At 70.8% G+C, this 56,253-nt stretch carries 53 protein-coding genes and 7 tRNA genes (2 of these 60 only partly in view); 40 read left to right on the top strand and 20 right to left on the bottom strand.

The window, feature by feature from the left end:
• From ACIRB1_RS19145 to ACIRB1_RS19135, 3 genes are all read right to left on the bottom strand, one after another.
• Positions 1-650, bottom strand: partial view of a ferredoxin reductase family protein gene (locus ACIRB1_RS19145; protein WP_352180349.1) — the 5' portion only. 733 nt of this gene lie to the left of the window's left edge; the window shows 650 of its 1,383 coding nt (coding positions 1-650); its start codon is at positions 648-650; its stop codon lies beyond the left edge, outside the window.
• A 75-nt stretch (positions 651-725) separates the two neighbouring features.
• On the bottom strand, positions 726-1,196 hold the full coding sequence (locus ACIRB1_RS19140; RefSeq protein ID WP_403466331.1) for an FMN-binding protein: 471 nt from the start codon (positions 1,194-1,196) through the stop codon (positions 726-728).
• A gap of 7 nt (positions 1,197-1,203) precedes the next feature.
• Positions 1,204-2,556, bottom strand: a complete 1,353-nt coding sequence (locus tag ACIRB1_RS19135) for a ferric reductase-like transmembrane domain-containing protein (RefSeq protein ID WP_403466330.1) — start codon at positions 2,554-2,556, stop codon at positions 1,204-1,206.
• A 151-nt stretch (positions 2,557-2,707) separates the two neighbouring features.
• Between ACIRB1_RS19135 and ACIRB1_RS19130 the strand changes: the two genes are divergently transcribed.
• Both ACIRB1_RS19130 and ACIRB1_RS19125 read left to right on the top strand, forming a co-directional pair.
• Complete coding sequence (locus tag ACIRB1_RS19130; RefSeq protein ID WP_352180352.1) at positions 2,708-3,445, top strand: response regulator transcription factor; 738 nt, start codon at positions 2,708-2,710, stop codon at positions 3,443-3,445.
• Positions 3,445-4,983: a sensor histidine kinase gene (locus ACIRB1_RS19125; protein ID WP_403466329.1), complete on the top strand. Its 1,539-nt coding sequence runs from the start codon at positions 3,445-3,447 to the stop codon at positions 4,981-4,983. Before ACIRB1_RS19130 ends, ACIRB1_RS19125 begins: the two co-directional genes overlap by 1 nt.
• On the opposite strand, the gene ACIRB1_RS19120 is transcribed toward ACIRB1_RS19125, so the two are convergent.
• Positions 4,961-5,665, bottom strand: a complete 705-nt coding sequence (locus ACIRB1_RS19120) for a L,D-transpeptidase (protein ID WP_403466328.1) — start codon at positions 5,663-5,665, stop codon at positions 4,961-4,963. The genes ACIRB1_RS19125 and ACIRB1_RS19120 overlap by 23 nt on opposite strands.
• A 131-nt stretch (positions 5,666-5,796) precedes the next feature.
• Positions 5,797-6,666 (bottom strand): hypothetical protein, encoded by an 870-nt coding sequence (locus tag ACIRB1_RS19115; RefSeq protein ID WP_403466327.1) that lies wholly within the window; start codon positions 6,664-6,666, stop codon positions 5,797-5,799.
• A 246-nt stretch (positions 6,667-6,912) separates the two neighbouring features.
• Here ACIRB1_RS19115 and argH point away from each other — a divergent pair, with 246 nt between their 5' ends.
• From argH to ACIRB1_RS19095, 4 genes are all read left to right on the top strand, one after another.
• Positions 6,913-8,340, top strand: a complete 1,428-nt coding sequence (argH, locus tag ACIRB1_RS19110) for an argininosuccinate lyase (protein WP_403466326.1) — start codon at positions 6,913-6,915, stop codon at positions 8,338-8,340.
• Between the two features lie 174 nt (positions 8,341-8,514).
• On the top strand, positions 8,515-9,486 hold the full coding sequence (locus ACIRB1_RS19105; RefSeq protein WP_403466325.1) for an aldo/keto reductase: 972 nt from the start codon (positions 8,515-8,517) through the stop codon (positions 9,484-9,486).
• An 82-nt stretch (positions 9,487-9,568) separates the two neighbouring features.
• Positions 9,569-10,135, top strand: a complete 567-nt coding sequence (locus ACIRB1_RS19100) for a helix-turn-helix domain-containing protein (RefSeq protein ID WP_352180358.1) — start codon at positions 9,569-9,571, stop codon at positions 10,133-10,135.
• The gene (locus ACIRB1_RS19095) at positions 10,132-11,655 is read left to right on the top strand and encodes an MFS transporter (protein WP_403466324.1); all 1,524 of its coding nucleotides are present in this window, start codon (positions 10,132-10,134) and stop codon (positions 11,653-11,655) included. Before ACIRB1_RS19100 ends, ACIRB1_RS19095 begins: the two co-directional genes overlap by 4 nt.
• Positions 11,656-11,725: 70 nt before the next feature.
• Here the strand turns inward: ACIRB1_RS19095 and ACIRB1_RS19090 are convergent, their stop codons facing one another.
• Positions 11,726-12,415 (bottom strand): lysophospholipid acyltransferase family protein, encoded by a 690-nt coding sequence (locus ACIRB1_RS19090; RefSeq protein WP_352180360.1) that lies wholly within the window; start codon positions 12,413-12,415, stop codon positions 11,726-11,728.
• A 301-nt stretch (positions 12,416-12,716) separates the two neighbouring features.
• Here ACIRB1_RS19090 and ACIRB1_RS19085 point away from each other — a divergent pair, with 301 nt between their 5' ends.
• The 3 genes from ACIRB1_RS19085 (at position 12,717) to ACIRB1_RS19075 (ending at position 15,025) form a co-directional block, all read left to right on the top strand.
• Positions 12,717-13,901, top strand: coding sequence for a glycerophosphodiester phosphodiesterase (locus ACIRB1_RS19085; RefSeq protein ID WP_403466323.1), 1,185 nt, complete (start codon positions 12,717-12,719; stop codon positions 13,899-13,901).
• 73 nt (positions 13,902-13,974) lie between these two features.
• Entirely contained in the window at positions 13,975-14,481 is a 507-nt protein-coding gene (locus tag ACIRB1_RS19080) for a sigma-70 family RNA polymerase sigma factor (protein ID WP_403466322.1), read from the top strand.
• A 46-nt stretch (positions 14,482-14,527) separates the two neighbouring features.
• Positions 14,528-15,025: a GNAT family N-acetyltransferase gene (locus ACIRB1_RS19075; RefSeq protein ID WP_403466321.1), complete on the top strand. Its 498-nt coding sequence runs from the start codon at positions 14,528-14,530 to the stop codon at positions 15,023-15,025.
• Here the strand turns inward: ACIRB1_RS19075 and ACIRB1_RS19070 are convergent.
• A complete protein-coding gene (locus ACIRB1_RS19070; protein ID WP_403466496.1) occupies positions 15,015-15,401 on the bottom strand; it encodes a hypothetical protein in 387 nt (128 codons plus the stop codon). The two genes, ACIRB1_RS19075 and ACIRB1_RS19070, sit on opposite strands and share 11 nt — an antisense overlap.
• A gap of 73 nt (positions 15,402-15,474) precedes the next feature.
• A complete protein-coding gene (locus ACIRB1_RS19065) occupies positions 15,475-15,834 on the bottom strand; it encodes a hypothetical protein (RefSeq protein ID WP_266767018.1) in 360 nt (119 codons plus the stop codon).
• A gap of 50 nt (positions 15,835-15,884) precedes the next feature.
• Between ACIRB1_RS19065 and ACIRB1_RS19060 the strand changes: the two genes are divergently transcribed.
• From ACIRB1_RS19060 to ACIRB1_RS19015, 10 genes are all read left to right on the top strand, one after another.
• Positions 15,885-16,535 (top strand): HAD family hydrolase, encoded by a 651-nt coding sequence (locus ACIRB1_RS19060; protein ID WP_403466320.1) that lies wholly within the window; start codon positions 15,885-15,887, stop codon positions 16,533-16,535.
• 326 nt (positions 16,536-16,861) lie between these two features.
• Positions 16,862-17,896 (top strand): methionine ABC transporter ATP-binding protein, encoded by a 1,035-nt coding sequence (locus ACIRB1_RS19055; RefSeq protein WP_403466319.1) that lies wholly within the window; start codon positions 16,862-16,864, stop codon positions 17,894-17,896.
• The gene (locus ACIRB1_RS19050; protein ID WP_352180366.1) at positions 17,893-18,597 is read left to right on the top strand and encodes a methionine ABC transporter permease; all 705 of its coding nucleotides are present in this window, start codon (positions 17,893-17,895) and stop codon (positions 18,595-18,597) included. The genes ACIRB1_RS19055 and ACIRB1_RS19050 overlap by 4 nt, the downstream gene beginning before the upstream one ends.
• A gap of 75 nt (positions 18,598-18,672) precedes the next feature.
• Positions 18,673-19,506, top strand: coding sequence for a MetQ/NlpA family ABC transporter substrate-binding protein (locus ACIRB1_RS19045; RefSeq protein ID WP_403466318.1), 834 nt, complete (start codon positions 18,673-18,675; stop codon positions 19,504-19,506).
• Positions 19,507-19,668: 162 nt separating this feature from the next.
• A complete protein-coding gene (locus ACIRB1_RS19040) occupies positions 19,669-20,307 on the top strand; it encodes a GNAT family N-acetyltransferase (RefSeq protein WP_266767012.1) in 639 nt (212 codons plus the stop codon).
• A 117-nt stretch (positions 20,308-20,424) separates the two neighbouring features.
• Complete coding sequence (gene cbiE, locus ACIRB1_RS19035; RefSeq protein WP_352180369.1) at positions 20,425-21,648, top strand: precorrin-6y C5,15-methyltransferase (decarboxylating) subunit CbiE; 1,224 nt, start codon at positions 20,425-20,427, stop codon at positions 21,646-21,648.
• A gap of 384 nt (positions 21,649-22,032) precedes the next feature.
• A complete protein-coding gene (gene cobT / locus ACIRB1_RS19030; protein ID WP_403466317.1) occupies positions 22,033-25,854 on the top strand; it encodes a nicotinate-nucleotide--dimethylbenzimidazole phosphoribosyltransferase in 3,822 nt (1,273 codons plus the stop codon).
• 143 nt (positions 25,855-25,997) lie between these two features.
• On the top strand, positions 25,998-27,230 hold the full coding sequence (gene cobA, locus ACIRB1_RS19025) for a uroporphyrinogen-III C-methyltransferase (RefSeq protein WP_352180371.1): 1,233 nt from the start codon (positions 25,998-26,000) through the stop codon (positions 27,228-27,230).
• Between the two features lie 64 nt (positions 27,231-27,294).
• The gene (locus ACIRB1_RS19020) at positions 27,295-28,113 is read left to right on the top strand and encodes an RNA methyltransferase (RefSeq protein ID WP_352180372.1); all 819 of its coding nucleotides are present in this window, start codon (positions 27,295-27,297) and stop codon (positions 28,111-28,113) included.
• 8 nt (positions 28,114-28,121) lie between these two features.
• Positions 28,122-28,517 carry an NUDIX domain-containing protein gene (locus tag ACIRB1_RS19015; protein WP_403466316.1) on the top strand — a complete coding sequence of 132 codons (396 nt, stop codon included), beginning with the start codon at positions 28,122-28,124 and terminating at the stop codon, positions 28,515-28,517.
• Between the two features lie 215 nt (positions 28,518-28,732).
• On the opposite strand, the gene ACIRB1_RS19010 is transcribed toward ACIRB1_RS19015, so the two are convergent.
• Positions 28,733-30,094 (bottom strand): protein kinase, encoded by a 1,362-nt coding sequence (locus tag ACIRB1_RS19010; protein WP_403466314.1) that lies wholly within the window; start codon positions 30,092-30,094, stop codon positions 28,733-28,735.
• A gap of 196 nt (positions 30,095-30,290) precedes the next feature.
• Between ACIRB1_RS19010 and ACIRB1_RS19005 the strand changes: the two genes are divergently transcribed.
• From ACIRB1_RS19005 to ACIRB1_RS18990, 4 genes are all read left to right on the top strand, one after another.
• A complete protein-coding gene (locus tag ACIRB1_RS19005; protein ID WP_033282228.1) occupies positions 30,291-30,566 on the top strand; it encodes a hypothetical protein in 276 nt (91 codons plus the stop codon).
• A gap of 217 nt (positions 30,567-30,783) precedes the next feature.
• Positions 30,784-30,993 (top strand): hypothetical protein, encoded by a 210-nt coding sequence (locus tag ACIRB1_RS19000; RefSeq protein WP_033282229.1) that lies wholly within the window; start codon positions 30,784-30,786, stop codon positions 30,991-30,993.
• A 327-nt stretch (positions 30,994-31,320) separates the two neighbouring features.
• Positions 31,321-32,259 carry a phosphotransferase family protein gene (locus ACIRB1_RS18995; RefSeq protein WP_403466313.1) on the top strand — a complete coding sequence of 313 codons (939 nt, stop codon included), beginning with the start codon at positions 31,321-31,323 and terminating at the stop codon, positions 32,257-32,259.
• A gap of 80 nt (positions 32,260-32,339) precedes the next feature.
• A complete protein-coding gene (locus tag ACIRB1_RS18990) occupies positions 32,340-32,639 on the top strand; it encodes a zf-TFIIB domain-containing protein (RefSeq protein WP_266767004.1) in 300 nt (99 codons plus the stop codon).
• A gap of 52 nt (positions 32,640-32,691) precedes the next feature.
• On the opposite strand, the gene ACIRB1_RS18985 is transcribed toward ACIRB1_RS18990, so the two are convergent.
• From ACIRB1_RS18985 to ACIRB1_RS18965, 5 genes are all read right to left on the bottom strand, one after another.
• A tRNA-Val gene (locus ACIRB1_RS18985) sits at positions 32,692-32,763 on the bottom strand.
• A gap of 34 nt (positions 32,764-32,797) precedes the next feature.
• Positions 32,798-32,869 (bottom strand) — tRNA-Val (locus ACIRB1_RS18980).
• Between the two features lie 19 nt (positions 32,870-32,888).
• Positions 32,889-32,960, bottom strand: a tRNA-Val gene (locus ACIRB1_RS18975).
• A gap of 1 nt (position 32,961) precedes the next feature.
• Positions 32,962-33,035, bottom strand: a tRNA-Cys gene (locus ACIRB1_RS18970).
• 40 nt (positions 33,036-33,075) lie between these two features.
• Positions 33,076-33,148 (bottom strand) — tRNA-Gly (locus ACIRB1_RS18965).
• 179 nt (positions 33,149-33,327) lie between these two features.
• On the opposite strand from ACIRB1_RS18965, the gene ACIRB1_RS18960 reads away from it, so the two are divergent.
• From ACIRB1_RS18960 to ACIRB1_RS18950, 3 genes are read left to right on the top strand one after another with little or no spacing between them, the layout of a single operon-like run.
• Complete coding sequence (locus tag ACIRB1_RS18960; RefSeq protein WP_403466312.1) at positions 33,328-34,371, top strand: chorismate-binding protein; 1,044 nt, start codon at positions 33,328-33,330, stop codon at positions 34,369-34,371.
• Entirely contained in the window at positions 34,368-35,189 is an 822-nt protein-coding gene (locus ACIRB1_RS18955; protein ID WP_403466311.1) for an aminotransferase class IV, read from the top strand. The genes ACIRB1_RS18960 and ACIRB1_RS18955 overlap by 4 nt, the downstream gene beginning before the upstream one ends.
• A gap of 50 nt (positions 35,190-35,239) precedes the next feature.
• On the top strand, positions 35,240-36,064 hold the full coding sequence (locus tag ACIRB1_RS18950; protein ID WP_403466310.1) for a GNAT family N-acetyltransferase: 825 nt from the start codon (positions 35,240-35,242) through the stop codon (positions 36,062-36,064).
• A 15-nt stretch (positions 36,065-36,079) separates the two neighbouring features.
• Here ACIRB1_RS18950 and ACIRB1_RS18945 read toward each other — a convergent pair whose 3' ends face one another.
• A complete protein-coding gene (locus ACIRB1_RS18945) occupies positions 36,080-36,601 on the bottom strand; it encodes a DsbA family protein (protein WP_403466309.1) in 522 nt (173 codons plus the stop codon).
• Between the two features lie 1,183 nt (positions 36,602-37,784).
• Between ACIRB1_RS18945 and ACIRB1_RS18940 the strand changes: the two genes are divergently transcribed.
• Complete coding sequence (locus tag ACIRB1_RS18940) at positions 37,785-38,228, top strand: hypothetical protein (RefSeq protein ID WP_352180380.1); 444 nt, start codon at positions 37,785-37,787, stop codon at positions 38,226-38,228.
• A gap of 202 nt (positions 38,229-38,430) precedes the next feature.
• Positions 38,431-38,583 (top strand): hypothetical protein, encoded by a 153-nt coding sequence (locus tag ACIRB1_RS18935; RefSeq protein WP_019059824.1) that lies wholly within the window; start codon positions 38,431-38,433, stop codon positions 38,581-38,583.
• Positions 38,584-38,680: 97 nt separating this feature from the next.
• Here the strand turns inward: ACIRB1_RS18935 and ACIRB1_RS18930 are convergent, their stop codons facing one another.
• Positions 38,681-39,241 carry a CGNR zinc finger domain-containing protein gene (locus tag ACIRB1_RS18930; protein ID WP_403466308.1) on the bottom strand — a complete coding sequence of 187 codons (561 nt, stop codon included), beginning with the start codon at positions 39,239-39,241 and terminating at the stop codon, positions 38,681-38,683.
• Between the two features lie 346 nt (positions 39,242-39,587).
• Positions 39,588-40,001, bottom strand: a complete 414-nt coding sequence (locus tag ACIRB1_RS18925) for an SsgA family sporulation/cell division regulator (protein WP_004002642.1) — start codon at positions 39,999-40,001, stop codon at positions 39,588-39,590.
• Between the two features lie 191 nt (positions 40,002-40,192).
• On the opposite strand from ACIRB1_RS18925, the gene ACIRB1_RS18920 reads away from it, so the two are divergent.
• From ACIRB1_RS18920 to ACIRB1_RS18890, 7 genes are all read left to right on the top strand, one after another.
• Positions 40,193-40,657, top strand: coding sequence for a TIGR02611 family protein (locus tag ACIRB1_RS18920; RefSeq protein WP_352180382.1), 465 nt, complete (start codon positions 40,193-40,195; stop codon positions 40,655-40,657).
• A 77-nt stretch (positions 40,658-40,734) separates the two neighbouring features.
• Positions 40,735-40,806, top strand: a tRNA-Val gene (locus tag ACIRB1_RS18915).
• A 346-nt stretch (positions 40,807-41,152) separates the two neighbouring features.
• Positions 41,153-42,439: an extracellular solute-binding protein gene (locus tag ACIRB1_RS18910; protein ID WP_352180383.1), complete on the top strand. Its 1,287-nt coding sequence runs from the start codon at positions 41,153-41,155 to the stop codon at positions 42,437-42,439.
• Positions 42,439-43,407 carry a carbohydrate ABC transporter permease gene (locus tag ACIRB1_RS18905; RefSeq protein ID WP_403466307.1) on the top strand — a complete coding sequence of 323 codons (969 nt, stop codon included), beginning with the start codon at positions 42,439-42,441 and terminating at the stop codon, positions 43,405-43,407. The genes ACIRB1_RS18910 and ACIRB1_RS18905 overlap by 1 nt, the downstream gene beginning before the upstream one ends.
• The gene (locus tag ACIRB1_RS18900) at positions 43,404-44,279 is read left to right on the top strand and encodes a carbohydrate ABC transporter permease (protein WP_403466306.1); all 876 of its coding nucleotides are present in this window, start codon (positions 43,404-43,406) and stop codon (positions 44,277-44,279) included. The genes ACIRB1_RS18905 and ACIRB1_RS18900 overlap by 4 nt, the downstream gene beginning before the upstream one ends.
• A gap of 4 nt (positions 44,280-44,283) precedes the next feature.
• The gene (locus tag ACIRB1_RS18895; protein WP_403466305.1) at positions 44,284-44,874 is read left to right on the top strand and encodes a hypothetical protein; all 591 of its coding nucleotides are present in this window, start codon (positions 44,284-44,286) and stop codon (positions 44,872-44,874) included.
• A 100-nt stretch (positions 44,875-44,974) separates the two neighbouring features.
• Positions 44,975-47,707: a Tat pathway signal sequence domain protein gene (locus ACIRB1_RS18890; RefSeq protein WP_403466304.1), complete on the top strand. Its 2,733-nt coding sequence runs from the start codon at positions 44,975-44,977 to the stop codon at positions 47,705-47,707.
• A 7-nt stretch (positions 47,708-47,714) separates the two neighbouring features.
• Here the strand turns inward: ACIRB1_RS18890 and ACIRB1_RS18885 are convergent, their stop codons facing one another.
• Positions 47,715-50,120 carry an SCO7613 C-terminal domain-containing membrane protein gene (locus tag ACIRB1_RS18885; RefSeq protein WP_403466303.1) on the bottom strand — a complete coding sequence of 802 codons (2,406 nt, stop codon included), beginning with the start codon at positions 50,118-50,120 and terminating at the stop codon, positions 47,715-47,717.
• A 66-nt stretch (positions 50,121-50,186) separates the two neighbouring features.
• On the opposite strand from ACIRB1_RS18885, the gene ACIRB1_RS18880 reads away from it, so the two are divergent.
• Positions 50,187-50,633 (top strand): SRPBCC family protein, encoded by a 447-nt coding sequence (locus tag ACIRB1_RS18880; protein WP_352180389.1) that lies wholly within the window; start codon positions 50,187-50,189, stop codon positions 50,631-50,633.
• A gap of 53 nt (positions 50,634-50,686) precedes the next feature.
• Positions 50,687-50,758: transfer RNA gene (locus ACIRB1_RS18875), tRNA-Val, on the top strand.
• 54 nt (positions 50,759-50,812) lie between these two features.
• On the opposite strand, the gene ACIRB1_RS18870 is transcribed toward ACIRB1_RS18875, so the two are convergent.
• Positions 50,813-51,541: a 3'-5' exonuclease gene (locus ACIRB1_RS18870; protein WP_352180390.1), complete on the bottom strand. Its 729-nt coding sequence runs from the start codon at positions 51,539-51,541 to the stop codon at positions 50,813-50,815.
• 182 nt (positions 51,542-51,723) lie between these two features.
• Here ACIRB1_RS18870 and ACIRB1_RS18865 point away from each other — a divergent pair, with 182 nt between their 5' ends.
• The 3 genes from ACIRB1_RS18865 (at position 51,724) to thrS (ending at position 55,622) form a co-directional block, all read left to right on the top strand.
• The gene (locus ACIRB1_RS18865; protein ID WP_019059792.1) at positions 51,724-52,290 is read left to right on the top strand and encodes a DUF4365 domain-containing protein; all 567 of its coding nucleotides are present in this window, start codon (positions 51,724-51,726) and stop codon (positions 52,288-52,290) included.
• Complete coding sequence (locus ACIRB1_RS18860) at positions 52,287-53,519, top strand: hypothetical protein (RefSeq protein WP_352180391.1); 1,233 nt, start codon at positions 52,287-52,289, stop codon at positions 53,517-53,519. The genes ACIRB1_RS18865 and ACIRB1_RS18860 overlap by 4 nt, the downstream gene beginning before the upstream one ends.
• A 126-nt stretch (positions 53,520-53,645) precedes the next feature.
• Positions 53,646-55,622, top strand: coding sequence for a threonine--tRNA ligase (thrS, locus tag ACIRB1_RS18855; protein ID WP_352180392.1), 1,977 nt, complete (start codon positions 53,646-53,648; stop codon positions 55,620-55,622).
• A gap of 30 nt (positions 55,623-55,652) precedes the next feature.
• Here thrS and ACIRB1_RS18850 read toward each other — a convergent pair whose 3' ends face one another.
• On the bottom strand, positions 55,653-56,253 hold the 3' portion of the coding sequence (locus tag ACIRB1_RS18850) for a potassium channel family protein (RefSeq protein WP_352180393.1). 56 nt of this gene lie beyond the right edge of the window; the window shows 601 of its 657 coding nt (coding positions 57-657); the start codon falls outside the window, past its right edge — the gene reads right to left on this strand; it ends in the stop codon at positions 55,653-55,655.

Here is a 56,253-nt window from a genome sequence, read left to right as displayed (position 1 = left end):
GTGCCGTAGAGCCCGTACCAGACGGTCTTGGCGATCGGCGTCAGCGCGAAGTCGTTGCCGGTGGTGATCTGGTGCCAGAAGGTGAAGAACACCGCCGCATACGTCAGCAGGTGCACGTGGTACCACATGTCGTACGGCAGCCTGCGGCGGATGCCGCCGATCGACGAGACGCCGATGAGCAGGAACAGGCCGGTGCCGATGGCGGCCTTGCCCATGTCGGGCAGCTGGTTCACCGAGTCGATGGTCTGCTGGACGATGTCGCCCAGCGTCTTGCCCGCCTGGAGGGCGTAGCCCCACATGATGAGGAAGACGTGCGCGAGGACCAGGCAGAGCGTGTAGCGGCCGCTCATCGCGTGCCAGCGGGCGACCCGGTCGGAGCCGACCCGGCGTTCCAGGGCGGGCACCCGGGCCATCTGGAGCACGACGAGTGCCATCAGATAGCCCGCCAGCAGGCCGGTGATACGGCCCGCGTTGAGGATCTTGCCGTTCTGGTCGGCGATGGACGGCGTGTTGTGCCACCACAGCCACAGCACCCCGGCCGCGCCCGCCCAGACGGCGAGCAGCAGCAGGGTCGCTGGGGAGCGGCGCGGGCGGATGCGGCGCATCGTCTGGCGGCGGGCGGCACGTCCGCCTGCGAGCGTGGTGGTCACGGTTCCTCCGTGGACGGGGCAAGGGGGGTGGGCTGGTCCCTTGGCCCTGAAGTACGTGCCGTTGCGCCTGTGCGTTCAGAATCCCGCGGAGTCCAGTGCGGACTGAAGTGACTGGCGGTAACCGTCACTTGTGTAGGTGGCTCCCGACACCGTGTCGATCTTCGCGCTCTGCGCGGCGAGCACCTCGCGCCGCAGCTCCGGCAGGGCATAGGAGTTGATCTCCTGGTCGCGCGGATTGTCCGACGGTGACTGGACCGCGCTGACATCGGTGATCCTGCCGTTCTTCACGGTGATCCTCACCTGCACGGGACCCCAACGGGTCTGCGCGGTCTCGCCGGTGACGGTCTTGGTGCCGGTGGCGGTCGAACCGCCGGAACCCGTACCGGAACCCGTACCAGACGAGCTGGACGCGGCCGGCGCGGGCGAGGCGGCTATCGCGGGTGCCGTGTGCGGCTTCAGCGCCAGCAGCATCACCAGGCCGGACGCGGTGACCGCGCTCGCCAGCACGATCCGGCGCAGCGGACGGTTCTTCCTCAACGGATGCACGACGGCCTCACAACTCGAACGACTCGTGGTGGATACGACGGTCCGGCACACCCGCGGCACGCAGCGCCCCGTACACGTCCTGGGCGAACGCGTGCGGACCGCAGATGTACACGTCGTGCCCGGCCAGGTCGGGCACGGCCTCGCGCAGGAACTCCGGCCCGAGCAGCGGCCGTTGTCCCTGAGGCCCGTTCAGCGCGTACAGAACCCTCGCCCCGCGCCACCGCGCGATCGCGTCCAACTCGGCGCCCAGCGCCAGGTCTTGGGTGCTCCGCGCCCGGTACAGCAGCGTCACCTCGCCCGGCAGCGTCTCGAACAGCGCCCGCAACGGCGTGATCCCGATCCCGGCCGCGATGAGCAACGACCGCTGCCCGGTGCGCCGTTCGGCGGTCAGCGAGCCGTACGGCCCCTCCGCCCACACCCGCGCGCCCGGCCGCAGTAGCGACACGGCCGCACTGTGGTCGCCGAGCGCCTTGACCGTGATCCGCAGCCGGTCCCGGCGCGGCGGCGCCGACAGCGAGTACGGCGTCGACGTCCAGCCCATGCCCTCGCCGAAGAACCGCCAGCGGAAGAACTGCCCCGCCTGCGCGCCGAGTTCCTCGACACGGTGCCCGCGGACGACGACGGAGTACACACCCGGCGCCTCCGGGTGCACGGACTCCACCCGCAGCCGGTGCCGCAGGTTGAGCCGCACCGGGACGACGATCCGGTACCAGAGGACCAGGGCCGCGACCCCGAGATACAGGGCGTACCAGGCGGCCGTGGCTCCGGTGTGGCCACTGAACTCGTCGCCCAGGCTCAGCTGGTGGAAGAAGGAGAGGAACACGGCGGCGTAGGTGAGGAGATGGACGTAGTACCAGAACTCGTAGCTGAGCCTGCGGCGCGCGGCGCGGGCCGAGGTGATGCCGACCGCGAACAGGATGACCGCCCCGAACGTCGCCTTCAGCATGTCTGGGTAGTCCAGGACCACCGTGACCGTCTCGTGCACGACCGAGGCACGGTCCTGGGCCGCGTAGCCGAGCAGGATGAACACGACGTGCACGACGAGCAGGCAGACCGTGTAGCGGCCCGCCATCGCATGCCAGCGGGCCACCCGGTCCGAGCCGACCCGCCGCTCCAGCAGCGGCACCCGCGCCATCAGCCCGACGAGCACCGCGCAGGCGTACCCGCACAGCAGCCCAGCCATCCGCCCGACCCCGGTCAGCCAGCCCGCCGCTCCGACCACCGAGCCGGTGTCCGCCCACCAGAGGGCGACCGCGCCCGCCGCCCCGGCCCACAGCAGCCCGAGCACCGCACCCGCCGGCGAACGCCGGGGAGCGGGCACCACGGGCGGTGCCGTCCGCCGTTCGTACACGGTGGTCATGTGTGTGTCCCTTCACCCGTCCTGCACCCCACTGTGCGGGCCGAACCTCTGAGGGATCTCTGAGCGGACGGCATTCTCAGCGTCTTCAGAGGAAACTCAGAGCGGCCGACGGCCGCCGGGGGCGCCACGAGGAGAGATGCTGGTAGGAGCCATGAACACGACCCGCTCCGGCCGACCGGCCCTCACCCGCCCCGACGGCACCCCCGTGCGCGTCCTCGTCGTCGACGACGACCCCGACCTCGCCGAGGTGCTGTCCGGCGCCCTGCGCTACGAGGGCTGGGAGGTCCGTACGGCCGGCGACGGCGCCTCCGCGCTCGCCGGAGCCCGTGAGCTGCGGCCCGACGCCGTCGTCCTCGACGTGATGCTCCCCGACACCGACGGCTTCGCCGTGCTGCGCTCCCTGCACGAGGCCAAGCCGGACGTCTGCGTCCTCTTCCTCACCGCGCGGGACACGGTCGAGGACCGCATCGCCGGCATCACGGCGGGCGGCGACGACTACGTCACCAAACCCTTCAGCCTGGAGGAGGTCGTCGCCCGGCTGCGCGGACTGCTGCGCCGCGCGGGCATGGCCCGCCAGCAGGAGGAGGGCCCCCGGATCGTCGTAGGAGACCTGGTCATGGACGAGGAGGCCCGCGAGGTCAGCCGCGCGGGCCGGCTCATCGACCTGTCCCCGACCGAGTTCGAACTGCTCCGCTTTCTCATGCGCAACCCGCGCCGCGTCCTCAGCAAGGCCCAGATCCTCGACCGCGTGTGGTCCTACGACTTCGGCGGCCAGGCCCATGTGGTCGAGCTGTACATCTCCTACCTGCGCAAGAAGCTGGACGCGGGCCGGGAACCCATGATCCACACCGTGCGCGGGGCCGGGTACGTGCTCAAGCCGGTGGCGTGATGACCGGGGGACGGCGAGTCGCCGGGCGGTGGCTGCGCGCGCTGCCCCGTCCGCGCACCCTACGGGCGCGTCTGACGGCGGGCCTGGTGGTGCTGCTCGCGGTCAGCTGCGCCGCCGTCGGGGTGGCCGCCGTGATCGAGCTGGACGGCTTCCTCACCGGCCGGCTCGACCAGCAGCTGACCGAGGTCGGCACCCAGTTCCCGGCCAGCCTGGAGCACAAGGGCCGGACACTGACCGACCACGACGCCGACGACAGGGAACGCGGCGACACCCGCCGACAGGCGCCGGGTACGTTCGGCGCCCGCCTGGTCGACGGCACCGTCACCAACGTGGCGGTCGTGCCCGCCGACAAGGACGATGCCACGACCGGCCAGAAGGTTCCCCTGACCGCGCGGGACCGGCGGGAACTCGCCGCGGTGCCGGTCGGCGGCAAGGCCCGCAGCATCCGCCTCTCGTCCCTGGGCGGCTACCGCGTCCTCGCCTCCGCGGGCCGCGACCACGACGTGATGATCACCGGACTCCCGCTGGAGTCGGTGGAGGCCACCGTCCACCGTCTCGAGGCGGTCGCCGCGATCGTCTTCGGCGCCGCCCTCCTGATCACCGGGTTCGCCGGCGCGCTGTGGGTGCGCTGGTCGCTCCAGCCCCTGAGCCGGGTCGCCGCCACGGCCACCCGGGTCAGCGAACTCCCCCTCGCCAGCGGCGAGGTGACCCTGCCGCCCCGGGTACCCGAGTCCGATCCGCGCAGCGAGGTGGGCAGGCTCGCCGGTGCCTTCAACCGCATGCTCGGCCATGTCGAGGACGCGCTCACCCACCGGCACGCCAGCGAGGAACGGCTGCGGAGCTTCGCCGCCGACGCCAGCCACGAACTGCGCACCCCGGTGGCCTCGGTCCGGGGCCACGCCGAACTCGCCCTGCTCCACCCGGACCCCGTCCCACCGAAGGTCACCCGGGCCCTGGAACGCATCGCGGCCGAGTCGGCACGTATGGGCGTCATGGTCGACGAGATGCTCCTCCTCGCCCGCCTCGACGCGGGCCGCCCTCTCGAACGCCACCCCGTCGACCTCACCCGCCTGGTCCTCGACGCGATCACCGACGCCAGGGCCTCGGGCCCCGACCACCGCTGGAACCTCCGCCTCCCGGAGGACCCGATCACCGTCGACGGCGACGCCCACCGCCTCCAGCAGGTGCTGGCCAACCTGCTGGCCAACGCGCGTCTGCACACACCGGCCGGCACCAAGGTGACGGTGACGGTGGAGAAGGGGGACGGAGCGACCTGCCTGCTGGTCCACGACGACGGCCCGGGCGTCCCGCCCGAAACCCAGCCCGGAGTCTTCGAACGCTTCACCCGCGCGGACCGCCGGCGAACGGAGGGCGGCGGCGGAGGAGCGGGCCTGGGCCTGTCGATCGTGGCGGCGGTGGCACAGGCACACGGCGGAACCGTGACCCTGGAAAGCCACCCGGGCTCGACCACCTTCACGGTGAGACTTCCGGCGACCGACCCCGCCCAGGCGCCCATCAGTACCGGGAAAGAGCCGTGACCCCACGCACCGTCCCGACGGCGATGTGCGGCCTCCGGCCAGGATCGACCCACCCCAGGATTCTCCTCATCGCATCCCGCGGCACGGACACACAACCGGCGGTGGCCCCACGCCCGTTGACATGCAGAAAGATCCCGGCCCCCCGCCCCTTCACGGGCTTGGCGTAGTTGAACCCGATGACAAGCCCGTACGCGTACTGCGTCGGATAGGAACTCAACCGCTCGGACTCACCGGCCCGGCAGTCCCCGGCGAGCGGCTCGCTCCACCGGTTGTAGACCCGGGACCCGACATCCTCGCACCACCACGAACTCCCGCCCACCCGCCGGTACTTGATCCGCGTCCCACCCGGAGCGGCCTGAATCCCGAAGGCGAACGGCAGGTCGTACAACCCGGTGGGAGTCGTGTACGACCCCTGCCGGCGAGCCCCGCCCTCGACCAGCCCCTTCGCCCCGAACCGAGCGGGGGCGGAACCGGCCTTCACCCACACACCACCCCGCAGATCCCACCAACTGAGCGTCCCCGTAGTGGAATTGACGCCGGGCGCCTGCGCGAGGATCAGTTGGCTCCCACCCCCGGTGTCCGCGAGCGACTCCGGCACCGGAGGCTCCACGGCGCGCGCGGGCACCGCCCCGAGCAGCAGGAGCAGGGACGCGGACGCAAGGGCGACGACACCAGGACGCATGGCCCAGAGGCTAGAGCGTGGCCGCGCTGACGGCAGCTCAGGTGGGCCGAACAGGCAACGCTCCCGGGTCCGGACATCACCGTGGCCGCCCCGGCCGGCGATCATCGGGGCGGCCACGGCTGCCTGTCACGTCACTTGGTGAGCGTGCAGGCGGCCAGGGAGTCGAGGCCGGAAGGCTTGGTGCCCTGACGCCCGATGGCGATGGCGATGCGGTCGATGGTGGAGACCCGCTTGTCCTTCAGGGGGCCGAGGATGGCGTTCTGGACGAAGTTCGCCCCGCCCTGTCCGACGGTGTCGACGAGCCGCTTGTCGGCCTCGGCGATCTGGGTGTCGAGGAGGGTGAGGTTCCGGTCGACCTCGGCCTGCGCCGACGCCGGTACCGCGGGGAGCTGGGACTTCACGTCGGGGCAGGAGATCGTGCCGACCGCGCTCGCCGCACCGGTGTCCTCCGTACCCCCGGCCGCCTGCGTGGCGGAGTCGGTGGCACTCGGGGTCGCGGTGTCCGTAGCCCCCGTAGAGCCGGTTTCCCCGGTGGCCCCGGTCGAACCGGCCGAGTTGAGCGCGCACGTGGCGAGCGAGTCGAGCCCGGTGGGCTTGGTGCCCTGACGCCCGATGGCGATGGCGATGCGGTCGATGGTGGAGACCCGCTTGTCCTTCAGGGGGCCGAGGATGGCGTTCTGGACGAAGTTCGCCCCGCCCTGTCCGACGGTGTCGACGAGCCGCTTGTCGGCCTCGGCGATCTGGGTGTCGAGGAGGGTGAGGTTCCGGTCGACCTCGGCCTGCGCCGACGCCGGTACCGCGGGGAGCTGGGACTTCACGTCGGGGCAGGTGATCATCGTCCCCGGGTCGGCCAGCGTCCGGGCGCTCTGCGCGGTGCTGCTCTTGTCCGGAGTGCCGGCGAGAGCGGACCCGGCGATGACCGCGCCGGACAGCACCACGGCGGCGGCACCGCCGATGAACACGACGCGACGCTTGTTGTACTTGGGGAGAGCCCTGGACATGCGAATGCCTCACTCGGGTCAGGGGTGAACAAGGGGTGACTCGTGGGGGAAACGCGGCGCCTGCGTTCGGCGAGAGGTACGGGAAAGCGTTTGCTGGTGTTCAAGGCTCCCGGAAATTGACGAGTCATGCAGGACTCTGCATAATCATGCATGCGAGACACTGTGGCTGGACCACGCGGCTGAACCCCGCGGAACGCAGCCGAATTCAGCACGACGACCCACCCACGGCCCAGAGGAGCAGCGCAAGTGAGCAGCAACAGCGGTGACGTACGGCTCTGGGGCGGTCGTTTCGCCGACGGTCCCGCCGAGGCCCTGGCGAAGCTGTCCGCGTCCGTCCACTTCGACTGGCGGCTCGCGCCCTACGACATCGCCGGTTCCCGCGCCCACGCGCGCGTGCTGCACAAGGCGAACCTCCTCACGGACGACGAGCTGACCCGCATGCTCGCGGGCCTCGACCAGCTCGAAGCGGACGTCGCCGACGGCTCCTTCGTCGGCACGATCGCCGACGAGGACGTCCACACGGCCCTGGAACGCGGCCTGTTGGAGCGCCTCGGCCCCGACCTCGGCGGCAAGCTGCGCGCCGGCCGCTCCCGCAACGACCAGGTCGCCACCCTCTTCCGGATGTGCCTGCGCGACCACGCCCGCTCGATCGGCGGCCTGATCGCCGACCTCCAGGACGCGCTGGTCGGCCTCGCGGAGGCCCACCCGGACGTGGCGATGCCCGGCCGCACCCACCTCCAGCACGCCCAGCCGGTGCTGTTCGCCCACCACGTCCTCGCGCACGTCCAGTCCCTGTCCCGGGACGCGGAACGCCTGCGGCAGTGGGACGAGCGGACGGCCGTCTCGCCCTACGGCTCCGGGGCGCTCGCGGGTTCCTCCCTCGGCCTGGACCCGGAGGCGGTGGCGAAGGACCTCGGCTTCGAGCACGGCTCGGTCGCGAACTCGATCGACGGCACGGCCTCGCGTGACTTCGTCGCCGAGTTCGCCTTCATCACCGCGATGATCGGGGTGAACCTCTCCCGGATCGCCGAGGAGGTCATCATCTGGAACACGAAGGAGTTCTCCTTCGTGACCCTGCACGACGCGTTCTCCACCGGCTCGTCGATCATGCCGCAGAAGAAGAACCCGGACATCGCGGAGCTGGCGCGCGGCAAGTCGGGCCGCCTGATCGGCAACCTGACCGGCCTGATGGCCACGCTCAAGGCGCTGCCCCTCGCGTACAACCGTGACCTCCAGGAGGACAAGGAGCCGGTCTTCGACTCCATCGACCAACTCGAGGTCCTGCTCCCGGCGTTCACCGGCATGATGGCCACCCTCACCATCCACCGCGACCGCATGGAGGAACTGGCCCCGGCCGGCTTCTCCCTCGCCACCGACATCGCCGAGTGGCTGGTCAAGCAGGGCGTCCCCTTCCGTGTCGCCCACGAGGTCGCCGGCGAGTGCGTCAAGGTCGCCGAGGCCGAGGACAAGGAACTCGACGAGCTGACCGACGAACAGTTCGCCAAGATCTCCCCCCATCTGACCCCGGACGTCCGCACGGTCCTGAACGTCCCCGGCGCCCTCGCCTCCCGCAACGCCCGGGGCGGCACGGCCCCGAGCGCGGTGGCCGTCCAACTGACAGAGGTCAAGCGCGACCTGGAGACCCAGCACGCCTGGTCCACGGCGAAGCGCTAGGCGGCTTTCAGGGGTGCGGGGCCGTGCCGGTGTGCGGCTCCGCCGCGTGGGCGCGACCAGCCACAACGCACCCGCACCCGCCGAACGCACCGCGACAACCCGAGCTGCCGGGCGAAGGTCATCAAGGGTTACGTTGGTCGAAGCCGTACTGGAGCCGACCAACCGGAGCCCGCGATGCCCTTCGCCCGACTGGCCACAGCGACCACCCCCACCAGCCACATCGGACTCGGCCTCGCCGCGGTGGGCCGCCCCGGCTACATCAACCTGGGCCGGGAAGACGACCTCGGAGAGCAGCGCACCGTAGAAGCCCTCCGCGCCCGGACCCACGAGCTCCTGGACGCCGCCTACGCGCAGGGCGTCCGCTATGTCGACGCGGCCCGTTCCTACGGCCGCTCCGAGGAGTTCCTCGCCGCGTGGCTGGACGCCCACCCCGACCGCGACGACATCGTGGTCGGCAGCAAGTGGGGCTACACCTACACCGCGGACTGGTCGGCGGACGCCGAGACGCACGAGGTCAAGGACCACGGCGTCCGGACCTACGAGCGCCAGCGCGCCGAGACCGCCGACCTCCTCGGCGACCGCCTCGACCTCTACCAGATCCACTCGGTGACCCCGGACAGTCCGGCCCTCACCGACAAGGAACTGCACGGGAAACTGGCCGAGTTGGCGGCGACCGGTGTGACCGTCGGCTTCTCCACCAGCGGCCCCGCGCAAGCCGACGCGATCCGTGCCGCGCTCACCGTGACGGTCGACGGCGAGCCCCTCTTCCGTACCGTCCAGTCGACGTACAACGCCCTGGAGACCTCCGCGGGCCCCGCCCTCGCCGAGGCCCATGACGCCGGACTCACGGTGATCGTCAAGGAGGGCATGGCCAACGGCAGGCTCGCGGAGCCGTACGCGCCGGACGCCCTGAAGGCCGTGGCCGAGGAGACGTCCCTGCACACGGACGCGATCGCCCTGGCGCTGATCCTGCGCCGGCCGTGGGTGGGCGTGGCCCTGTCCGGTGCGGCGACCGTGGGGCAGCTGGCCTCCAATCTGCACGCGGCGGTCGTGGACCTCTCCGACGACCAGCTCGCCCGTCTGGACGCGCTCGCGGAGGACCCGCAGGCGTACTGGGCGCGGCGGGGCTCGCTGCCCTGGCACTGACGATCGGCTGAGCCGACCCCGGCCATGAGTCACGCATGCCCACAGTGAGACAAATATGTCTCACATGGGTTACTGTTGTCTCATGGCCGTCGACCGTGACCACGTACTCCGCAGCGCGGCCGCGCTGCTCACCCGGAAATCCACGTCCACCATGGACGAGGTCGCCAAGGCGGCCGGGATCAGCCGGGCCACGCTGCACCGGCAGTTCGCCGGGCGTGACGCGCTGGTGCGCGCGCTGGAGGCGCTGGGCATCGCCGAGTGCGAGTCCGCGCTGGGCGCGGCGCGGCTGGACGAGGGCCCGGCCGCCGACGCCGTACGACGGCTGGTGCGGGCGATCGAGCCCGCGGCCGGACTGCTCGCCTTCCTCTACAGCGAGAACCAGCTCTTCGAGGGCGAGCAGCAGAACACGGGCTGGAACCGGATCGACCAGCGGATCGCGGCCCTCTTCCGGCGCGGCCAGTCCAGCGGCGAGTTCCGCATCGACCTCACCCCGGCCTGGCTCACCGAGGCGCTGTACGGCCTGCTGGCCTCCGGCGCCTGGGCGGTCCAGGAGGGCAGGGTCGCCGCCAACGACTTCACCCACATGATCGTCGAGCTGCTGCTCGGCGGCGCACTGCGCAGAGACGAAACACGGAGAGAGGAATCATGACCAGCACCCTGCGGCCGGCGGTCGCGTCGGAGACGGAGAAGCGCCCGGGCCGTTGGCTCGCGCTCTCCGTCCTCGTGCTCGCCGTGCTGCTGGTGGCCGTGGACGCGACCGTCCTGGGCCTCGCGACGCCTTACATCAGCGAGGACCTGAAGCCGTCCGGCACCCAACTCCTCTGGATCGGTGACGTCTACTCCTTCGTCATCGCGGGCCTGCTCGTGTCGATGGGCAGTCTCGGCGACCGCATCGGCCGCAAGAAGATCCTGCTGGCCGGCGCCACGGCGTTCGGCGCGATCTCGGTTCTCAACGCCTACGCGTCCACACCGGAGTTGATGATCCTGGCGCGGGCGCTCCTCGGCGTCGCGGGCGCGACCCTGATGCCCGCCACCCTCGCCCTGATCCGCAACCTTTTCCACGACCCGCGCGAACGCAGCCTCGCCGTGGGCATCTGGGGCGCAACGGCCTCCGCCGGTACGGCAGTCGGCCCGGTAGCGGGTGGCTTCCTCCTCGAACACTTCTGGTGGGGTTCGGTCTTCCTCATCAACCTGCCCGTGATGGCGGTCCTGGTCCTCGTCGGCATCAAGACGCTCCCGGAATCCAGGAACCCCGACCCGGGCCCCTGGGACCTGATCAGCGTCACCCTCTCCCTGATCGGCGTGATCGGAGTGGTCTACGCCGTCAAGGAGGCCGCGTCCCACGGCTTCGAGCTGCCCTCACTCGCGGTGGGCGCGCTGGGCGCGGCGGCCCTGTACTGGTTCGTCCGCCGCCAACTCACGCTTCCCGCGCCCCTGTTGGACATGCGCCTGTTCCGCAACCGCGGCTTCAGTGCGGCGGTCCTGGCCGACCTGCTGACCATCCTCGGCCTGTCGGGCCTGGTCTTCTTCCTCTCCCAGTACCTTCAACTGGTCCAGGGCAGGGGCCCGTTCGAGGCGGGCCTGGCCGAAATACCCGCGGCAGCGGGCGCGGTGGCGGCAGGCCTGATCGCGGGACGGGCGGCCCGCCGCTTCTCGGTCCGGGCGATCGTCGCCGGCGGCCTGGCAGCGGTCGGCCTGTCCCTGGCCGCACTGACCACCCTGGACCAGTCCACCGCCTACCCGGTCCTCGGCGCCGCCCTCCTGGTCGTCGGCATCGGCGCGGGCTTCTCCTTCACCGTGACAGCGGACGTCATCCTGTCCTCCGTACCGAAGGAACAGGCGGGCGCGGCGTCAGCGGTGTCGGAAACGGCCTACGAGCTGGGCGCGGCCCTCGGCATCGCCGTACTGGGCTCCATCGTGACGGGCGTGTACCGGGGATTCGCGGCCCCGGCGGGCACACCGAGCGGCGCGCACGAGTCATTGGGCGGCGCGATGGAGGCGGCAGCGGGAATGCCGTCTCACGCGTCCCAGGAGATGCTGACCTCGGCGAGAGATGCCTTCGTCAGCGGCCTCAGCGTGGCATCGGCGGTAGGCGCAACAGTCCTACTGGCAACGGCGGTCGCGGCATGGTTCATGCTCAAGGGGCAGAACCTGGAAAACGCCGCCTGAGGGGGATGCTTTGAGGGGCGCGGGGAACTGCGCGACCAGCCCCCACGCACCCGCACCCGACAACGAACCCTTAAGCGGCTTTCGCCTTGGTCGCATACATGTCGACGTACTCCTGCCCGGACAACCGCATGACCTCGGTCATCACGGAGTCCGTCACCGCCCGCAGCACATACCGGTCCCGGTCCATGCCCTCGTACCGGGAGAACTCCATCGCCTCGCCGAACCGGACCGTCACCTTCCCCGGCCGAGGGAACCCCGCCCCACCCGGTTGCAGCTTGTCCGTGCCGATCATCGCGAACGGCACCACCGGCGCGCCCGTCATCATCGTGAGCCGGGCGATCCCGGTCCGCCCCCGGTACAGCCGGCCGTCGGGCGACCGGGTTCCCTCGGGGTAGATCCCGAAGACCTTGCCCTCTTCGAGGATGCGACGCCCCGTCATCAGCGCCGCGACCCCGCCGTTCGCCCCGTCCCGGTCCACCGGAATCATCCCGACCCCGGTGAAGAACCAGGCCATGAGGCGGCCCTTGAACCCCTCGCCGGTGACGTACTCGTCCTTGCCGATGAACAGCACCTGCCGGTCGCAGACCAGCGGAAGGATCATCGAGTCGATGAACGTGAGGTGATTGCCGGCGAGGATCACCGGGCCCTCTCCCGGGATGTGCTCGATTCCCTCCACCTGGGGGCGGAACATCAGGCGCATGATCGGTCCGAGCACTGCCTTGATGAGCGCGAAGCGGGACAACGGGCCCTCCGGTGTCAAGGGGTTCGATATAAGTCTGTGCAGGTGAGGACGATACTCGCGGCGCCCGGGGTATTGCACATCGGGTTCACCGAGGTCTTACGCAGTGTTGACGCACGTTTACCTGCGGTGCCGCGCCAGGACCGCCCCGTAACCGGGCCGCCATGTTGTGACGCATCTCGCGTTCCTTGGTGACGGCGGGTCAAACCTCCCATCCGGTACGACATCCAGCGTCACCCTCGCGTTCCGGCCGAGGTCTCCCGCCCGTCATCCGCGCGCACCTACGATCGGCGCGCAGCGACGGGCGACGCCAGGAGGCTTCATGGACACGCAGGGAACGCAGGGGCCGAACGAGCGAGCAGGCGGCACCGGACGACGGGCGCTGCTCGGCGCCGCCGTGCTCGGCGCGGGAGTGGCCGCACTCGGACCCGCCGGCGCGGCGAGAGCCGCCGAGGCCACGACGTCCCGGCACGGTGGCGGCGGTCTGAAGGACCTGCCCAAGCCGACGATCGTCGGTCACCGCGGCACCAGCGGCTACCGCCCGGAGCACACCTTCGGCTCGTACAACCTGGCTCTTGACCTGGGCGCCGACATCGTCGAGGCCGGTGACCTCGTCCCCACCAAGGACGGTCACCTGGTCTGCCGGCACGAGCCGGAGATCGGCGGCACCACGAACGTCGCCGACCACCCCGAGTTCGCCGACCGCAAGACCACCAAGCTGCTCGACGGCGTCTCCACGACCGGCTGGTTCACCGAGGACTTCACGCTCGCCGAGCTGAAGACCCTGCGCGCCATCGAGCGCATCCCGGCCAACCGCCCGCACAACACGCTCTACAACGGCCGCTGGGAGATCCCCACCTTCGAAGAGGTCCTCCGGTGGCAGGACGAGCAGACCCGCAAGCGCGGCAAGCAGGTCTGGATCTACCCCGAGATGAAGCACCCCACCTACTTCCGCAAGCGCGGCTTCGAGATGGAGAAGCTGCTCTCGACGATCCTGCGCCGGCACGGCAAGGACCGCAGGAACTCGCCCGTCCTCATCCAGTCCTTCGAGCCGACCAGCATCGCGAGGATCAGCAAGCTGGTCGGCAACCCGCTGGTCGTGCTGCTGTCCGGCACCGGTACCCGGCCCTTCGACTTCATCGACCAGGGCGACCCGCGCACGGTCGACGACCTGGTCACGCCGAAGGGACTCGCCGAGATCGCGACGTACGCCGACGGCCTGGGCCCGACCCTCGACCTGATCATCACGAAGAACGCGGACGGCAGCCTGAACAAGGAGACGACCCTCGTCGCCGACGCGCACAAGGCGGGCCTGATCCTGCACCCCTACACCATGCGCAACGAGAACCCCTTCCTGCCGAAGGAGTACCGGAAGGGCACGGCCGTGGACGCCTACGGCGACGCCTTCGGCGCCTTCCAGCGGTACTTCGCCACCGGCATCGACGGTGTCTTCACCGACAACGCCGACACCGGTCTGCTGGCCCGCGCGGACTTCGTCAACGGCTGAGCCCCGCGCCCCGTTGGAGTGACAGACGGCCGCCCCGGCAACCTCGTGCCGGGGCGGCCGCGTCGTGCCGCATATGACACACCAACTCCTCACCACCCTGCGCCCACTGCTCGCCGCCGAGGCCTCGGCCGAGGCATATGCCTGGGGAACGGAGCCGGGAGACCTCGAACAGGCCGTCTGGCTCCGCCTCCTGGAGCTCCTCGACTCCTCCGGCCCACCGGTCGACCCGCAGCGCTGGCTCCGCCGCGCGGTCCGCTCGGAGGCCCGGCGCACCCGTCGTACGGCCCGCCGGGAACAGTCGTACGGCGCTGATCCCGTCGACGAGAGCGACCGCGGTCCGGAGCAGGCCGCGCTCACGGCGGCGCGGTACCGCGCGCTGCACGACGCCGTGCGCCGGCTGCCCGGCCGCTGCCCGCGGCTACTGGGGGCGCTGCTGTCGCCGAAGGACCTCACCTACCGCGAGATCGCGGGGGAGTTGGGTATCTCACAGGGCAGTCTCGGCCCGGAACGTTCCAGATGTCTGGGATGTCTTCGGCGATTGCTGACGCCGGAGGTTGCGGCGCTCGAAGCACGGGGATAGGAGTGAGGAATCAAGTGGCGATCAGGTGAGCGGGAGGCGTGCGCACATGGGCATGAGCGTGACCATCTCGGTGGCGACCGAGCAGGACGCAGAGCAGATCTTCAGGCTTCAGTACCTGTGCTTCCAGAGCGAGGCGGCGCTGTACGGCAACTACCGCATCGACCCGCTCGTCCAGAGTCTCGAGTCGGTCAGGAGCGAGGTCGGCGCCGACTGCGTCTACGTCGCACGGCTGGGCGAGGAGGTGGTCGGATCGGTCCGCGGCACGGTGACCGAGGACGGCGCGGCGGCCATCGGCAAGCTCTGCGTCCACCCCCGCCTCCAGGGCCACGGCATCGGCGCCCGTCTGCTCCGCGCGGCCGAAGCGGCCCTCGCCGAGGAGCGCGGCGCCAAGAAGTTCCGCCTCCACACCGGCCACCGCAGCGAGGGCAACCTCCGCCTGTACCGCCGCGTCGGCTACGAGACCGTGGGCACCTCCCAGGGCGACGACGGCGTACCGATGATCGTCCTGGAGAAACCGGTCGAGGCGTACGTCGCTACGGCGTGACGGCGTCGGCGGTGCCGGTCGTGCGGTTCTTGCGCAGCCAGTACAGCGCGGACAGCGGCAGCAGCACGGGGATGAAGATGTACCCCGCGCCGTAGTACGACCAGACCGTCGCGTCCGGGAACGCCGAGCTGTCGAACACGGTCAGCGTCCCGACGATGAGCACACCCGCGAGTTCGGCGGCGCAGCAGACCTGTGCCGCCCTGCGGGCCGTCTCGCCGCCGCGGATCAGGGAGTACGTGATGAAGCCGTACACAACGCCCGCCACGGCCGACAGCGAGTAGGCGAGCGGGGCCCGGTCGAACTCGGTGGCGATCTGGTACACCGAGCGGGAGACCGCGCCGACGACCATCACCCCGTAGAACCAGACGAGCAGCATGCCGGGCCCGCTGATGAGGCGCTTCGGCCGCTCCGCCGAGTGCTCTTCCGCGTTCTCGTCCGTGGTCGTCACCTCAGCCTCCCCAGATGTCGTAGAGCCGCACTTCGAGCACGGCGAGGACCACTCCGCCGGCCGCGGCCGTGATCGAACCCCAGCGGGTGCGCTCCGTCAGGGACATGAAACCCGCCGCCGGGACGGCCGCGAACGCGCCCAGCAGATACGCCACGAAGATCGCCGTGCCCTGCTCCGCCTTCTCGCCGCGCGCCAACTGCACGATCCCGACCACCAGTTGGACCGTGGCCAGCAGCGTGACCACCGCCATGCCGATGAAGTGCCAGTCCTTGGTCGGCTGATCACGGTAGGCCGCCCAGCCGCACCAGGCGGCGAGCAGCAGCGCGGCGACACCGGTCGCCAGCGTCAGGGCATCAAGCATGCGGAAACCCTATTACGGGCTCAGGGGCCCGTGACCGTAGGGTCGAGTGCATGAAGATCCATGTTCAAGCCCTTCTGTTCGACAACGACGGCACCCTCGTCTCCTCCCTGGAGTCCGTGCGCAGGTGCTGGTCCCGGTGGGCGGAAGAGTTCGGGATCACCGCCGAGGAATTCGCCCGGGTCGAACTGCACGGCCGCACCGCCGAGGCGATAGCCGCCGACCTGCTGCCCGCCGACGTCGTCCCGGCCGCGGTCGCGCGGATCGAGGCCCTGGAGGTGGAGGATGTGCCCCACGGCGGCGCGACCCTGCTGCCCGGCACCCGGGACCTCCTCGACACGCTGCCCTCCGACTGCTGGGCCGTCGTCACCTCGGCCACCCGCAGGCTCGCCGAGGCCCGGCTCGCGTACGCCGGCATCTTCCCCAAGACCCTCGTGGTCGCCGAGGACGTCACGCGCGGCAAGCCCGACCCCGAGCCGTATCTGCTCGCCGCCCGCCGGCTCGGCGTCGACCCGGCCGACTGCGTCGTCTTCGAGGACGCCCCGGCGGGGCTCCAGGCGGGCCGCGCGGCCGGAATGATCACCGTGGCATTGGCCACAACCCACCAGGCCCACGAGCTGGACGCCGACCTGGTCGTGAGGGACCTGTCGGCCCTGTCCGCGCTGGTCAGCGACGGGGGAGTGGAGATCTCCGAGCGCGTCTGACGGGTGTCCGCCGCTGTCCGGCATGCGGACAGCGGCCCTTTGTCAGGACCGTACGTCTGCTTTACTGATTCCATGACCACGACGAGCAGCCGCACCCTTGCGACCGAGGCGACCCTGACGCCCGGTGCTCGTTGTATGTGTCGAATGTGCGCCTTCTAGAGGGCCCCCGGACCACCCCTGAGCCTCGCACCCCGAAGCGAGCCGCCGTGGCATGTCCACGCTCATATGCGCTCTGCCGTATGTGACGGACGCCGCCCCACGCACATGTCCCCCCCTCGTACCCAGGGCACACCCACGCCCGCGTACCCGACAGTCATGGAACCCCAGTGATCACCACATCGGGCCTGACCAAGGTCTACCGCTCACGCGGCCGTGAGGTCACCGCCCTCGACGGCGTCGATCTCCACGTCCGCGAAGGCGAGGTCTACGGCGTCATCGGCCAGTCCGGCGCCGGCAAGTCCTCGCTCATCCGCTGCGTCAACCTGCTGGAGAAGCCCACCGCCGGCACGGTCACCGTCGCCGGGCAGGACCTCACCGCCCTCGCCGGGCGCGGACCGCGCGCCGGACGGGAACTCCGGCAGGCGCGCAGCCGTATCGGCATGGTCTTCCAGCACTTCAACCTGCTCTCCTCGCGGACCGTGCAGGACAACATCGAGCTGCCGCTGGAGATCCTCGGCACCTCCGGCAGGGAGCGGTCCGCCAAGGCCCTCGAACTCCTCGACCTCGTCGGGCTCGCCGACAAGGCGAAGTCCTACCCGGCGCAGCTCTCCGGCGGTCAGAAGCAGCGCGTCGGCATCGCCCGCGCCCTGGCCGGCGACCCCAAGGTGCTGCTCTCCGACGAGGCCACCAGCGCGCTCGACCCGGAGACCACCCGCTCCATCCTCCAGCTGCTGCGCGACCTGAACCGGCAGCTGGGCCTGACCGTCCTGCTCATCACCCACGAGATGGACGTCGTCAAGAACGTGTGCGACTCGGCCGCGCTCATGGAGAACGGCCGCATCGTCGAGTCCGGCACGGTCAGCGAACTGCTCGCCACCCCCGGCTCCCAGCTGGCCTCCGCGCTCTTCCCCGTCACCGGCGAGGCACACGGCGATGACCGCACGGTCGTCGATGTCACCTTCCACGGCGAGGCCGCGACCCAGCCCGTCATCTCGCAGCTCTCGCGCACCTACAACATCGACATCTCGATCCTCGGCGCCGCCATCGACACCGTCGGCGGACTCCAGGTCGGCCGCATGCGCATCGAACTGCCCGGCCGCTACGAGGACAACGTCGTGCCGATCGGCTTCCTGCGCGAACAGGGCCTCCAGATCGACGTGCTGGGCCAGGAGCCCGTACTGCTGAAGGAAGGTGTCCAGTGACCTGGTCGGAGATGCAGCCCCTGCTGTCCCAGGCGTGTTGGGACACGCTGTACATGGTCGGCTGGTCCACGGTCATCGCCGTCGTCGGCGGACTTCCGCTCGGCATCCTGCTGGTCCTGACCGACCGCGGCGGACTGCTCCAGAACGTCGCCGCGAACAAGGTCATCGGCCAGATCGTGAACGTGGCCCGCTCGCTGCCGTTCATCATCCTGATGGTCGCGCTGATGGGCTTCACCCGGACCATCACCGGCACGACCATCGGCCGCGAGGCCGCCATCGTGCCACTCGCGATCGGGGCGATCCCCTTCTTCGCGCGCCTCGTCGAGACGGCTGTCCGGGAAGTGGACGGCGGGCTCGTCGAGGCCGTGCAGTCGATGGGCGGCAACACCTGGACCATCGTGCGCAAGGTCCTCGTCCCCGAGTCGCTGCCCTCGCTGATCTCCAGCACCACGACCACGATCGTCGCGCTCATCGGCTACTCCGCGATGGCCGGCACGGTCGGCGCCGGCGGCCTCGGCGACATCGCCATCCGCTACGGCTACCAGCGCTTCGAGACCCAGCTGATGTGGATCACCGTGGCGATCCTCGCGGTCGTCATCTCCCTCATCCAGTTCGCCGGCGACTACGCGGCCCGCTCCCTGCACCGGCGCGGCGGACGCTCCGGTCCCGGGCCCAGGCTCCGGCTGCTGAAGGCCGCGTAGGCCTCCCGGCACCCCCACAGACTCCCCGCACCACCCATCGCGGGGTCGTAACACCCCTCAGGAAAGGCACTTTTCGTGCGTAACACCGCCAAGATCACCACCGCCGTCGCGGCCGCCGGAGCCCTCACCTTCGCGCTCTCCGCCTGCGGCTCGGGCAAGGACTCCTCCTCGGCCTCCGACTACAGCGGACCGCTGGTCGTCGCCGCGAGCCCCACCCCGCACGCCGAGATCCTCGACTACGTCAAGGACCACCTGGCGAAGAAGGCCGGACTCGACCTGGAGGTCAAGGAGTTCACCGACTACGTCACGCCGAACACGGCGACCGAGGACGGCTCGGTGGGCGCCAACTACTTCCAGAACAAGCCGTACCTCGACGACTTCAACAAGAAGAACGGCACCCACATCGTGTCCGTCGTCACGGTCCACCTGGAGCCGCTCGGCCTCTACTCCCACAAGGTCAAGAGCGCCGACGCCCTCAAGAGCGGCGCGACCGTCGCCGTCCCGAACGACAGCGTCAACGAGGCCCGCGCCCTCAAGCTGCTCGCGGCGAACGGACTGATCACCCTCAAGGCAGGTGTGGGCAACGAGGCGACCCCCTCGGACATCACCAAGAACCCGAAGAAGCTCAAGTTCAAGGAGCTGGAGGCGGCCCAGACCCCGCGCTCCCTGGACGACGTCGACGCGGCCGTCATCAACGGCAACTACGCCATCTCCTCGGGCCTCAAGCCCGCCAAGGACGCCCTGATCCTGGAGTCGGCGACGAACAACCCGTACGGCAACTTCCTCGCGGTCAAGAAGGGCAACGAGAAGGACCCGCGCGTCAAGAAGCTCGCGAAGCTGCTGACCTCGCCCGAGGTCAAGAAGTTCATCGAGGACAAGTACGCCGGCTCGGTCATCCCGTCCTTCTGACGCATCCCGCGCTTTCGAGTCGTCTTGCAGACAACTCGCCGCGACGCACGGGGTCCACTCGCTCACCGCGGGTGGACCCCGTGGTGCGGTTCGGTGCTTTCATGCTGCATGCTGGGCAGTTCAGGTTGCCCTGAACATTTTCCACAGGCTACGGAGCGGCGCATGACGAGCACCTTCCCCAACATCTCCATCAGCACGGAGCGGTTGGTGCTGCGGCCCCTCGACGAGGACGACATCCCCGCGCTGACGGAGATGATGAACGACGAACAGGTCGGGTCCTGGACCGACGTCCCGCAGCCCTACTCCGAGGCCCAGGCCCGCCGTTGGATCACCGAGCACGCGCCCACCGAACGCACCTCGGGCCGCGGCCTCGACCTCGCCGTCACCGAGTTCCTCACCCAACGGCTCGTCGGCATCGTGCAGTTGACCAAGACCAACTGGCACATCCGGTCCACCGAGCTGTCGTACATCATCGCCCCCTGGGCGCGCGGCGAGGGCTACGCCTCCGAGGCCGCGCTCGCCACCGCCCAATGGCTGTTCGGGGACCAGAAGCTGGAGCGCATCGAACTGCGCACCGCCGCCGACAACACCGCCTCCCAGCAGGTCGCCCAGAAGATCGGCTGCATCAGCGAGGGCGTCCTGCGGGGCGCGTGCATAGCGCACGTCCACGCCGACGACGGCACCTGGAGCGACGTCCGCACCGACTTCATCGTGTGGAGCCTCCTCCCGGAGGACCTGGAGGGCACGGCCGAACAGCTCGCGGACGTCGACGGTTTCACGTCACTCGCCGACTGGAACTGACTCCGGCGGGGTACGGGCGGGGAAGCACCTCCCGGCCGCACCAGGTACCCTCACGGTGCCCGCGTGCGGGCCGCTTTCCCCGACGACCTGCGAAAAACTTCCTGGAGACTGACGACGATGGCCGACCGCGTCACGGTGATCGGCTGGGACGGCTCTCCGCTGACCGCCGCGGCAAGCTCCGCCCTCGCCGCCGCCACCCTCGTGGCCGGCGCACCCCACCATCTCGCGCTCCCCGAGGTACCGGAGCGCGCCGAGCGCATCCGCCTCGGCAGCGTCGCCCTGGCCGCCCGCCGGATCGCCGGACACCGCGGCAGCGCGGTCGTGTTCGCCGACGGCGACCCCGGCTTCTTCGGCGTCGTACGGACCCTGCGCGACCCCGAGTTCGGCCTTGAGGTCGAAGTCGTCCCCGCCGTCTCCTCCGTGGCCGCCGCCTTCGCCCGCGCCGGGATGCCCTGGGACGACGCACAGGTGGTCGTCGCACACCGGCGCACCCTGCGACGCGCGGTGAACGTATGCCGGGCCCACACAAAGGTCGCCGTCCTCACCTCACCGGGCGCCGGACCCGCCGAACTCGGCCTCCTGATGGAGGGCGTCCACCGCACCTTCGTCATCTGCGAGGAACTCGGCACCGAGCACGAGCAGGTCACCGTCCTCACCTCCGACAAGGCCGCCGACCGCACCTGGCGCGACCCCAACGTCGTCATCGTCATGGGCGGCCCGGTCGGCCCCTCCGTCACCGGCGTCACCGGCGAGGGCTGGATCGCCGGCCGCGACCCCTCCGCCGTCGCCCGCGGCTGGACCCTCCCCGCCGAGGCCTACGGCGGCCAACTCGGCGAAGGCGAGACCGATCTGCTCCGGGCCGCACAGCTCGCCCGCCTCGGCCCCCGCGTCGGAGACCTCGTGTGGGACATCGGCTGTGGCAGCGGCGCCTTCGCCATCGAGGCGGCCCGCGCCGGAGCGGCCGTCATCGCCGTCGACCGCGACACCCGGGCCTGCACCGGCACCGACTCCGCCGCCCGCAGCTTCGGGGTGCACCTCCAGATCGTCCAGGGCGACGCCCCGCACATCCTGGAGAACCTCCCCGAACCCGACGTGGTACGGGTCGGCGGCGGGGGAGTGGCGGTCGTCTCCGCGGTCGCCGACCGGCGTCCGCAGCGCATCGTGGCGCACGCGGCCACCCGCGACGAGGCCGAGTTGATCGGCCGCGACCTGACGGAGCACGGCTACCACGTGGAGTGCGCCCTCCTCCAGTCCGTCGAACTCGACACCAGGGCCTGGACGGAGACCGAGCGCAGCGTCGCGTTCCTGCTCAGCGGCCTCCTCCCGGAGCGCGTTTCCTGACCCCTCGTACCGTCCCCGTGATCCTGTTGTCGTACTGCGCGCGGTAGGCTGGCGGACTGTTGTACCGCTTCGGGTGACCCGGCACTTCGTTCGTCAATGTCCGGAAAACCCGCCCGTTTTGGGGTGAGTGTGGTACGGCGTAACCGGAGGACGCGCAACGTGGCGCAGTCCACAGCGGACCGTCGCGGATCAAGCTGTCGCGACGGCCGAACGGCCGCGACAATGCCAGTGAATGGCTTTGTCGTCCAAGTGGCTTTGTCGCTATTTGACGCCGGGTCGTTCGTGCCGCTGGACAGGCACGCTCGTTCTCCACTGCGGGGCGGTCGGTGCGCCGTTCCCGGTGAGCGGGTCGTAGAAGCACTAACCGATGGGCGAGGGGTACGCATGACCGACACCGGCCAGATCCCGGCCGAGGGGCTGCCGGAGAACGCAGGCATGGTGGAACAGCCGGGCGTTCCCGCGCACGGCGCGTACACCTACCTCTCCGAGACCACCGCCGAGGACGAAGACCTCCTGCTGCTGCCCGGCGCCCAGGGCGCCTGGGGCAACGAGGTCCCGCCGCCCGCGCCCGAGCCCGTCGTCGAGACCGTCCACGAGCCCGCTCCGCAGGAGCAGCCGGCACCGGAGCAGGTCGCGTACGAGGGTGCCGTGTACGACGGCGTCGCGTACGAGGCCGCCGCGCAGGAGCCGGTTCCGCAGGAGGCCGCCGTGCACGAGGCCGCCGCACCGGAGCCGGTCGCGCACGAGGCCGTTCCGCGGGCCGACGTACACGCGCCGGCTCCGCAGGAAGCCGTCGTGCACGAGCCGGGTCCGCACGAGACGGACGGGCGCGACAGCGGTTCCGTCGATCTGGGCGCCGTCCGGCATCCCGCACCGCCGCCGCCCGCGCCGGTCCCGCCGCGCCGCCCGCTGCACCTCGGCCCGCCCCTCCCCGACACCTCCGCGAGCCCGGTCCGCTCCCTCGCCGACCGCGGCCCCGCGGGCGCGCCGGTACGTCAGCCCGGCCCGGCGGCGACCGGCCCCGAGTACTTCGAGTCACCCCAACTCCGCGACCTGCCCCCGCAGGGCGCTTCCCCGTGGGGCGTCCAGCCGCCGGCGAGCGCCGGGGCACAGACAGCGGAAACGGTTATTCCGCTTGCCGAACCGGGCAGCGAGTCCGCGGAGCAGCCGGCACAGACGCAGGCTCCGGTCGCGGTGGGCGGTGGCATCGCCGCCACCCTGGACGCCGGAGTCGTCGCGCCCGAGCCGGGTCCGGCCACGGCCGTCGCCACGAGCGCCGGTACCGGTGCGGGCCTGGCTCAGGCGCCCGAGGCCGGGACCGCCTGGCAGGAGCAGGGCCAGGTGTTCGCGGGGGAGCCCGCGACCCCGTTCGCCCACGTCAGCACGGAGACCTCCGGGAACGCCGGGGTCCACGAGACGGGCCACCTGCCCGAGGGCGCCCAGGCCTCGATCGCCGGTCAGTCGCCGGAGCAGCCGCAGGGGCCGGTGCAGGCCCAGGTCTACGAGCAGGGCGCCGAGCCGCAGTTCGTGCCGAACGCCGGTGTCGCCGCCGAAGGCGCGGTCGCTCCGGTGGCCGAGGACGCGGTGGTGGGCGGCGAAGGACCGGCTCCCGAGGAGGTGCCGGTCGCGGACGCCGGTCCGATTCCCGAGGGGGTGCCCGTCGTGGCCGCCGCGCAGGAGCCGCAGCCGGAACAGCTCGCCTCGGATGCCGTACCGGTCGCCGAGGAGCCGTTCGTCTCCGAGGCCGCGGTCACTCCCGAGCAGGCCCCGGCGGTCGACCAGGTCTTCGCGGCCGAGCAGGCCCCCGTGGCGGAGCAGGCGCCCGACACCCCGCCCGTCCACGAGGTCGCCCCCGTCGACGGCACCGACTACCAGGAAGCCGCCCCAACTCAGGTCGCGCCCACGGAAGTCGAGCCCACCTTCATCTCCGAGGCCGCCCCGGTCCCGACGGAACTGCCCGAAGCGGAAGCGGTCGTAGCAGCCGAACCCGCACCGGTGGCACCCCTCGTCGTGGCCGAAGCCCCCGCCCCGGAACCGGCGGCGGAGCCGGCCCCGCTGCCCGAGCCGGAACAACTGGCGGAGCCGGAGCAGGTCCTCTCCTCCGTGCCGCAGGCGCAGCCGGTCGCCCCCGAGGGGATGCACCTCGTCCAGCCCCAACAGGTGGACGCGGACGCCCAGTTGGCGGGCGGGCCGCCGCCGCACCCCGACGACTCGCTGGGTCGCTTCGTGCCGGTGGAGGGTTCGGTGCCCACCACCCCGCACCTCGCGCCGACCCCGCCGCACCCGCTCACGCTCCCTCCGGAGGAGCAACTCGTCGGCGCGGAGGACGCGTTCGCCGCCGTCCCCGCACCCCGTGAGGCGGACGCCGACCTCGGACCGGAACTCGTACAGCACGCGGACGACCTGGACACCCGGGCCGCCGATCAGGAAGAAGAGAGCACGGCCGCAGTGGAAGACGTACGAGAGTCCACCGGCCCGGCCGCTCCCGCCTACGACGACGCCGAGCGCGAGGCGGTGCTGAAGGTGATGCGCGAGCGCCGGGACATCCGCAACGGCTTCCGCAGCGACCCGATCCCGCACGACGTGCTGCTGCGCGTGCTGGAGGCGGCGCACACCGCGCCGTCGGTCGGGCACTCGCAGCCGTGGGACTTCGTGGTCATCCGTTCCGCCGAGACCCGCCGCAACATGCACGAACTGGCGCAGAGCCAGCGCGAGGCGTACGCGAAGTCGCTGCCGAAGGGCAGGGCGAAGCAGTTCAAGGAACTGAAGATCGAGGCCATCCTCGACACCCCGGTGAACATCGTCGTCACCGCCGACCCGACCCGCGGTGGCCGCCACACCCTGGGCCGGCACACACAGCCGCAGATGGCGCCGTACTCCGCCGCGCTCGCCGTCGAGAATCTCTGGCTCGCCGCCCGCGCCGAGGGCCTCGGCGTCGGCTGGGTCAGCTTCTTCGACGAGCGCGAGATGGTCCGCGCGCTCGGCCTGCCCGAGCACCTGGAGGTCATCGCGTACCTCTGCGTCGGCTACGTCGACGAGTTCCCGGACGAGCCCGAACTGATGCAGGCGGGCTGGTCCAAGCGCCGCCCGCTGTCATGGGTCGTCCACGAGGAGACCTACGGCCGTCGGGCGCTGCCCGGCGAGGACCCGCACGACCTGCTCGCGGAGACCGTCGCCGGAATCCGCCCGCTGGACGCGAAGGCGCTCGGCGAGGCGTGGGAGCGGCAGAAGCGGATGACGAAGCCGCCGGGTTCGCTCGGCATGCTGGAGATCATCTCCGCGCAGCTGTCCGGTCTCTCCCGGCAGTGCCCGCCGCCGATCCCGGAGCCCGCGGCCGTCGCCATCTTCGCGGGCGACCACGGTGTGCACGCGCAGGGCGTCACGCCCTGGCCGCAGGAGGTCACGGCCCAGATGGTCGCCAACTTCCTCGGCGGCGGGGCGGTGTGCAACGCCTTCGCGGGCCAGGTGGGCGCCGAGGTGTGTGTCGTGGACGTCGGTGTGGCATCCGAACTCCCGGCCACGCCGGGCCTGTTGCCCCGCAAGATCCGGGCCGGTACGTCCGACATGACGACCGGTCCCGCGATGTCCCGCGAGGAGGCCAAGCAGGCCATCGAGGTGGGCATCGAGACGGCCCGCGACCTGGTGGCGGCGGGCAACAAGGCGCTGCTCACCGGTGAGATGGGAATCGCGAACACCACCGCGTCGGCGGCCCTGATCTCGGTGTTCACGGACACCGACCCCGCCGAGGTCACCGGCCGGGGCACCGGCATCAACGACGAGACCCTGGCCCGCAAGACGGAGGTCGTGCGCCGCGCGATCGACCTCCACCAGCCGGACCCGGCCGACCCCATCGGCGTCCTCGCCGCGGTCGGCGGCTTCGAACACGCGGCGATGGTCGGCCTGTTGCTCGGCGGTGCGTCCCTGCGTACGCCGGTGATCCTGGACGGCGTCAGCGCGGGCGCCGCGGCTCTCGTGGCCCGCGCGATCGCCCCCGAGGTCCTCGCGGCCTGCATCGCGGGCCACCGCAGCGCGGAACCGGGTCACGTGGCGGCGCTGAACAAGCTCGGCCTGCGCCCCCTGGTCGACCTCGACCTCCGCCTCGGCGAGGGCACGGGCGCGCTGCTGGCCCTGCCGCTGGTGCAGAGCACGGCGCGGGCGATGCACGAGGTGGCGACGTTCGACTCCGCAGGGGTGACGGAAAAGTAGGCGCCCACAGCCGGCGATGCGGCCCAGCCGGTGGACCGGCTGGGCCGCACTGACGCCCTGCCCTTAAAATCTGCACGTCAGGGCCACCGCACGCCGTGAAAGCATGCGGGGGAGACCCGCCGTACAAGAGGAGCCGGACCCTCATGGCCGAACACCCCGCCTACCCCGTAGGCCTCCGCCTCACCGGCCGCAGGGTCGTCGTCCTCGGCGGCGGCCAGGTCGCACAGCGCCGTCTGCCGGCGCTGATCGCGGCGGGCGCGGACATCCTCCTCGTGTCCCCCGGCGCGACCCCGTCCGTGGAGGCGATGGCGGACGCGGGCGAGATCGTCTGGGAGCGACGCCCGTACGCGGAAGGCGACCTGGCGGACGCCTGGTACGCGCTGATCGCCACCACGGACCCGGAGGCGAACACCCGGGCCTCCGCCGAGGCCGAGGCCAACCGCGTCTGGTGCGTCCGCGCGGACGACGCCGACCAGGCCACCGCGTGGACCCCGGCGACGGGCCACAGCGAGGGCGTCACGGTCGCCGTCCTCACCACCGACGCGCGCGGCCGCGACCCCCGCCACACCGCCGCCATCCGTGACGCGGTCGTGGCGGGCCTCCGCGACGGCACCCTCGTCGCCCCGCACCACCGCAACCGCACCCCGGGCGTGGCCCTGGTCGGCGGTGGCCCCGGCGACCCGGACCTCATCACGGTCCGCGGCCGCCGCCTCCTCGCCGAGGCCGACGTCGTCATCGCCGACCGCCTCGGCCCCCGCGACCTCCTCGCCGAACTCCCCCCGCACGTCGAGGTGATCGACGCGGCGAAGATCCCGTACGGCCGCTACATGGCCCAGGAGGCCATCAACAACGCCCTGATCGAACACGCCAGGCAGGGCAAGTCGGTGGTCCGCCTCAAGGGCGGCGACCCCTTCGTCTACGGCCGTGGCATGGAGGAGATCCAGGCGCTCGCGGAGGCGGGCATCCCGTGCACGGTCGTGCCGGGCATCTCCAGCTCGATCTCGGTACCGGGCGCGGCGGGCATCCCCGTCACCCACAGGGGAGTCGCACACGAGTTCACGGTGGTCAGCGGCCATGTGGCCCCTGACGACGAGCGCTCGCTGGTCGACTGGCCCTCCCTGGCCAAGCTGACCGGCACCCTCGTCGTCCTCATGGGCGTGGACAAGATCGGCAAGATCGCCGAGACCCTGATCGCGCACGGCAAGCCCGCCGACACCCCGGTCGCCCTGGTCCAGGAGGGCACGACGGCCGCCCAGCGCCGGGTGGACGCGACCCTCGCGACGGTCGGCGAGACGGTACGCACCGAGGACGTGAAGCCGCCCGCGGTGATCGTCATCGGCGCGGTGGTCACCGTCGGACCGAAGGAGCTCGCGTAACCCCGGGTAACACAACCCGTTCCCAGCCGTTGGCACCACACCCAGGACAAGGCAGTATCACCCTGTGGCCGATCTCATCACCGTTGAGGATCCCGACGACCCGCGCCTGCGTGATTACACGGGCCTGACCGACGTAGAGCTGCGCCGCAAGCGAGAACCGGCCGAGGGCCTGTTCATCGCCGAGGGCGAGAAGGTCATCAGACGGGCCAAGGACGCCGGCTACGAGATGCGGTCGATGCTGCTCTCCGCGAAGTGGGTCGACGTCATGCGCGACGTCATCGACGAACTCCCGGCCCCCGTCTACGCGGTGAGCCCGGAGCTGGCCGAACGCGTCACGGGCTACCACGTCCACAGAGGCGCCCTGGCCTCCATGCAACGCAAACCGCTCCCCACGGCGGACGAACTCCTCCAGACCACGCGCCGGGTGGTGGTGATGGAGTCGGTGAACGACCACACCAACATCGGCGCGATCTTCCGCTCGGCGGCGGCCCTGGGCATGGACGCGGTCCTGTTGTCCCCTGACTGTGCGGACCCCCTCTACCGCCGCAGCGTGAAGGTCTCGATGGGCGCGGTCTTCTCGGTCCCGTACGCCCGCCTGGACAGCTGGCCCAAGGGCCTTGAGTCGGTCCGAGAGGCAGGCTTCACGCTCCTCGCCCTGACCCCCGACGAAAAGGCGAAGAGCCTGGACGAGGCGGCTCCGCACCGCATGGCCAGAGTGGCCCTCATGCTGGGAGCGGAGGGCGACGGCCTGTCCACCCAAGCCCTGGTGGCGGCCGACGAATGGGTCCGCATCCCCATGGCCCACGGAGTCGACTCCCTCAACGTGGGCGCCGCAGCCGCGGTCGCCTTCTACGCGGTGGCCACCGGCCGCCCCGAACACTAGGAGCCCGCTTGGCCCAGCGCGAGGCGATCGTCGCCGTACTCCGCCGCGCGGACCGCGTCCTCGTCATCCGCCGCGGCCCCGACTCGTCGCGCTCGGGCTACTGGGCCCCGCTCAGCGGCAAACTGGAACCAGGCGAAACCCAGGAAGAAGCCCTGGTCAGAGAGGTCCAAGAGGAGGTCGGCCTCGCGGTCTTCCCACTGACCAAGGTCTGGGAGTCCCAGGCGGACGACGGCCGCTTCCGCCTCCACTGGTGGACCGCCACCGAAACCGGAACCGGCACGATCATCCCCGACCCGGCCGAGGTCTCCGAGGTCCGCTGGGTCACACCATCCGAGTTCCTGAAGATGACCCCACTCTTCGAAGCGGACCGGGAGTTCTTCGAACGGGTCCTGCCGGAGTTGTAGCCAGGACACCCGGCTGGCCCGGCCCGCCAACTCCAGCCGGTCCGACGCGCACTTTCCGGCTCAGGCCCGCTTGTTTCAGCCCGTCCGGCGTTTGAGGACGAGGCCCCTTCAGGGCCGATGAGGGTCTGGGGGCGCAGCCCCCAGGCGGGGGAGAAGGAGCGGCAGCCCCTGAAGGATGGGACGGGTAGGGGCGGCGGGGGCGAAAACAGCCCTCCCTACCCGCTGAACCCACCCGAAGCGGAACTATCCGCCCCCACGACACTCCCGTACCCCCGCTTCCCCACAGGCCCAAGCCCATGAGCCGGCCCCGAACACCCCTGAGCCACCGCGATCCCCAACGCGACAAGCAACGTCACCACGACGAACACGAACAACCGCTGCCGCAACAACCGCGGATTCGCAGGCCGCCGCCCGGTCCCCGTCGTCCGAGGACCAGACCGCCCCGCCCCACTCCGAGGCCCGGGCCGACTCCCACTGCCACCACCGGACCGCGTCGTGTTACGCCCCGACGGAGTCGGCCGAGGCTGCCCCGGCCGAGACGGCACCCCACCCCCACGCGACGGACTGCCCCCACCCCGGGACGACGGTGCCGCACCACGCGGCGCCGGAGTCCCCTGCGCACTCTGCGGATGCTGCGGACGCCTTCCCCCCTGGGTCCGCTGCTGCTCCGGATAACTGTCGGCAAGCCGCCCGGTAGGCCGATCCGCCTCGGCCGCCCGGGGCGAAGGCGGCCGCACATCGGCGATCCCCTGCGCCTCACGCGCCGCGATCTCCTTGAGCCGCAAGGACAGCTGAAGCGTGCTGGGCCGCTCCTCGGGGTCCTTGGCGAGGCACGCGCGGACCAGCGGCGCGAGCGCGTCCGGCACCCCGTGCAACTGCGCCTCCTCGTGCACCACGCGGTACAGCATGACCTCGGAACTACCGTGCCCGAAGGGCGAGTCAGAGGTGGAGGCGTAAGCGAGCGTGGCCCCGAGCGAGAACACATCGGTGGCCGGAGTGACCGCCGCCCCCCGCACCTGCTCAGGGGCGAGGAACCCGGGCGACCCCACCGCCGTACCGACATGCGTGAGCGTCGACGCCCCGGTCGCCCAGGCGATACCGAAGTCGATGATCCGCGGACCCTTGGGGGAGAGGAGGATGTTCGACGGCTTGAGATCCCGGTGGACGACCCCGGCCTCGTGCACCGCGACGAGCCCCTCGGACAGCGCGGCCCCGATCGCGGCGACCTCGGCGGCACCGAGCGCACCCTCGTCGGCGACCTTGTCGTGGAGGGAGGGCCCGGGCACGTACTGCGTGGCGAACCACGGCCGGTCGGCGTCGAGATCCGCCGCGACGAGCCGGGCGGTGCACCCGCCACGAATCCGCCGAGCCGCCGAGACCTCGCGCGCGAACCGCGAACGGAACTCCTGGTCCTCCGCCAGATCCGGCCGGATGACCTTCAGCGCGACCCGCTGTCCCTTGCGGTCGGAGCCCAGGTAGACGACACCCATTCCGCCCGCGCCGAGCCGTCTGTGAAGCCTGAACGAGCCGACGACGCGCGGGTCCTCGCGCCTCAGGCGCATCATCGCCATGTTCATCCCCGCTGCCCGGTCCGTGTGACGAGCGACAGCTTACGTTTCCACGGCCGCCCGCGCGCAAAGGCCGCGCCCTCTCGGCCCGACGGATTGTCAGTGCCGGGTGGGAAACTTGAAGAGTGGTCAGAGGCGTTGCGAGCAGCAGGACTTCACATCCCCTCGGACCCCAACCAACCATCACAGAAGGGGGATTGAGCGCGTGAAGGGTGATCGCGTCGAGATAGTGGTGGACGCAGGCGACACCACACGTACCTACGAGGTGGTGGCGAGCAGGGCGGGCCGCCGGGTGGAGACGGCGGTGCGCAGAGGGGTGGTGGAAGTGAGCGAAGTCACCCGCAGTGGCTCCGTCGTCCGTACGGCCCGGTTCATGGCGACCAGGGTCCTCGCCCTGGTCGAGCAGCCGGTCCCGCGCGAGGACAGCTCAGAGAAAGCGGGGCACACCGGACTCCCCCTCCGGGAAGACCCCGAGACCTAGGAGCCGGTCTCCACCCAGGGGAGTAGTTCGCAGGTCATCGCTCATCCTCCGGGAGGCCCGCCAATCGGTACGAGGGCATGACGACCCGCGCCCGCCGCACGCCTAGATTTGAGGTCAAGCGGCGGGTGCAGCACTCGTCCCCCGAGGTCAGACACCCGCCGCTGCCAAAGCAAAGACAACAGAGTTTGGTCAACGGAGCACGGTCAGGAGAGGGACCATGGCCCACACGGCACCGCGGGCATTGATCCGCACCGAGGGACGCAAGGCGTACAACGCGGCGTTCCGCACCCGCCGCACGGGCCGTCGCCACCCACTGGTGGCGACCTTGATGGCACTTCCCCTGGCGGTCCTGCTCCTGGTCGTCTTCGACGGCTGGGAGACCGTGGCCACACAAGCGTCGTCCGTGGGAGTGATGCTGGGGCGCTGAGCGGCGACCCCAGGCCCGGAAGAGCGGTCCGGGCGGGGACATCCACCCATGAAACCCCGTGGGGACGGGGGTGCGGCGGACGGCAAAAAAAGCCGGCGCAGCTGGGGAGCTGCGCCGGCTTTGCTTTGCCCTGAAACCCCTCGGGCGGAGCGCCCCCAAGGGGTGCGGGGCCCGGGTGCGGGGCCGTATCGACAAGCGGTGCCACCGCGTGGGCGCGACCACCCCATCGGATCGGGCCCGCGCTGAACCACGTGCACAACCCCGCCGAGCCCCCGAATCCCCATTGCGTACGCTCCCGACGAGAGCCGCACGACCCCGGGGGACCCCATGACCGCCCACCACCTGCTACCCGACCTGACGGCCCGGGCCACAGCCACCGCACACACCCGAACCCCCGCCTGCCCCTGCGGAACCACCACCACCCTCACCGACCGCCCCGACGGCACCGTCGTCCGCCACGAATCCACCGTCGCGAAGGCCCACGCCCCGAGCACGGACCCCACCGACCTCGCCGCCCGCCTCACCACGGCCGCAAGCCTCCCCACCCTCCTCCTGCCCCCACTCACCCCCGCCCCCCTCCACCTGCACGACCGCCTGGTGACGTGCTGGCCCTACGGCACCCCTGTGGACCCCGACGACCCCGACGCCGCCCCCTGGGAAGCCGCAGCCACCCTCCTCGCCCGCCTGCACCGCACACCACCCCCCACCCCCCTCCCGCCCATGCGGGGCCCCCTCAAGGCACTCCGAGCGATCACCAGGCTCCGCGAGGCCGCCCCCCACCCCGCCGCCGCCCCCGTCCTGCACGCCTGGACGCTGCTCCCCGCCTGGGCCCGCGCGGAGGCACCCCAGCCCGACACCACCACCCTCTGCCACGGCGACCTGCACCTCGGCCAGCTGGTCCGCCACCCGGCCCCCGACGGCCCGTGGCTCCTGATCGACGTCGACGACATGGGCGTGGGCGTCCCCGCCTGGGACCTCGCCCGCCCCGCCGCCTGGTACGCCTGCGGGCTGCTGCCGCCCGACGAATGGGCCCGCTTCCTGAACGCCTACCGCACGGCGGGCGGCCCGGCGGTCCCCACCACCGGCGACCCCTGGCCCGCTCTGGACATCCCGGCCCGCACCCTCACCGTGCAGACCGCCGCCCACGCCGTCGTCAAGGCGGTCACGGCGGACCGTCCGCTGGACGAGGTGGAGCTGGCGGTCGTGGACGCGTGTGACCGAATGGGTTCCGTACCGCCCGAGTTGGCGCCCGGATTCGCGAAGTAGGGTGCAACCGACCGGGGTCGGACGGAGTCTGTCCTGGGGAAACACCAAGATGTACCGATGGGCGAGGAGTTGAGCCGAGCATGCAGTGTCCGAAGTGCCATGCGCCGATGCACACGTACAACCGCAACGGTGTCCAGATCGAACAGTGCAGCAACTGCCGGGGGATCTTCCTCGACTACGGCGAGCTGGAGGCGCTGACCCGCGTGGAGTCCCAGTGGCAGCAGCCCGCCCCGCCGCCCCCGGGCCCGCAGGGCTACCCTGCCCCGTCCGCGCCCGCCTGGGGCGCCCCGCACGGCGGCGGTCACGGCGGTGGCCACTACGGCGGTCACGGCGGCCATCACCGCCACAAGAGCTTCGGCCACATGCTGTTCTCCAGCTGACCGGCACACGAAGAAGCCCCCGGACGCGGAGAGCGCCGGGGGCTTCGGTGTGTGGACGATACTGGGATTGAACCAGTGACCTCTTCCGTGTCAGGGAAGCGCTCTCCCGCTGAGCTAATCGTCCTCGGGACCACGATCCGCGGATCATGGGCGGTGCGTGCGCGATACTGGGATTGAACCAGTGACCTCTTCCGTGTCAGGGAAGCGCTCTCCCGCTGAGCTAATCGCGCGGGGATCCTCGCGGACCAGTGGACGATACTGGGATTGAACCAGTGACCTCTTCCGTGTCAGGGAAGCGCTCTCCCGCTGAGCTAATCGTCCTTGGAGGTGGAGACGGGATTTGAACCCGTGTAGACGGCTTTGCAGGCCGTTGCCTCGCCTCTCGGCCACTCCACCAGGAGTGCGGGGGTTCGGGAAGATCCCCCACTTTCCTGCGAGCGGACGACCAGGTTCGAACTGGCGACCTCAACCTTGGCAAGGTTGCGCTCTACCAACTGAGCTACGTCCGCTTGTCGTTTCCGCTCGGCTTGCGCGTCGCGGCGACGAGTTGAACTCTAGCGGATTCCGGGGCCAGCACAAAAACGCGTTTGTGCAGCGTGCTGGCCTGCGTCTACGGGAACACATGGTCAGGGCAGCCGCGGGGACACGGCCGGGCAACCTGTGAGACACCCGCCATAGACTCGACGGCGTGTTCCACCTCGCCCCTCTCGCCCGTTTCGGCGGCCGTGTCGCCACCGGTCTCCTCGATGTCACCAGCGACCCCGCGGCCCTGGACTCCACCGGCTTCTGGGCGGTCGCGGCCGACTTCGAGGGCCGTCTGACCTGCGCCCGCTTCCGGGACGTACGCGAGGAACCGGTTCCGCCCCCCGTCGCCGGAGCCTGGCACGGCCCCGCGACCGACGCCTGGATCTCCTCCCTCGACCGTGCCGCCTACACCGCGGGCGTCCGCCGTATCCGGGAGCACATAGCGGCCGGCGAGGTCTACCAGGCCAACCTGTGCCGCGTCCTGTCGGCACCGATCGCCCCGGACGCGGACGTCGACGCCCTCACCGCCCTGCTCGCGCGCGGCAACCCCGCGCCGTACGCAGGAACGATCCGGCTGCCCGATCACGGCGTCGAGCTGGCCACCGCCTCGCCCGAACTCTTCCTGCGTCGCACCGGGCGGGTCGTCGAGTCGGGGCCGATCAAGGGCACCGGGCGGACAGAGGCGGATCTGCTGGAGAAGGACTTCGCCGAGAACGTGATGATCGTGGACCTGGTCCGCAACGACCTCGGCCGCGTGTGCGCGACGGGAACCGTAACCGTGCCGGACCTGTGCGTGGTGGAGAAGCACCCGGGGCTGGTCCACCTGGTGTCCACGGTCCGGGGCGAGTTGCCCGCGGACGCCGGCTGGCCGGAACTGCTGACCGCCGCGTTTCCGCCCGGGAGTGTCACCGGAGCCCCCAAGTCCAGTGCCCTGCGCATCATCGACGCCCTGGAGACCGCGCGCCGGGGGCCCTACTGCGGGGGCGTCGGCTGGGTCGACGCGGACCGTGGCGTGGGCGAACTGGCCGTAGGAATCCGGACGTTCTGGGTCGACCGCGCGGACGGCATGCTCCGGTTCGGTACCGGCGCGGGGATCACCTGGGGCTCGGACCCCGAGGGGGAGTGGCGGGAGACCGAGCTGAAGGCGTCACGGCTGCTCGCGGTAGCGTCGGGCGCGTACGAGGTGAGCGGAGGGGCTCTTTCATGAAGATCTGGCTGGACGGCGGGTTGCAGGACACCGAGACCGCCCGTGTCTCCGTCTTCGACCACGGACTGACCGTGGGCGACGGCATTTTCGAGACGGTGAAGGCGACGGACGGCAAGACGTTCGCGCTGACCCGTCATCTCGACCGGCTGACCCGTTCCGCGCGCGGCCTCGGGCTGCCCGACCCGGACCTTGACGAGGTCCGCCGCGGCTGCGCGGCCGTCCTCGACGCCAACCCGATGCCGTTCGGCCGCCTGCGCATCACGTACACCGGCGGCCACGGCCCGCTCGGCTCCGACCGCGGCGAGCACGGCCCGACCCTCGTGGTGGCCCTCGGCGAGGCGAAGCGCCGCCCCGACTCCACGGCCGTGGTCACGGTCCCCTGGACCCGCAACGAGCGCGGCGCCCTCACCGGCCTCAAGACGACGTCGTACGCCGAGAACGTCGTCGCGCTCGCCCGCGCCCACCAACACGGCGCGTCCGAGGCCCTGTTCGCCAACACGGTCGGCCAACTCTGCGAAGGCACGGGGTCGAACGTCTTCGTCGTCCTCGACGGCGAGATCCACACCCCGCCGGTCACCTCCGGCTGTCTCGCGGGCATCACCCGGGCCCTGACCGTCGAATGGACCGGCGCCAAGGAGACCGACCTCCCGCTCGACGTCCTGGCACACGCCGACGAGGTCTTCCTCACCTCCTCGCTGCGGGACGTACAGGCCGTCCACCTGGTCGACGAACGCCAACTCCCGGGCACAGCGGGCCCGGTGACCGCCAAGGCCATGCGCGTCTTCGACGAGCGGTCGGGCGACGACCTTGATCCGTAGCCGCCGTTAATGGGCTGACCTGGGGCTCGGGTCCGGGTAGAACTCCCTTGATGACTACGACCCTGCGGCCGACCGAGCCGCTTCAGCAGGAGGCCGACGGGACCCGTTCGCGCCGCTATCAGGTGTGTGTGAACAGCCGTCCCGTCGGCGCGATACACCTCGGTACGAGTCCGTTCTTCGGCGATGCGGTGGCCCAGATCAGGGACCTGCGCATCGAGGAGCCGGACCGTCGGCGCGGCCGGGGCACGGTGGCCGCGCTCGCCGCCGAGGAGGTGGCGCGGGGCTGGGGCTGCGAGCGGATCGAGGCGTCCGTGCCCGCGGAGGCGGAGACGGCGCTCAGGATGGCGACCAACCTCGGCTACGTCGTCCGCAACCGCCACATGGAGAAGCCCCTCGGCGACACCGCGCCCGAACTCCCCGCGGGAAGCCGGAGCCGGCCCATGACCCAGGAGGAGTACGGCCCGTGGGAGAGCCTCGGGACGGAGAACTTCATCCTGAGCTGGACCGAGCGCGGGGTGCCCGAGGCCGAGGCCCGGACCAGGGCGCTTCAGGGCAACGCCGATCTGCTCCCCGACGGATTCGCCACCCCGGACATGCACTTCAGCGTCCTGGAACACGAGGGCACCCGGGTGGGCACGCTCTGGACCGGCCCCCGCGAGGGCAAGGCCTTCGTCTACGAGGTCGAGGCCGACGCGCGTCATCGGGGCAAGGGCCACGGCCGCACCCTGATGCTCCTGGCCGAGGCACAGGGCGTCGCGGCAGGGCTGCCGACCATCCGGCTGAACGTCTTCGCGGGCAACACCCCCGCCGAGCGGCTCTACGAGTCACTCGGCTACGAGACCGTCACCTACCACCTGTACAAGAGCCTGCTCTGACGCCTGCCCCGGGACTCACTCGCCCCCGGTTTCGGCGAGCAACCGGTCGGCGATCTCCTCGATGCGGGCACGCAGCCCGTCCTGGCTCTTGCCGCCGTCGAGGCGTTCGCCGCCGATGACATAGGTCGGGGTGCCGGTCACGCCGATGGCCTTGCCCTCGGCCTGGTCGGCGTCGACGATCAGGATGTGCCGGCCGTCGATCAGCGCGGTGTCGAACTCCTCGGCGTCCAGCCCCAGTTCGGCGGCCACCTCGACCAGGAAGGGTTCTCCCTTACGGTCCAGCTCCCCGACCCGCCCGAGCACGGCCTCGACGTACTCCCAGCCCCGCCCCTGTTCCACGGCCTCCTCGGCGGCCTGCGCCGCGGCGAACGCGTGCTTGTGCTTCTCCAACGGGAAGTGCCGCAACCGCACCTCCAGCCGGTCGCCGTAGCGGGCCCGCAGGGCGCGTACATCGTCCAGGGCGGTGTCGCAGTCCGGGCACTGGAGCTCGCACCAGACGTCGAGGACGGGGGTGCGCACGGAGGGGAGGTCACTCATGCCACCAGTCTCCCAGCCCCGCTACCCCGTCCCCAACCGGGACCACGGGGCGCACGCGAACGCCACCGACCGTCCCCTACGGCCTGCATCCGTACGACGCCGACCGGCACCTGCGGAGGATGCGACCCGGAGATGTCCCTGATGTCCGCCCGAGGCATGGCCTCCCGGGGACCCGACGGTGCAGGATGGAAGAAACGAAGCACAACCTGCTCGACGGGGACGCTCCGACGGACGGGACGCCTTGATCGACCGGGGTGTGCCTGCTCGACGGGGTTGCCTCGACCGGTGGGGATGCTTCGGCTGGACGGGACGCGCGCCTGGTTGGCTGGTGCGTGTCCGGCTGGTTTGGGTGTGTCTGCTGGACGGGGTTGCCTCGATCGGCGGGGATGGCCTGGCTGGACGGGACGCGCGCCTGGTTGGCTGGCGCGTATCCGGCTGGCTGGGGTGTGTTTGCCGGACGAGGACGCCTCGATCGGCAGGGATGGCCCGGCTGGACGGGATGTATGCCTGGCTGGCTGGTGCGTATCCGGCTGCCTGGGGTACCTGCTCGACCGGGTTGCCTCGATCGGCGGGGTTGCCCCGGCTGGATGGGACGCGCGCCTGGCTGGCTGGTGCGTGTCCGGCTGGCTTGGGTGGGTCTGCCGGACGGGGATGCCTCGACCGGTGGGGATGCTCCGGCTGGACAGGACGCGCGCTTGACTGACTGGCGCGTTCCGGATCAGACGGCCGCCCTGGTCGATCGGGAACGCTCCGACCGGACAGGCCGCGCCTGACCGACCGGGACGTGTCTGCCCGGTGGGGACGGCTTGGCCGACCAGGACGCTCCTGGTCGTTGGGGCGTGCCCGCCCGACTGGGACACCCTGACCGACCGAAGCGTGCCCGATCGGCCGGGACATGCCGAACCGACCGGAACGCGCCGGACCACCTGGCTCGCTCCGACCGACCGACGGTCCCGACCAACCGGCTCGCTCCGACCGACCGTCCCGACCACCCGGCCCGCTCGGACCGACCGAGCGTCCCGACTGACCGCCCCGACCAACCGGCCCGCCCCGACTGACCGAGCGTCCCGGCTGACCAACCGGCCCGCCCCGACCCACCGGGACCGGCCCCGCACCACCGGAGCCCGCCCGACCCGGGCGTGCTTCGCCGAGATCTGCCCGACGGACCTGCCTGGAGGACCGGATGATTGCCGAGACCGTCTGTTCCGCTGTCTCCGCGGCCGGCCTGGGCATCGCGGCCGTCACGGCGTACCGGAAGCGTTTTCTCTCCGCCGCCCGCATCGCCGCGTACTCGCTGGTGCCCGTCGGCCTGGTGATGACCGGGGTCGTCGGCTGGGTGGCCGACACCGCGTTCAGCCCCACGGCCTGGGCCGGCTTCGTCGTGCTGGGTGGCGCCTGGCTGCTCTTCATGGGCACCCGTGCCGTGGAGCGCCGTCGCGGCGGCACCCGCAAGGAGCGCAGGGCCGCCCGTGACTCCGCGCAGCCGGACGCGGTGGCCCCGGCAGCCTCCGCCCCCTCCCTGGGCCCGGCCAAGCGCCCCGCGACCCGGCCGGCGGCGACGCCCCGCGCGCAGAGCGGTGACGACTTCAGCGACATCGAGGCGATCTTGAAGAAGCACGGCATATGAAGAAGCACGGCATATGACGGCCGGACCGGACCGGGACTGAAACGACCCGGGACTGAAACGACACAGAGTGAGCTCGGTAGGCCGGTAAGCGTTCAGGACTCGACGCGACTCGAAACGGACAACACGGAATTCAGCGAACTCCCTCTCTTTTCGGGCGTGTTGATCGCGTAGGGGGTCTCCGCTGCGTCATCATCGCGGCGAGATGCTGGACACGACACAGAGCGACGCCGCGCCGCCGAAGGACGAGCCGCGCGGGTGCCTTTTCGCCCTTTCCCAGCCACCGCTGATGATCTTCCTAGCGGTGATCGGGTGTCTGCTGCTCATGGCCTCGCTGCACGACCTGCTGATGCTGTGAGCCGTACTCGTGGTCCCCGACGTCACCCGTCGGGGGCCGCGACCTCATCGAGACACGAGAGACGAAACCGAGAAGCGAGTGACGCCGGCGCCGGGTGTCAGCCCGCCGCCTCCTTGCGCCGTGCCCGGTACGCGGCCACATGCAGCCGGTTTCCGCAGGTGCGGCTGTCGCAGTAGCGGCGCGAGCGGTTCCGGGAGAGATCGACGAAGGCACGCCGGCAGTCGGGGGCCTCGCAGCGGCGCAGCCGCTCCTGCTCACCGGCCACCACGAAGAACGCAAGCGCCATCCCGCAGTCCGCGGCGAGATGGTCGGCGACCGAGGCGCCGGGCGCGAAGTAGTGCACATGCCAGTCGTAGCCGTCGTGGTCCGTGAGCCGGGGTGTGGTGCCCGCGGCGGCGACCAGGTCGTTGATCAACCCGGCGGCGGTCCGGGGGTCCGGGGCCGAGAAGACCGAGGCGAACCGCCCGCGGATCTTGCGCACGGCAGAGAGGTCGAACTCCGACAGCACCCCGACATCGCTGATCTCGTGGTTTCGTACGAAATCCGCGAGCAGCGCGACATCCTGTAGTCCGTCCGGCGCCGCGGCGTCCTCCGGTGCGGTGTTCACCAGATCGACCACGGTGTCGAGGGCGCACCGGGTGTCGTGGGTGATCAGCACGTTTCGCTCCCTGGCCTGGGGGTCGGGCGGGCGCCCGCCGATGCTGGCCGATGGTAGTGGCTTCCCGGAGGGTCGCCCCCTGTCTCTGAGAACGGGACCGCGCCCCGCACGGTTCCCCGGATCACGGAGAGTCGCGCGACGGGTCACGGAGAGCCGCGCGACGCATCACGGAGAGTCGTGTCGTGCAGTGAGAGACGGAGAGTCGCGCGAGCGCGGCGAACACGCACCGGCGCCGCCCCGCGACGAATCGCGGCGACGGCGCCGGTGTATGCCCTATGCGGTTGTCTAAGCCCGAGCCGTCTCCCCGAGTTCGGACGGCGCCGGGCGGCTTGGTCGGGACCTCGCGCTAGCTCTCCGCCAGGATGTGCGACAGCTCCTGATCCAGGTCGAAGTGCCGGTGCTCCGTGCCGGGTGGCACGGCGGCGTCCGTCCGCTTGAGGAAGGACTCCAGGGCCCGCGCGGGAGCCTCCAGCAGGGCTTCGCCCTCAGGAGAGCTCAGTGCGATGCAGACGACGCCCTGACCGTGACTACGGGATGGCCAGACTCGGACGTCGCCGGTACCGGTGGGCCGGTGGAGGCCCTCCGCGAGAAGGTCGCGGGCGAACACCCACTCGACGGTCTCCTCGGCTCCGGTGTGGAAGGTGGCGTGCACGGCGTAGGGGTCGGCCGTGTCGTACCGCAGGCCTGCGGGGACAGGCAGGGATGACTCGCTCGACACAACGAGGCGCAGGTGCAGCTCGCAGCTGACCGTGGTGTTCATAAGCGCCAGGGCCTTTCGCTCAGTGTGCGCTCGGGGATTCGCACGTCGGCGAAATCGACATGCCACCTACGGTGCCGTTGTAAACCCCTCTGAGTGTTTTGCGTGCCTTTACGTAACTCTTCCGGCCGAGAGCTCGATCGCTTCGCGGGGCCATTCCGGTGACTGGTTTCCCTCGGGTAGGGTTTGTCCGTATGAATACGGGGAGTGACGAGCCGGGTGAGGTCGCCGTGGCGTCCGAAGGGGCGAGCGACGAGACGCGAGCGGACGGGGCGCGGGACGAACAGGGGCTCGGTTCCAAGGCGCCGGAATTCGTCAAGGCACGCCGCGCGCTGCATGTGAGCTGGCAGGTCGGCGTCTTCGTGGTCGGCCTCGCGGTCGTGGTCGCCGGCATCATCATGCTGCCGCTGCCGGGACCCGGCTGGGTCGTGATCTTCGGCGGCATGGCGATCTGGGCGACGGAGTTCGTCTGGGCCCAGCTGGTGCTCCGCTGGACCAAACGCAAGGTCACCGAGGCGGCACAGCGCGCGCTCGACCCCGCGGTGCGCCGCCGGAACATCGTCCTGACGTCGATCGGCCTGGTGATCGTGATCGCCCTGGTCGGTGTCTATGTGTGGAAGTTCGGGGTCGTGATGCCCTGGAAGATCAAGGATCAGTGACCGGCTGAGGGTGTCCGGGTGGCTTCCCGCGCTGGTCGGGGCACCCGCTGACATGGGGTAATGTTCTCCGTGCGCCCGGGCGATTAGCTCAGTGGGAGAGCGCTTCGTTCACACCGAAGAGGTCACTGGTTCGAACCCAGTATCGCCCACCCGGACCGACGGCCCGCCTGTGATCCACAGGCGGGCCGTCGGCGTTCGCGCCCCGTGCACCGCACGGTCGACTCCCCGTCGCCCAGGTGTTTTTCGGCCGCCCGCTGCCCGAGTGCCGCAGGCCGCTTTCTGTTCGGCCGGCCGATCACGTGCGCCTCACCTGCGGGTGTCCGTCCGGTTGCCCTCGCCACGCGCCCGCTGGTGCCGTCGTAGCGCCCGGCGGGGCCGTGAGAAATTCCTGTCCGAATCATTGACGCACCCCGAGGGCCTCCGTAACTTGTGCCAGCAAGCGCTTACTTGAAACGATTCATGCAGGTGGCAACGATGCTACGGGGAGGGCCCATCATGGGAACCGGCACGAATGTGGAGAGGCGTACGGTCCTCAAGGCGGCGGGGGTCTCGGCGGTCACGCTGGGGCTGGCCGCGACGGGGTGCGGTGGGAACGACGGGACCGCCGCGGACGGGACGGTGACGATCCGTTACTCGTGGTGGGGTGCCGAGGAGCGGGCGAAAAAGATCAATCAGTCCATCGCGCTCTTCGAGAAGAAGTATCCGAAGATCAAGGTGAAGACGGACTTTCAGGACTATCCCTCTTTCTGGGAGAAGTTCCAGACGCAGGCCGCGGGCGGAAATCCGCCGGACGTATTCCAGAACGCCGTCGGATTTCTTCGGAAGTACGACAAGAGAGGCGTCCTGCTCGATCTCCGATCACAGATCGACGCGGGGAATCTGAGCCTCGATCACTTCCGTACGGGCGTCACGAAGGTGGGCGAGGTCGACGGCAAGCAGCTGGGAATTCCGGTCGGTTCGAACACCATGGCGCTGGTCATCGACAAGAAGGTCTACGAGAGAGCCGGCGTCGACCCCACGGCGGGCTGGACCTGGGACGAGTACTTCAAGGCCCTCAAGACGATCCACGACAAGACCCAAGTACCCGGGGACACCGGCTACTTCAGCATCATGTACCTGTACGACCTCTACCTCCGGCAGAACGGCAAGGCCTTCTTCACCAAGGATGGCCTGGGTTTCGAGGAGTCGGATCTGACGGAGTGGTGGACGGACGGGTACGGCCGCGTGAAGGCCGGGATCGTCACCTCCCCGAAGGTCGTCGCCCAGGACACCCCCAAGTCCTCCCTCTCGGCCGGGCACGGCGCCTCGGAATTCACCTGGGACAACTTCACCGTCCGCTACTCCGCCGAGGGCACCAGCACCTACGGCCTCGCCCCGATTCCCACCACCGACGGCAAGGACACCGGCCAGTACCTGGCGTCCCTGATGCTCAGCGGCTCGGCACACACCAAGCACCCCAAGGAAGTCGCCCAGTTCATCGACTTCATGGTCCACGACCCCTCGGTCGGGAAGATCATGGGCTACGACCGGGGCATCCTGGCGACCACCGACCAGTACGACGCGTTCAAGCCGACCGATGCCGTACAGAAGGAGATCGCCCAGTACGAGGTGGACACCGCCAAGGCCGGTGTCCTTGGGACGATCACCCCGCACCCGTCCGGCGCCGACACCGCCGAGTCCGCCTTCCTCCGCATCGGCGGGGACATGGCGCTGGGCAAGACCAAGGTCGCCGACGCGGTCAAGCAGTTCTTCTCCGAGGCGCAGGCCGCCTTCTCCGCCTGATGGGAACCGCCGTGACGCTCGTCAAGGACGCTCCGCCCGACGCTCGGCCGACCCGCCCCACCGCCCCCGCCGACCGGAAGCGGCGGGGGCGCCGGGAGAACCTCGCCGGCTACCTCTTCATGTCCCCGTGGATCGCCGGCTTCCTGCTGCTGACCGCCGGACCCATGGTCGCCTCCCTCTACTTCGCGTTCACCGACTACAACCTCTTCGACAGCCCGAAGTGGATCGGCTTCGACAACTTCACCCGGATGTTCAACGACCCCCGGTGGCAGAAGTCGGTCGAGGTGACGGCCAAGTACGTCGTCATCGGCACCCCGCTGAAACTCCTCCTCGCCCTCGGCGTCGCCATGCTGCTCGCCCAGAGCCGCCGCGGCCAGGCCCTCTACCGGGCCGCCTTCTACGCCCCCTCGCTCATCGGCGCGAGCGTCTCGATCGGCTTCGTCTGGCGGTCGCTCTTCTCCGACGGCGCCGTCGTGGACCGTACGCAGTCGCTCTTCGGCTCGCACGTCGGCGGCTGGGTCGGCGACCCCGACTGGATCCTCTACTCCCTGGTCGCGCTCACCGTCTGGCAGTTCGGCGCGCCGATGGTCATCTTCCTCGCCGGGCTCAAGCAGGTCCCGAGGGAGCTGTACGAGGCCGCCGCGATGGACGGGGCCGGGCCCTTCCGGCGGTTCTGGAACATCACGCTGCCGATGATCTCCCCGGTGCTGTTCTTCAACGTGCTGCTGGAGACCATCCACTCCTTCCAGATCTTCGGCTCGGCCTACGTCGTCTCCAACTCCCAGTGCGGACCGGCCGACGCCACGCTCGTCTACACCTGTTACCTCTACCAACAGGGCTTCAAGAACGCCCAGATGGGCTTCGCGTCCGCGATGGCCTGGATGCTGCTGCTCGCCGTGGCGCTCGTGACGGCCGTCCTCTTCTGGTCGCAGAAGAAGTGGGTGCACTACGAGGAGGACGTCCGATGAGTGCCGGCACCGTCACGAAATCGCCGGGTCTGGGGCGCAAGCGCACCGGCTCGCTCGTCTGGCACGTCGGCGCGCTGGCCGTCCTCGCCGTCGTCCTCTACCCGGTGCTCTGGGTCATCGGCGCCTCGTTCAAGCCGAGCAAGGACGTCATCAACAGCCTCCAGCTCTTCCCCGGCCACCCGATCCTCGCCAACTTCAAGGGCCTGACCAAGGGCATCGCCGACATCTCGATCTGGACGTTCTTCCAGAACTCCCTTTTCTACGCCCTGGGTTCGGTCGTCGGCATCCTCGTCTCCTGCTCCCTGACGGCCTACGCCTTCGCCCGCATCCGGTTCGCGGGCCGCAACCTGCTCTTCTCGCTGATGATCGGCACCCTCCTGCTGCCGTACCACGTGCTGCTGATCCCGCAGTACGTGATGTTCCAGAAGCTCCAACTGGTCAACACCTACGTCCCGTTGCTGCTCGGCAAGTACCTGGCGACCGAGGCCTTCTTCGTCTTCCTCATGGTGCAGTTCATGCGGAACCTGCCGAAGGAACTGGACGAGGCCGCCCGGCTCGACGGCTGCGGACACCTGCGGATCTACTGGTCGATCGTGCTGCCGCTGTGCCGGCCCGCGCTCATCACCAGCGCGATCTTCACCTTCATCAACGCCTGGAACGACTTCATGGGCCCGCTGATCTACCTCAACGAGCCCGGCAAATACACGGTTTCGCTGGGCCTGATGATGTTCCGCGACTCCGACGGCGTGGCCGCGAACTACGGCGGCATGATCGCCATGTCACTGGTCGCGCTGCTGCCGGTGCTGCTGTTCTTCCTCGCCTTCCAGCGGTATCTGATCGACGGCATGGCGACCTCCGGACTGAAGGGCTGAGCCGGTGGCCGAAGCACGCGTGAAGGCGCGCAGGGAGTCGGTCCTCGCCGAGCGGTTCGGGGTCTTCGCCGAATGTCTGCTCACCGGGGTGTGGATCGCCGTCGCCTCGGCGGGAGTGGTCACCTACCCCGCCGCGTTCGCCGCCGGGGCACGCCACTTGAGGCGCCGTACCGGTCATGTGGGCGGTGGCTGGCGGGAGTTCGTCGCGGACTTCCGTACGGCCGTGCGCGGCGGGTGGGTCGTCGGGGTCGCCGGGTGGGGCGTGGTGGCCGCCGTGTGGGTGGACGTCCAGGCGGTGCGGGCCGGGCTGCCCGGGGGGCAACTGGTGGGGGCCGCAGGGGTGTTCGCGCTGCTCGGGACCGTCGTCGCCGGGTTGCGCGCGGCGGCGGTGTGGGGGCCGGGGGACACCTGGCGGGCGCTGCTCGGCGCGGCCGGGCGGCGTACGGTCCTCGACCCGGCCGGTTCCTTCCTGCTCGTCGGCGGGCTGGTCCTCGTCGGCTGTTCCGCCCTGTTCATCGCGCCGTTGGCGGTCCCCGTGCTCGGGGCCGTCGCCGCGGCGGCCGTCGCCGTGGAGGAGCGGTACCGGCACCGCTGACGCACGAGGTCGGCGCGGTTGCCCGGAGCGCCGCGCCGTGATCTGTCATGCCCCTGACCGTCTGCACATGACGAACGTTTCCCGCACGGAAAGGACAGCCATGTCTCCCATTCCCCGCAGGTCCCTGCTCAAGGCGGCGGCCGTCGCCGGAGCCGCCGCGCAGTTCAGCTGGGTGCTAGGGGCGAAGGACGCCCGGGCCGCGACCGGAGCGGCGGCCGACGGCGACCCGGTGACCCTGGACTGGCTGGAGGACGGCGGGCTCGGCGCCGCGCCCGGTTCGACGGTCGGCGTGCCCTGGCCGATGGGCACCTACCAGGAGGACCAGACCTTCGCGCTGACGGACGCCGAGGGCGCGGCCGTGCCGGTGCAGTCCTGGCCGCTCGCCTACTGGCCCGACGGATCACTCAAGTGGACCGCCCACGCGGTGAGTTCGGGCTCCGGCAAGCTCACCCTCACCGCCGGGGACACCGCCGCCCCCGACAAGAAGGTCACCGTCGACAGACGCGGCGGCACCATCGACGTGTCGACCGGGGTCATCACCGCGAAGATCGGCCAGAACGGCTCCACCCTCATCAAGTCGGTCACCCGGGGCTCCACCGAGATCGCCAGGAACGGCCGGCTCGTGCTCATCCGGCAGCCCGAGATCGAGGACGAGGACCAGGGCACGGTGAAGACCGAGCGCTTCGACGGGACGATCGGCGAGGTCACCGTCGAACAGGACGGCCCGGTACGGGCGGTGGTCCGCATCGACGGCAAACACCGCAAGGGCGGCCGGAGTTGGCTGCCGTTCTCGATCCGCCTCTACTTCTACGCGGGCGCCGACTCCTTCCGCATGGTCCACACGATCACGTTCGACGGCACGGTCGAACCGGGCAAGGCATCCGGCGACTTCATCCGCGGGCTGGGCGTCCGCTTCACCGTGCCGATGCGCGACGCGGCCTACGACCGCCACATCCGCATCGGCGGTGAGGGAACCGGCCTGCTCCGCGAGGCGGTCCAGGGCATCACGGGCCTGCGCCGCGACCCGGGCGCGACCGTCCAGGCCGCCCAGTACGCAGGGCAGAAGCTCGCCGACACCTCCACCTGGGACCAGCGCGTCACGAGCCGCCTCCCGCACATCCCCCAGTGGGGCGACTACACCCTCTCCCAGCTCTCGGCCGACGGCTTCACCCTCCGCAAGCGCACCACCAAGGGCCACGGCTGGATCCCCGCCGGCGGTGGCGGACACGCCTCCGGGTTCGGGTACGTCGGCGGGGCGAGCGGCGGATTCTCCTTCGGGCTGCGGGACTTCTGGGAGAAGTTCCCCGCGCAGCTCGACATCCGCGACGCCCACACCGACGAGGCCGAGGTCACCCTCTGGATCTGGTCACCCGAGGCCCAGCCGATGGACCTGCGCTTCTACCACGACGGCATGGGCCAGGACACCTACGCCAAGCAGCTCGACGGCCTGGAGATCACCTACGAGGACTACGAACCCGAGTTCGGCACCCCGTACGGCATAGCCCGCACCTCCGAACTCCTCTTCTGGGCCAATGAGTCGACCCCGTCGGCGGAGGCGCTCGCCCAACAGGTCGACGCTGTGCGGGTGTTGCCCCAACTGGCGGCACCGCCCGCCCAGTTGATCAAGTCCAAGGTCTTCGGCCCCGGCCTCTACTCCGAACCCGACCGCTCCACCACCGCCAAGGCGAGGATCGAGGACCACCTCGACTTCCTCTTCACCTACTACAAGGACCAGGTGGCGCAACGCCGTTGGTACGGATTCTGGGACTACGGCGACTTCATGCACTCGTACGACGCCGTGCGCCACCAGTGGCGGTACGACATCGGTGGCTACGCCTGGGACAACTCCGAGCTGTCGCCCGACATCTGGCTCTGGTTCGCGTACATCCGCTCGGGCCGCTCGGACATCTTCCGCTTCGCCGAGGCACTCACCCGGCACACCGGCGAGGTCGACGTCTACCACCTGGGCCAGTGGGCGGGCCTCGGCACCCGGCACGGTGTCCAGCACTACGCCGACAGTGCCAAGCAGCAGCGCATCGCCAACACCACCTACCGGCGGTACTACTACTTCCTCACCGCCGACGAACGCGTCGGCGACCTCATGGCCGCCAACGTCGACTCCGACGAGACCTTCCTCGTCCTCGACCCCATCCGCAAGATCCGCACCGAGCCGTACACCCCCGACCGGCACGCCCTGTCGATCGGCTTCGGCACCGACTGGAGCGGCCTCGTCTCGGCATGGCTCACCGAGTGGGAACGCAGGGGCCCCAAGTGGGAGAAGGCCAAGGCACGCGTCCTGTCGACGATGGAGACCATCGCCGCCCAGCCCAACGGATTCGTACAGGGCAGCGGCCTCTACGACCTCGACACCGGCAAGTTCGCCGTCGCCACCGCGCCCGTGGTCTCCGTCTCGCACCTCTCGGCCGTCTTCGGTCTCAACGAGCTGTGCGCGGAGCTGATCCACCTCGTCGACATGCCCAAGTTCAAGGAGGTGCACCTGGATTACTGCCGCTACTTCAACGCCTCCAAGACCGAACAGGCCGCCCGCTACGGCTCCAACTTCGGCACCCTGCTCCTCTTCCAGGGCCACTCACGCCTCGACGCCTACGCCGCCGTCCAACTCGACGACGCGACGCTCGCCAAGCGCGCGTGGACGAAGTTCTACGGCTCGGACGGCTACACGGAGTCCTCGCCGTGGAAGACGGAACCGCTGACCGGCCCGATGACGCTGGTGCCGGGCGCCGAGGCCGCGTGGGTGTCCTCGAACGACACCGCGCTCTACGGCCTCGCCGCCATCGAGAACCTGGCCCTGCTCGGCGACAAGATGCCCTAGCCCAGGGCTAGTTCATCCGCCCCAGCACCTCCCGTACTCGCCGGGCGTCCCGGATCCGCTGCTCGTACGTCGCGCCGAGTGCGAGCAGCAGGAGTCCGGCGAGGGCGGGCGGCGCCCAGCGCGGCAGCGCGCCGACCACCTGGGCGAGATACGGGGCGAGTTCGTGCAGCGCGTCCAGGACGAGCGTGCCGCCGCCGAGGGCGAGCGGTGCCTGGAGGCGGTGCCGCGCGCCGAGCAGCGTGACGGCCAGCGCGGCCGTGCCCAGCAGCAGCGGGCGCGTCCAGTGCGCGTCGGACCAGGCCGAGAGGAGACTCGGGACGAGCGTCGCGGCGAGCCCGGGGCCGTAGGCCGTCCAGGACGGGACGTTCGGATCGCGGCGCCTGCGCAACGCGCCCACCAGCAGCGCCGGGACGGTCACCGGCAGCGTGTACGCCTCGGGGCTGCCGACGTTCCATGCGGACAGCCGCACCCACATCGCCAGGACGAACAGGGCGGCGGCCAGGTAGCCGACGGCGCGTCGGTCGGGCCGTACCGCCGTGCCCGCCGCGATCACTCCGCACAGGGCCAACACCAGCGCGAACATGGGCAGTTCGGGGGCGGAGAGGCTGATCGCGACCACCCCCGCGACCGCGCCCGTGATCTCGACGGACAAGGTGGTGCGGGCGTCGCCGATGCGCGCCGCGAGCACCGCGGCGGCCACCGGTACAGCCAGCACCAGCAGCGCGATGTGCTCCGGCCGCCAGTCCAGGGCGGCCCCCGTGGCGCAGGCGAGGGCCGTGGCGTAGGCGAGGGAGGCCGCGGCCGAAGCCGGTGCGAGCCGGCCGCGCCAGGTGGCCGACGCGAACACGGCGGTCAGGGAGGCCAGTACGGCGAGCGTCGCCGGTTCCGTGGCCAGGGAGAGGGCGGCCAGAGAGAGGGAGGTGGCCAGGGCGAGGAGCGTGGCGGTGCGGTGTGCGAGGGCGAGCAGCGCGACGATCATGAGGCCCTGGATCAACAGGCCGACACCGTAGGGCAGTTGGAGTGTCGTGGGGATCGTGAGCGCTGTCGCCCAGGTCAGGGTGAGGGCGGCGGTCAGTGCGCGGGGACGCCATTCGGTGGAGCGGAGCGTCGAGGCGAGTACTGCCGCAACCGCCGCCAGAACCAGGGGAGTCGCGGCTGTGTGTGCCGGCCAGAAGGCGTCCGTCGTCGCCGCGTCACGGGCGTCGGCCGGGGCGCCGGACCAGACGTGTGTCATCCAGGCGACCGGGCCGAACAGGGTGACCGTGGTGGCCGGGAGCGCCCACAGCACCGCGCTCGCCTGGACGGCGGCGGAGGCCCAGCCGAGGCCGTGGCGCACGGACTCGGGGAGCCGGCCCCGGACCAGCGCCAACAGGGCGATGCCGCACACCAGATAGCCCGGCACCGTCCAGTCGGCGGGCAGTGTCGCGCGCAGCATGCCGCCGAGCGCGACGACCACGGACAGGCCACCGACCGCCGCCGCGCCCGTCCGGAGCCGTACGTCCGAGGCGAGCCGGCCGGCGCCGAACGCGCCCGCCGCCGCGAGGGCGAAGAGTGCCGCCGCCCGTGCGGCAGCACCCGGAGCGGTTGCTTCCAGGGAGAGTTGACCGGCCGCGAGCACACCCCAGGCGCCCATGGTGAACGCGCCGACAGTGGCGACGAGGCGAACTGCCCTGGGAGAGACCCGGAACGCGAGAACCATGTCGAGCACGGAGGTCAGCAGCAGCGCCGCCGTGATCGTGTGCGGGCCCCCGCCGGCCGCGATCGCCCAGAGCAGCAAGGGAAGTTGGGCGACCGCGAGCGCGGCGGGGAGGGGGAGGAGAAGGGTCGGTGAGGACGCCTTCACGCCGGGGAGCATCGGGAGTGCCAGGCCGTACGCCGTCCACAGCACGGTGAGGACGGTCGCCGCCGCTGCCGCGAACGTGACGCCGTCGCCTGCCGGGAACGCGGCCTCGTGCAGCGCGTAGGCGTCCAGCACCGTCAGGGCGAGGCCGAGGCCCGCGAGCGATTCGGCGGTGGAGCGCAGTCCCCGCCGCAGGAGGGCGACGGGTGCGCCGAGGGCCGCCAGGGTCACCGCGGCGAGCACGAGCGCCCGGCCCGTGATGCCCATGCTTCCCCAACTGACCAGCGTGAAAGCGATCGCCGCGAGGGTGAGCAGGATGCCGCCGAGCAGGAGCAGCACGTTCTGCACGCCCGGCGCGGTGGTCTCCGGGCGGGGCGGGGCAGGGGGCGGCGGCATCACGGGGGCGGGCGGCCCCGACTGGAGCACGGTCAGCAGCCAGGCCCGCCGGTGCAGCAACTGCGTGCGGCGGGCGTCCAGTCGGTACAGCTCGGCGTCGAGGATCCGCAACTCGGCGGCCGGCGGCGGGATGTGCGTCATATCCCGGAGTGTGCTGGCCGTCACGCCGTAGGACATGAGCGCGCGTACTCACCACGTACTCAGGTTCCGGGAGACGGGCGCTCGGCTGGGCAGACTTCCGGCATGGACTGGACGCACTACCGATTCCGCGCCCGGTGGGCCCTGCCCGCGCCGCCCGCCGTCGTGTATCCGCTCCTGGAGCGGGCCGAGGACTATCCGCGCTGGTGGCCGCAGGTGCGCGCGGTCGACCAGATCGACGACACGACCGGCGTCATCAGCATCCGCGCGAGCCTGCCGTACGTGCTTACCTTCACGGCGCGCGAAGTGCGGCGCGATCCCGCCGCCGGGGTGCTGGAGATCGCGATGACCGGTGACCTGGAGGGCTGGGCACGCTGGACGCTCACCGCCGAGGGCTCCGGCACGCTGGCCCGTTACGACCAGGAGGTCGACCTGAACCGGCCCTCGCTCAGGCGGTTCGCCGCGGTGGGACGGCCGGTATTCCGGTTCAACCACACGCTGATGATGCGGGCCGGACGGCGCGGGCTGCTCGCGCACCTGGCAGCGGTCTGACGGAAGCGGTTTGAAGGAAACCGGCGGGGGCCTGTATTGTTCGGTGCGTTCCCGGGCGATTAGCTCAGTGGGAGAGCGCTTCGTTCACACCGAAGAGGTCACTGGTTCGAACCCAGTATCGCCCACCGGGAAAGGCCGGTCCGCAGCAGCGGACCGGCTTTTTTGCTGGCCCGAACCCGCTAGGCGGCCTCCGCCGTCAGGTCCGGGCGCAGGGGCCACGACTGGTCCACCGGCTCCGGTGTGCCGCTGCGCGCGAACCACGCCTGGAGGCCGCGCGCCTGGGCCGCGTGCCAGGTCGACTGAAGGGTGTGCAGTTCGGCGGGGGACAGGCGCTCCAGGCGGGTCGCGAAACGTCGGCCCAGCGCCCGTACGACCTCCAGGGAGGCCAGCGCGTCCGCGCCCGCGTCGTGCGCGCCCTCCAACTCGACGCCGTAGTGCGCGCACAGGTCGGTCAGGGTGCGGCGGCCCTTGCGGTAGCGGTCCAGGTGCTTGTCCAGGACCCGGGGGTCCAGCACCCGCAGCGGCGTCGTCCGGAACCAGTGCTCCAGCGAGGTCGCGCGATGGCGGCGCAGCTCGCGGTCCAGCAGGGTCAGGTCGAACGGCGCGTTCATCACCACCAACGGCCGCCCCATCGCGGCCTGTTCGGCCAGCTCGTCGGCTATCTCGTGCATCACCGGCGCCGGCCAGCGGCCGTTGCGCTGAAGATGCTCATCCGTCAGACCATGGATCGCCGTCGCCCCGGCCGGCACCGGCACCCCCGGGTTCACCAGCCACCGGACCGCCCGCGGGCGGGTACCGGGGGCGTCCTGGACGACAACGGCGGCCGACACGATCCGGTCGGTCTCCACATCCACGCCCGTGGTCTCCGTGTCGAACGCGGCCAACGGGCCCTCGTACCAGCACGTCATACGTACACAACTCCTCGTTCACCCACGGCAGCTGACGCACCGTCTTCTGCCTGTTTGGTGATACCCGGGCTGTTTGCGCCGTACGCCGGAAGGACACAACAGGAGTGCGGGTCTTTGCAGTTCAGCGACCCGGAGCAGACATTCGGCACCACCATTCACCTGAACTCGGAAGGCTTTTGGCCATGGTGATAGCGCAGCCCGAGCGGGGCGGGCTGCTGCCCGAACGGACGGCACCCCAGCGCGGATCGCTCGCCACCACCGCCTGCATGGAGACATTGCAGGTGGGCTATCTGCACGCCGTCGCCGCCGCGGCCGGCTGCTCGCTGTCCCAGCCGTTCCCGGACAACGGCATCGACTGGCACGTCAGCCATGGCTCGCCCGGGCACACGGTGGACGACGAGGTCACGATAAAAGTGCAGCTCAAGTGCACTTACCAGATCCCGCCGAATCCGCCGGGACGTTCCTTCTCCTTCACGCTCGACAACGACCACCTGCGCAAGCTCGCCCGCACACCGGTCTCGGTGCACAAGATCCTCGTCGTGATGCTCGTCCCGCGTTCCCAGGACGACTGGCTGCGCGCCAGCCACGACCGGCTCGATCTGCGGCACTGCTGCTACTGGGTCAACCTCGCCGGTCACGCGATCACCGGCAGGACCCGGACCACCGTGCGGATACCGACCTCGCGCATCTTCGACGACCGGGCGCTGTGCGAGATCATGACGCGGGTCGGGACGGGAGGCAGGCCATGAGGCACCGCTCGGTCGAGGAACACCTGCGGACGGTACGGCCGCACCCCGTCGACCCCACCTCCTGGGAACGGCCCCCGGAGCCCGACCAGGTCGACCCCGCCGTCCTCGGCGCCCTGCTGCGCCGGCACGGCTGGCAGCGACGCGGCGGAGCGCCCGGACGGTACGGCCGCTGGACCCCACCCGGGCCCGGCGGCTCCGGCACCAGCCTCCTGGTACCCGAGAGCCGGGCCTTCCCCGACAGCGACGACCTCCTCGGCGAGGCCCTCGTCGCACTCGCCCGCAGCAACACCCCCTCCGCCCGCGAGGTCCTCGTCGGCCTCGCCGTACCGAGCGACGAGATCCGCTGGTGGCGGGACATCCCGACCGGCCCCGCGGGCGCCGCGTCCTGGACCGTCGAGGAGCAACTCCGCGCCGCCGCACGGCAGATGCTGCTCGCCGCCGCACTCGCCACCCGCGCCCGTGCCGGCTATTACGGCGCCCGCCACCGCCGCCCCGCCGCCGCCTCCCTCGAACACGTCCTCGTCGGCTCCGCGCCCGGCGGCCGTCAACTCACCGCGTTCGTCCCGGTCGAGACCGGCCGCGCCCTCGCCGTACGCCTCCACCAGGCCCTGTACGCCACCCGCGAGGCCATCGACTACGAGCGGGCCACCGGCGGCATGGACGCCTTCGACGCGGCCGTGGAAGCGGGCGTGAGCCGGGAGCTGGCCGAAGCCGTCGTCGCGCTCGTGCGCGGTACGGAGGGGGCCCGGATCGCCGTCGAGTGGGCGCCCGGCGCGGGTGTCCCCGAGGGCTGTGCCGCGCCCGCCGAGGCCGTCGAGTTCTCGCCCGGCGACCTGCCCGTGCTGCGCGCCGCCGGGGCCCGCTATCTGCGCGAGGAACCCAGCATGCCCGTGCGCGTCACCGGCACGGTGGTGCGGATGCGCCGGTCGGGACCGCGCGGCGAGGGCACCGTACGGATGCAGGTGATCGCCGGCGCCGAGGTCGGGCACGTCCGGATGACGCTGGACGAGGAGTCGTACCGGATAGCCGGGCACGCCCACCTCGTCGGGCTCCCGGTGCGGGTGCACGGGCGGCTGGAGAGCCGGGGCGGATTCCGGCGGCTGACCGGCGCCTCCGGGGTCGTACCCGTGCAGGTGGACGAGGCGGAGCGGGACCGGCTGATGAAGTCGATCCAGGGGCACGAGGAAGGCACTGCCTTCTTCGAGGAGGCGTGCGGCGGGGAGGAGTGAGGGAGGACCGGGCGAGAGGGGAGCGGGGGCGACCGTTTCGCGGTGGGCCCCTTAGGGTCGGTACGATCCCCTATTGCGCGCGCTCACGGTATGGCGCCGCATCCACCCTGCAGTCAGGAGAGACCGGTGTCAGACGTCCGTGTGATCATCCAACGCGATTCCGAGCGGGAAGAGCGCACGGTGACGACGGGCACGACGGCCGCCGAGCTCTTCGCCGGCGAGCGCTCGATCATCGCCGCGCGCGTGGCCGGAGAGCTCAAGGACCTCGCGTACGTCGTCTCCGAGGGTGACGAGGTCGAGGGCGTCGAGATCTCCTCCACCGACGGCCTCAACATCCTGCGCCACTCCACCGCGCACGTCATGGCGCAGGCCGTGCAGGAGCTCTTCCCCGAGGCCAAGCTGGGCATCGGCCCGCCGGTCAAGGACGGTTTCTACTACGACTTCGACGTCGAGCGGCCGTTCACGCCCGAGGATCTCAAGGCCATCGAGAAGAAGATGCAGGAGATCCAGAAGCGCGGCCAGCGGTTCTCGCGCCGTGTGGTGACCGACGAGGACGCCCGCCAGGAGCTGGCGGACGAGCCGTACAAGCTCGAACTCATCGGCATCAAGGGCTCCGCGTCCACCGACGACGGCGCGGACGTCGAGGTCGGCGGCGGCGAGCTGACGATCTACGACAACCTCGACGCCAAGACCGGCGACCTGTGCTGGAAGGACCTCTGCCGAGGCCCGCACCTGCCCACCACGCGCAACATCCCGGCGTTCAAGCTGATGCGCAACGCGGCCGCCTACTGGCGCGGCAGCGAGAAGAACCCCATGCTCCAGCGCATCTACGGCACCGCCTGGCCCTCCAAGGAGGAGCTGAAGGCGCACCTCGACTTCCTGATCGAGGCCGAGAAGCGCGACCACCGCAAGCTGGGCAACGAGCTTGACCTGTTCTCCATCCCGGACCAGATCGGCTCCGGCCTCGCCGTCTTCCACCCCAAGGGCGGTGTCGTCCGCCGGGTCATGGAGGACTACTCGCGGCGCCGCCACGAGGAGGAGGGCTACGAGTTCGTCTACACCCCGCACGCGACGAAGGGGAAGCTCTTCGAGACGTCCGGGCACCTGGACTGGTACGCCGACGGCATGTACCCGCCCATGCAGCTCGACGAGGGCGTGGACTACTACCTCAAGCCCATGAACTGCCCGATGCACAACCTGATCTTCGACGCGCGCGGCCGCTCGTACCGCGAACTGCCTCTGCGCCTCTTCGAGTTCGGGACCGTGTACCGGTACGAGAAGTCGGGCGTCGTGCACGGTCTGACCCGGGCGCGCGGCTTCACGCAGGACGACGCGCACATCTACTGCACGCGCGAGCAGATGGCCGACGAGCTCGACAAGACGCTCACCTTCGTCCTCAACCTGCTGCGGGACTACGGCCTGACGGACTTCTACCTGGAGCTGTCCACCAAGGACCCGGAGAAGTTCGTCGGCTCGGACGAGGTCTGGGAAGAGGCCACCGAGACGCTGCGACAGGTGGCCGAGAAGCAGGGGCTGCCGCTCGTCCCCGACCCGGGCGGTGCCGCGTTCTACGGCCCGAAGATCTCCGTCCAGACGAAGGACGCGATCGGCCGGACCTGGCAGATGTCCACCGTGCAGCTGGACTTCAATCTGCCGGAGCGCTTCGACCTGGAGTACACCGGTCCCGACGGCTCCAAGCAGCGGCCGGTCATGATCCACCGGGCGCTGTTCGGCTCCATCGAGCGCTTCTTCGCGGTGCTCCTGGAGCACTACGCGGGCGCGTTCCCGGCGTGGCTGGCTCCGGTGCAGGCGGTCGGTATCCCGATCGGGGACGGACACGTCGAGTACCTGGAGAAGTTCGCCGTGGCGGCGAAGAAGAAGGGGCTGCGCGTCGAGGTCGACTCGTCCTCGGACCGGATGCAGAAGAAGATCCGCAACGCGCAGAAGCAGAAGGTCCCGTTCATGGTCATCGTCGGCGACGAGGACATGAACGCCGGGACGGTGTCCTTCCGTTACCGCGACGGCTCGCAGGAGAACGGCATCGCGTTCGACGAGGCCATCGCGAAGATCGAGCAGGTCGTGGCGGACCGGGTGCAGGTCTGAGTCCGTTGCTTCGAGAGGCCCCCGGGGATGTCACATCCCCGGGGGCCTCTCGTCGTCCTCCCGGGCGAAGACCTGGAGCAGCCAGGACGCGAAGGTCCCGGTGACCGCGCCCAGCAGGGCCAGGCCGACGGCCATCATGCCTACGGCGATCAGACGGCCGAGCGGGGTGACGGGGACGATGTCGCCGTAGCCGACGGTCGCGAAGGTGGCGCAGGTCCACCACACGGCATCGCCGAACGTCGTCATGGTCGCACCCGGGGCCGCATGTTCCTCGTGGTAGACGGAGAGGGCGCCGGCGAAGCCCAGCAGGAGGGTGGACAGCCCGGTGTAGACGATCACGCGCGCGTGCAGCGCGAGGCGGGGTTGGCCGCGGCGGCGCTGGACGGTCTCGTAGAACCTGACGATGCGCAGCGGGCGCAGCAGGGGCAGGAGCAGGACGAAGGTGTCCAGCCAGTGGGTGCGGACGAAGCGCAGCCGCTCGCCGCTCAGCCGCCAGCGGACGGCGTAGTCGACGGCGAAGAGCGTCCACGAGGCGAAGAGCACGGCGAGGCAGACGTCCTGCCAGTCGGCGGGCAGGCCGTGGGCCAGGATGCGCACGGCGTACGCGGCGAGGAAGACCAGGGACGCCATG

It is taken from the genome of Streptomyces sp. NPDC096013, assembly GCF_044763565.1.
Classification (GTDB): Bacteria; Actinomycetota; Actinomycetes; order Streptomycetales; family Streptomycetaceae; genus Streptomyces.
This window is presented reverse-complemented; position numbering and strand designations above follow the sequence as displayed.

Coding starts and splice junctions, on each gene's coding strand:
- ACIRB1_RS19120 (WP_403466328.1), bottom strand. CDS start 5,665: ATGCGTCCTGGTGTCGTCGCCCTTGCGTCCGCGTCCCTGCTCCTGCTG.
- ACIRB1_RS18955 (WP_403466311.1), top strand. CDS start 34,368: ATGAAGATCTGGCTGGACGGCGGGTTGCAGGACACCGAGACCGCCCGT.
- ACIRB1_RS18880 (WP_352180389.1), top strand. CDS start 50,187: ATGGACTGGACGCACTACCGATTCCGCGCCCGGTGGGCCCTGCCCGCG.
- ACIRB1_RS19010 (WP_403466314.1), bottom strand. CDS start 30,094: ATGAACATGGCGATGATGCGCCTGAGGCGCGAGGACCCGCGCGTCGTC.
- ACIRB1_RS19000 (WP_033282229.1), top strand. CDS start 30,784: ATGGCCCACACGGCACCGCGGGCATTGATCCGCACCGAGGGACGCAAG.
- ACIRB1_RS18920 (WP_352180382.1), top strand. CDS start 40,193: ATGAATACGGGGAGTGACGAGCCGGGTGAGGTCGCCGTGGCGTCCGAA.
- ACIRB1_RS18910 (WP_352180383.1), top strand. CDS start 41,153: ATGGGAACCGGCACGAATGTGGAGAGGCGTACGGTCCTCAAGGCGGCG.
- ACIRB1_RS18865 (WP_019059792.1), top strand. CDS start 51,724: ATGGTGATAGCGCAGCCCGAGCGGGGCGGGCTGCTGCCCGAACGGACG.
- ACIRB1_RS19105 (WP_403466325.1), top strand. CDS start 8,515: ATGCCCTTCGCCCGACTGGCCACAGCGACCACCCCCACCAGCCACATC.
- ACIRB1_RS19040 (WP_266767012.1), top strand. CDS start 19,669: ATGACGAGCACCTTCCCCAACATCTCCATCAGCACGGAGCGGTTGGTG.
- ACIRB1_RS19065 (WP_266767018.1), bottom strand. CDS start 15,834: ATGCTTGATGCCCTGACGCTGGCGACCGGTGTCGCCGCGCTGCTGCTC.
- ACIRB1_RS18860 (WP_352180391.1), top strand. CDS start 52,287: ATGAGGCACCGCTCGGTCGAGGAACACCTGCGGACGGTACGGCCGCAC.
- ACIRB1_RS18885 (WP_403466303.1), bottom strand. CDS start 50,120: ATGTCCTACGGCGTGACGGCCAGCACACTCCGGGATATGACGCACATC.
- ACIRB1_RS18925 (WP_004002642.1), bottom strand. CDS start 40,001: ATGAACACCACGGTCAGCTGCGAGCTGCACCTGCGCCTCGTTGTGTCG.
- ACIRB1_RS19075 (WP_403466321.1), top strand. CDS start 14,528: ATGGGCATGAGCGTGACCATCTCGGTGGCGACCGAGCAGGACGCAGAG.
- ACIRB1_RS18945 (WP_403466309.1), bottom strand. CDS start 36,601: ATGAGTGACCTCCCCTCCGTGCGCACCCCCGTCCTCGACGTCTGGTGC.
- ACIRB1_RS19125 (WP_403466329.1), top strand. CDS start 3,445: ATGACCGGGGGACGGCGAGTCGCCGGGCGGTGGCTGCGCGCGCTGCCC.
- ACIRB1_RS18995 (WP_403466313.1), top strand. CDS start 31,321: ATGACCGCCCACCACCTGCTACCCGACCTGACGGCCCGGGCCACAGCC.
- ACIRB1_RS18900 (WP_403466306.1), top strand. CDS start 43,404: ATGAGTGCCGGCACCGTCACGAAATCGCCGGGTCTGGGGCGCAAGCGC.
- ACIRB1_RS19115 (WP_403466327.1), bottom strand. CDS start 6,666: ATGTCCAGGGCTCTCCCCAAGTACAACAAGCGTCGCGTCGTGTTCATC.
- cbiE (WP_352180369.1), top strand. CDS start 20,425: ATGGCCGACCGCGTCACGGTGATCGGCTGGGACGGCTCTCCGCTGACC.
- ACIRB1_RS18950 (WP_403466310.1), top strand. CDS start 35,240: ATGACTACGACCCTGCGGCCGACCGAGCCGCTTCAGCAGGAGGCCGAC.
- ACIRB1_RS19095 (WP_403466324.1), top strand. CDS start 10,132: ATGACCAGCACCCTGCGGCCGGCGGTCGCGTCGGAGACGGAGAAGCGC.
- cobA (WP_352180371.1), top strand. CDS start 25,998: ATGGCCGAACACCCCGCCTACCCCGTAGGCCTCCGCCTCACCGGCCGC.
- ACIRB1_RS19060 (WP_403466320.1), top strand. CDS start 15,885: ATGAAGATCCATGTTCAAGCCCTTCTGTTCGACAACGACGGCACCCTC.
- ACIRB1_RS18905 (WP_403466307.1), top strand. CDS start 42,439: ATGGGAACCGCCGTGACGCTCGTCAAGGACGCTCCGCCCGACGCTCGG.
- ACIRB1_RS19100 (WP_352180358.1), top strand. CDS start 9,569: ATGGCCGTCGACCGTGACCACGTACTCCGCAGCGCGGCCGCGCTGCTC.
- ACIRB1_RS18990 (WP_266767004.1), top strand. CDS start 32,340: ATGCAGTGTCCGAAGTGCCATGCGCCGATGCACACGTACAACCGCAAC.
- ACIRB1_RS18870 (WP_352180390.1), bottom strand. CDS start 51,541: ATGACGTGCTGGTACGAGGGCCCGTTGGCCGCGTTCGACACGGAGACC.
- ACIRB1_RS18940 (WP_352180380.1), top strand. CDS start 37,785: ATGATTGCCGAGACCGTCTGTTCCGCTGTCTCCGCGGCCGGCCTGGGC.
- ACIRB1_RS19130 (WP_352180352.1), top strand. CDS start 2,708: ATGAACACGACCCGCTCCGGCCGACCGGCCCTCACCCGCCCCGACGGC.
- ACIRB1_RS18890 (WP_403466304.1), top strand. CDS start 44,975: ATGTCTCCCATTCCCCGCAGGTCCCTGCTCAAGGCGGCGGCCGTCGCC.
- ACIRB1_RS19070 (WP_403466496.1), bottom strand. CDS start 15,401: ATGCTGCTCGTCTGGTTCTACGGGGTGATGGTCGTCGGCGCGGTCTCC.
- ACIRB1_RS19080 (WP_403466322.1), top strand. CDS start 13,975: ATGACACACCAACTCCTCACCACCCTGCGCCCACTGCTCGCCGCCGAG.
- ACIRB1_RS19085 (WP_403466323.1), top strand. CDS start 12,717: ATGGACACGCAGGGAACGCAGGGGCCGAACGAGCGAGCAGGCGGCACC.
- cobT (WP_403466317.1), top strand. CDS start 22,033: ATGACCGACACCGGCCAGATCCCGGCCGAGGGGCTGCCGGAGAACGCA.
- ACIRB1_RS18935 (WP_019059824.1), top strand. CDS start 38,431: ATGCTGGACACGACACAGAGCGACGCCGCGCCGCCGAAGGACGAGCCG.
- ACIRB1_RS19135 (WP_403466330.1), bottom strand. CDS start 2,556: ATGACCACCGTGTACGAACGGCGGACGGCACCGCCCGTGGTGCCCGCT.